The organism is Streptomyces rubrogriseus (genome assembly GCF_027947575.1).
In the GTDB taxonomy this organism is placed as follows: Bacteria; Actinomycetota; Actinomycetes; order Streptomycetales; family Streptomycetaceae; genus Streptomyces; species Streptomyces rubrogriseus.
Map to the genome: position 1 here is coordinate 6,315,840 of NZ_CP116256.1, position 57,671 is coordinate 6,373,510.

Genomic DNA, 57,671 nt, shown 5'->3' on the forward strand with positions numbered 1-57,671 from the left:
GCTTCGGCCCTCACACGAGGGAAGCATTGATCCTTATCAGCGTCGATCGTTTGGGACGCCCCATGCAAGCGGCATCTTGCTCAGGAAGCGGATGACGTACTCCCCGCTTACTTCGTTCCGGCCACCGGAAGCACGTATTCACCGGCGAGACGCGCCCAGTGCAGCGGGAGAGGCCGGGCGAGCGGCGGGTAGTCGTCGTGGTAACGCAGCTGGTGCGCGAGCGTCGCCCACTCCGCCGGCCGGTCGGGCGGGTCACCCGCACGCCCCGAGTCCGTCAGCGCCTTCTCCGACAGACAGCCGAGCACGGTGATCTCCAGTTGCCCGGGGTTCCACGCGGTCTTCCCGGGCGCTGTCCGGCCCTGTGCCGTGGGCGCCAGCTTCATGAGCCCCTTCGGCAGTTTCGCCACCGTGTGCGGCTTCGAGGCCGTACTCGCGAAGACACGGCCCTCCGTATCCGCCGTCCCCCACACACCCTCGGCGAAGCCGACCCCGTCCTCGGTGTCGTGGGCGTACCACTCCGCCACTTCACCCCGGGCGTTGGCGTCCCGTACTAGCAGCACCCGCAGGTCGTGGCCGTAGAGCGTGTGCCGCTGGGCGGGTTCGGCCCCAAAGCCGAGCGTGTCGCGGTCCAGTGCACCGTTGCGCAGGCCAGGCCAGCTCAGGCGCAGATTGCCGGCGTCCGCCAGCAGCAGCGTCGGGCGGTCGCGGAGCTGGAAGAGCAGTGCCCGGATCTGCCGCTCGGTCTCCCGCTGCCTGTCCTGCTCCACGCCCGGACGAGCAGCGGGCCGGGATCCTCCCGGGGCTGCCGAGTCATCGACGAGCTTCCCCGTGCCGGTCTCCTTCCCGCCGCTCGCCGCCGGTTCCCGTGCCTGGGAGAGCAGCAGCAACAGCTTCGGGTACGGCACCCATTCGGCTCGTTCTGCGTCCCACCCCTCGATGGCGCCCGGCCCGTCCGCGGGGCGCACCCGCACCGCCACCAGCCGGTGGACAGGGCATCGCGTGGGCCCCTTCTTGGTGTGGCGTACGAGCCAGAGCGCCGCGTACTGAAGGTCGCCCGGAATGCCTGCTCCCACCCTATGGGCGGGCGGGCTGATCGCGCCCAGCTGGCGGAGGGCGTCCAGCCAGGTCCACCTGGCCCGGTGTTCGAGAGCGCTGTCGGTGTCGTCGGGCGTGTTCACGAACTGGGTCAGCCGTCCCTGTCGTGCCCAGGCGATGCGCAGCGCATGCTTGGGGTCCGAGTCCGGGACGGCAGCGAAGCGCTCCTTGCCGGCGATCTCCGTGATCACGACTCCGACCCCGCCGAGGAGCGGGTCCGCCCGGTCCGCCACGAGCCCGCAGCGCCCTTCGATGGCCTCGGCCAGCCGGACGGCCCTGAGGCGCCCGCGGGCTCGGGTGGTCGGCAGGGCGTCGGCCAAGGGTCCCGCGGGCCGGGCCCGGACGCGGATGTCGACCCCCTCGCACTGCCACTGCCAGGTCACCCCGTCGGCCGACGGCACTTGCTGCCCGGCGGGAAGACCAATGAGCTTGGGCAGCTCGGCGAGCAGCGCAGCACGGGTTTCTGGGGACTGCCAGAAGACGTCGATCTCCAGGGGACGGCCGTTCAGTGCGCGTGTCAGCGCCGCCCACCGTTGCAGAGCCAGCTGGGCGTCGCGGACGCCCGGGACGCGTCCGGCAGCCGAACGGGGCAGCAGGGACGGTGTGTTGCTCCGGGAGACGCGCGTGAGGTCGGGGACCCGGGTCAGCAGGGGGCGCAGCCCTTCCTCGACCCAGGCGTCCAGATCCGCCCGCTCCTGTGGCATCAGCCCGGGTCCGACCTCGTGCGGGCCGATCGACGGGTGGTAGACGATGCCGGCGGCCACGTCCCCCGACCCGTTGATCCAGCGTTCGGGGTCGGAGAAGAGCGCTTCGGGCCGGGGGTAGTTGCGCACGATGTCCAGCTCGGGCACGAGCGGTGCGGGGCTGTGCCGGCGCCAGGCCAGTTCCTTCGACCGCCGGTCGTAGCCCAGCGTGTTCACCATCAGCCGGTGGCCCCGGTCCGGCCCTTCCGGCCACGGCAGTGGAGCGTCGAGCAGGACGGTCGTACCGCCGAGCTGGTGTGGGCGCACGTCCAGTCGAGTGGCCCACCGGCGTACCTGGGTGGACACATGGACGCGGAACCGCGGGGCGAACGGCACGGTGTGGACGGTGACGGTGAGGCAGGCCGAGTAGTACCAGGTCTGCCGTCGGCGCTCGTATCGCTGAGGCGGCCAGGAGACAAGACGCGCGCCGTCACCCGAGCTCTCGACGCGGAAGTGGAGTGTGGTGCCGCCCGTGCGGAACGTCCGGGCGGCCAGCCGGAAGGCGATCCACTCGGGCAGCAGGCTGTAGAGCCGGGCGGCGGGTTCGGCGGTTCCGCCCGCCGAGAGCACGCTCTCGGCGAGGTCGACCGGTTCCGTCTCCCAGTGGGGCAGACGTACCGTTTCGGCCGGGTCATCGGAGCGGAGCCTCTCCTCGAGATCGGCGCTCTCCGAGTCGTCGTCCTCCCGGTGCATGCCCGCCGCCCAAGCTCCTACCACCGGGGCCAGCACGTCCGGCGGGACGGCTTCCCGCGCGTAGAGCCATGGCAGACGGCCATCCGTCCCGGCGTTGCGGCCGGTCGCGATGACGCCTGGCGCCATCGCCTGGAGCAGGGAGTTGAGCCTGCGCACGGGGAGCCGGTGGGGGTGGACGGAGTTCTTGTCCGCCTCGGCATGCATCCCGGTGAGTTCGGCGTGCAGGTCCTCGCCGAGCCGCAGCACTTTCATCTCCTCCCGCCAGGGTCCGTGGAGCGGGTCGGGTTCGTAGGCCGCGATGCGAATGTGGTGGTACACGGAATTACCTCCTGGGACAGGGGTTCGGCGCTTACGGGTGGGCGGGTACGGCGGCAAGCAGGCGGGTGAGCATGCTGCGCAGTGGCGCGTACAGGGCGCGGACGATGAACTGCTCCTCCGCGGTCGTCGTGCCGCCGTCGAAATACGGGTCCAGGACGGCGAGGACGCTGTGCAGCAGACTGGATTCGGGGGTGTCGGGCCGCACCGGTACGGCGCCGCGGTTGGGGGCGAAGGCGGCGTCGACGAAGACCACCCGGGCCGGTACGCCACCGCGTACCAGTCGCCCGATCACCTGCCACAACAGGACCAGCATGTCCCAGGTGACCTGTTCCCGTACGTCGTCGTCGAGACGGCTCCACGCCATCGAACGGGCGAGTACCTGGTACCAGTACGAACGGGCGAGGCGGCGGAACTCCTCCGCTCCTTCCTCGACGGTGGGCTTTCCCTGTACCAGGGTGGCGAAGTCACCGTCGGTGACAGCGCGGACGACCCAGTCGTTGACGGCATGGACGGCCAGGTGGAGGTCCTCTGGGTGCGGATGGGGCCGTGCCAGGAAGTAGACCGTGCCGATGGCCGCCTCGTCGTCCTCGTTGAGGATGTTGTGGCCGCGTTCCAGCGCGAGCAGGGGCGCCACCAGGATGTCCGCCTCGAGGTCCTTCAGGCGCTCGACGTCGCCCCGGCGCAGTGATCGGGCGTGGTAGGCGGACGGCGCCTCGTCCTCCGCGGTGATCTCCTCATCGTCCGACACCAGGCACAGCACTTTGTTGCGCCAGCGGACGTTGAGGTTGTGAAGTGTGTCGGCCACCACACGGGCCTCGGCATAGCTGCCGACCAGCAGAAGGATCTGGTCGCGCCCTGGAGGAAGAGAGAGCAACTCCTGCTGGAGCGGACCACCTTCAGTGACCTCGTACTCGTCTCCGCCCTCACCTAGATGGCACGCGATGCGGCGCAGCTTCTCCGGGCGGTCGTCCGGATAGGTTCCCGAGATGCGCAGGTTCTCGTCGCCGTCGTCGATGAACTCGAAGCGCATGGAGCTCTCGTTGGCGATGCGTTCGGTCACCTCGGCCGGAGGTTCGATGACCACACCGACCGGGACGCAGACGTGGTAGCGGCTGGACGCGCCCGCCCAGCTGCTGCCCGACATGAGCAGCAAGTGGGCACCGGGCCTGCCGTCGACGGAGGTGAGGTCGGGGATGGCGCGCAGCAGCTCACGTCCGACGCCGCTGCACCGGAAGAAGGTCAGTTCGCCACTGCGGACTCCGCCCTTGTCCTCACCCGGGACCCGGAACTGGAAGCCGAGCACATTGCCCATCGGGGCCTCGGGCACCATCGGGCCGTAGTCGAGCGGTCGGCGGTACATCGTGTTGAAGCCCAGGCTGAGGGCGGCCTCGACGCGGGGCCACATGGCGTTGATCATGGCGAGCCGTGGTTCCAGGGCGCTGAGCAACAGTGTGAACTCGAAGCGCTCCGCGAGTTGCTTCCGCCATTCCTCGGGAGTCTGGGGCGGAGGCTTGGGCTTCCTGCGGCGTCCGCGCTTCTTCTCCTGTTCCTCCGCCTCGCGCCGCCACTCGTCGTACGTGTCTTGGTACTTCCGCTGCCGGGCAGCCATGTACTTCGGGTCGATGGCGAAGACCTCTTCCATGACCTCGGTGAGGCGGCGCCGGGTGTTCTCCGGGTTGCCGGTGTGGAGCAGTTCGGTGAGGAGGGCGGTCAGCCGGCTGAAGTCCTCTTCCGTCCTACGGTGACGGTCACCGAAGGGGTTGTCCCGGAACGCGTCGAGCAGTTTCCCGAGAGCTTGTCGGGGGGCGTGATGAGGGTGGTCCCGACCGCTGTCGTCGGGGAGTTCGTAGCGTTCGTCGAGAAGCCCCAGCTGGAGCGTCCAGGCGCTGAAGTAGCCCGTCCGCACCCACTTGCGCAGCTCGAACCCGGCGACGAGCATCGCGTACAACCGGTCGGTGGCCGCGCCTGCGGTGTTGAGGGCGGCGGCGAAGGTCTCGACGTCCCGTTCGGAGAGCTGGGTGCGTCCGCCGGCCGCGAGTTCCCGGATCTTGTGCCGGCTCAACTGGTCGATGAGGCCCTTGTCCTCGTCGCTGGCGAGGACCACGGCGGGTGCGAAAGTCCGGTCGAGCTGCATCTGGACACGGTCGGCCTCGTCGATGATCACGAGGTCACTGCGGCGGCAGGCGAGTTCCAGGAAGCGGATGCGCTCGCCGTTCTGAGGGCGGGGCGGCGAGGAGTCGATCAGCCCAGCCGGCGTGGCCACCCAGATCAGGGCGCCGACCAGGGTGCGAGCTCCGTGGTGACGGGGACAGGCGGACCAGTACGGGCAGCTCGTCAGCCTCTTCTGCAACGCGGAGTGCCGTCCGTCGCTCGGGTCACGCCGCAGGGCCGACGGGGGCCGGAGCCGGGAGCAGGGTGCCTCGCCGTAGGCGAGTGGTTCGGTCGTCGACGTGGCGCCCTGCCGTCTGACGTTGAGCAGGCAGGACGTACCGAGGTAGGCGAAGGCAGGGTCGTCGTGGGCGAGCAGTCGGTGCTCTCCCCGGCCCGCCAGCCGGCGGTGCAGCCGCTGGGCGTGCCGCTCGCGGCCGGAGGAGCCGAGCACGGGTGCGGCGGCGCCGTCGGTGTAGAGGTCGTACAGCCGGACGAGCTTCAGCACCTCCGCGACATCGGTGACGACGATGGTGGTGCGCTTGCCCAGCTTGGCGAGATGGACGGCGATGATGTCGCGCAGTGTGCTCTTGCCGGCGCCGATGATGCCGAGCAGGTGCTGGATGCCGTCGACCGTGAAGGCGAAGTCCTCGTCCTTCTTCGCCTTGTGGAAGGTTCCGTTCTCCTTGGTGGACAGGTCGAACGACCGTAGCCGCTCCAGCCACCGTGGTGCCCGGCCCTTGCCGGAGCGAGCGTGCTGGGCGTCCATCTCCGCCGCCGTGCGCTCCAGGCTCTCCCTGGTGAAGATCAGGGGCTCACCGCCGCCGGCCGGTTCCAGGTCCATGTCGTGGGCGACGAGGGGGATGCGGGGGACCGGCGGCAGGTCGACGACGGCCAGGGTGCGACTGACGGGGAAGGCGTGCGGACCCTGGCCCGCGACCTGCAGGCGCTTGCCCGCCAGCGGCGGTGCGGCACGCAGCAGTTGTTCGTAGACGGAGAAGCGGTCGTCGGCGACGGAGAGGTCGCGGCGGGCAGCGGGTGTCTCGGCGTCCGGTACGTCGTAGGCGCGCACCCGGGGATCGAACCTCTGGTAGGTGTCCAGCGCCTCGTGCCAGGTACGGCTCCGGCGCAGCGTCCACAGCGAGTACCTGGCGATACGCAGGGTTTTCGCCGCATCGGATGGCAGCGGCGCCCGGTGCGCCTCGGCGAACCCGTACCCGCTGAACAGCACCCAGGCGCTGCCCGCGGGGCTGCCCGGCATCATCTTCTGCTGGAGGTACAGGCCGAGTTCGACCTGGCAGAGGGCTTCCAGCGCGGGCTGGGGCACGGAGGACCCCAGAAATGCTTTGAGCGCGTTGAACACGTCGGTCAAGGGCGGGCTGATGCTACGCATCGTCGTTCTCCTCTCGCCGGTCCTGTCCCAGGTCGGGCACGAGGTCCATGGGGGTGGTGAGCACCAGCCGGTCCCGCAGGAGCGCGGGAAGGGCGTCGGTGAATGCCTGCCGGTAGCCGTCCCGTCCGGCGAGCGCGTCGGGGACCACGACGAGGGTGCGGTCCGCGAGGGGTGTGTGGTCGGTGAGATGGGCTGCGAGGAGCGCCGGCTGCAGGCGGTCGTACACCTGGATGTCCACGATGCGGGGGCTGGTGTCCCTGAGCCGGTAGGCGGGCAGAAGACCGGGCAGGGTCTCGTAGGCGACTCCGGCGCGCTCCAGTGCCTCCCGCGCGGCTTCGTCGGTGCGGTGCGGCAGTACGAGGTACCACCGCAGCGAGCGTTGCAGGATCCACGCTTGGTCCGGCTCACGGATGAGCCGCGGAGGGGCGTCGCGCGGGCAGTCCTCCCCCTCGCACCAGACTTCCGCGCCGGAGCCGGACGGTCCGGGCACGGGCACGGCACTGTCCCGGGGCAGCGCGGGGAGCCTGCACGAGGGGCAGTACAGGAAGTCTCCGTCGACGAGCAGGAACTCGGGCAACGGACCGTAGATGCTCTTGACCCGGCTCCAGACCGCCCTGTTCCAACCCGGCGCGAAGCGGTCCTGCTGGTGGACGACCGGGTGACGGGCCAGGAACGCCCGGCACTGCCGGTAGCGCTCCTCCGATCCGCTCCGCGCGTGCAGGTCCCCGAGGAGCGCACGGGCGTGTCCCGCCACGCCTCCGTCCGGTCCGTGCGAGGCCACCTCGAGACACGACCGGGTCGGCATCCGGCCGACCCGGTGCACCAGCGTGGTGCCCGGCGAGACCAGGGCGGAGGGGACCGCGAGGAGTGGGTCGTCGGACGGCCTGGTCCGGCACCACTCCCACAGTTCCGGAAGACTCCTCGGCGGCACCTCCCCCGCATCGAGGCAGCGCATCACCGTATGATCCAGCGCCCGCTGGGCGACGGCGGGATAGGGCAGGGTGAAGGAGCGCAGCCCCTGGACCTCCGAGAGAGCCACCACCATGCGGGCGAGTTCGCCGAAGAGGTCGCTGCCCACGCCCCCGGGTGCATCGCCCGCGTCCGGCCGATCGGCCCGGCCGGCCGGCCCCGCCCTCATGCCGGGGCCTCGCTGACGGACGACGCCGTGCACCAGCGAGCCACTTCACACCGCTCGCAGGAGCGTCCGGGCCGGGCCGCGTACTGGTCGTCCCCGTGCCAGTCGGCCACCATCGCCCGCAGTACCTTCTCGGCGGTGACCCGATTGGCCGGGGCGAAGGGATCGATGATCTCCAGGTCGGCGCCGCCGGGGCGCAGCACCTCCAGCTCGACCCGGGCGCGGAACGGATCACCGCCCAGGTCACCGCGGGCGATCAGCACGACGGCCAAGGCCAACTGCGGATAGCGCTCCAGCAGGGGGCGGCCGGACCGCCGATCGGTGACGGACGTCTTGGTCTCGCGCCACACCCATGACCCGGCATCCCGGTAGAGCAGGTCTGGCGCGGCCAGGACCACCACGTCGGCGGCTGTGTCGTGCCGCACCACCCGGGGCTCGGTCCGCACATCCGTACCGTCCCCGACGTACCGCAGCGGACAGACCGCGGCATGCCGCCGCAACAGCAGGGCGCCGAGTGCGCGTTCGTGTGCGGGCAGGTCGAATCCTTCCGGTACCCACTCCTCGGGAACCTCGACCGTGCAGGGCCGAGGCGATCCGTGGGCGTGCCGTTCGGCGAGGTAGGCGTGCAGGGCCCGGCCGCGCTCGGCCGTCACCTCGCGTTCGACGGAATCCGCCGTGGGCAGGTGCAGCCGGCGCATGTGGTCACGCGCCGGGCAGGCTCGGTAAGCCCGCCCGTTGGTGACCGACCAGGTGCGGCGGGGCCGGTCGTGCGCCTCGATGCCCAGCAGTCCGGGCGCTGTGCGCAGGGCCGGGCACACCGACAGGTAGGGGCATCCGCCACAGGCGGACCCCGGGCGGTACTCCCGTCCGTCCAGTACGCCGGCCAGGGCGGCGGGGCCGTGTTCGCGGTACCGGGCGCGCGCCTCCTCCCGGCTGCCCGCGAAGAGTTCCCGCGTACGACCGTCGAAGATCGCGAACTCCACGATCCGTACGTGCTCCGGCGGTGGTCCGGGGGCGCCCTCGGCCAGCACCAGGGCGACGGCCGCGGTGAACCCGTCGGGCGGCAGGTCCCGCAGGCGGTGCACAGGCAGACGAAGCTCGCGGTAGGCACCGTCGGGGGAGGCCAGGCAGCGGCCCCACACGGTGAGGCGGTACTCCTGGGCGTCGCGCGGGTCGGGATCGGACGGCCGGTAGCGGTACGTCCACGGCTCGGGCACCTCGTGCAGGGGGCGATCCGGGTCGAGGGGGAAGGCCGCCTCGTACATCTTCACCCCGTGCTCCGACCAGGTCCGCATACCGTCGTGCAGGGGACCGGTACGTGTCCGGGGCGGGCGGCCGGCAGGCCCCGAACGGATGTCGCAGGCAGCCATGAACGGGCCCAGAGCGAAGTGCTCCAAGCGCTCACGGCGGCGCGGTACGGGGTCGGTGGTGCGGTAGCCGCGGGTCTTGAGAGCGTCAGCGGCGGGGCATCGGAATTCTCCCCCCTTGAACATTCCGGCGGATACCGTGATGACTTCGGAGGTGCGGGTCGCCCCGTCGGGGGGCAGCCATGGCTGCGACATTTCATGCTCCATTTCCGTACGGAGGAAAGGTGGATGGCCATGAGGGAGATCGAGGAGATCGGCGATGTGGAGAAGCGTTACGAAGTGCTGGAAATGGTCGGCGACGGCGGCCAGGGCGACCTTTTTCTCGGGCGTGACCGCAGCAGCGGGCAGAAAGCGGCGTTGAAGCTACAGAAGGCCCGGGACCTCGGCCCCGAGAGCGATTTCCGCTGGGCCGGCGATGAACTGCTCGAAGAGGGGTCACGCATGATGATGCTGACGGGAATCCAGGGAATTCCCGAAGTCATCGCCACGGGGACACACCGGCGACGCCGGTGTCTGGTCATGGAATTCGTCGAAGGGCACCACCTGCGGAAGGTCCTGTCGGCTGCCCTGCCCGTCAAGGATCCTGTGACCGTTGCAGCCGTCATCGGCCAACTGTGCGAGATTCTGGCCAAAGTCCACGACCGGAATCTGGTGCACTGCGATCTCAAGCCCGAGAACGTCATCGTGCAGCCGGACGGCAGCCTCCGGCTCATTGACATGGGCCACGCGGTCGTGGCAAATCGAGAGACGGAATGCGCACGCGGCACGCGTGGCTGGGCCTCCCCCGAGCAGTCCGACAAGTGCCCGTCAGGTCTGACGCGGCAAGCGGACATCTTCGCACTCGGCTGCATCCTGCTGGAGATGACCGTGATGCGGCTGCCCTACGGCGGACAGGACGAGCGGGCGGAAGAGGGCACCCCGGTCCTGCCGGCCGACAAACTCGCCGAACTGCCCCCGGAGTTCGCCTCCCTGGCGCTGTGGATGGTCCGGTGGGAGGCGGCGGAGCGCCCGGCGGACGTCCGTGAGGTGTTCGACCGGCTCCGGCCGCATCTGCCCCCGCTCGGCTCGCGACGGCCACCGAAACGCCTGCGCCCGGATCCGACCGAGTACTACCGCACGCATTCGCCCCGGCTATGACGGTGAGCCGACGGCCACCGACCGGGCGGGTCACCTCAGCCCTTCCAGCCGCTCCCGGACCTCGCGCACCCCCTCACCGTCCATCAGCTCACGCAGCACGATGACTCTCTCCAGCTCCCGCACCGCCCCGTCGGTGTCGCCGGCGGACACCAGGACATCAGCGAAGAGCATCCGTACCTTCTCCTCGTTGGGCCAGTTCCCCTGTTCGCGGTAGATGTCGGAGGCCTGCCGGTACAGGGTGATGGCCTCGTCCCGTTCGGAACGGGCCAGGTGCACCTTGGCCAGGGTGAACAACACATCGGCCAGGCCGCTGCGCTCCGTCGTGCGCTCCACCACACCCAGGGCGTCGGCGCACCGACGGAACGCCCGCTCGTGCTCGCCCCGGTCAAGGTCGATCGCGCCGAGGACGTTCAGAACAGCCGCCTCCCCGACCCGGTCGGACACCTCCCGGCACAACTCCAGTGCGGGGCCGAGCGCTTCCTCCGCTCCCGTCCGGTCGCCCTGCTTGCGCAGGGTGAGCCCGAGCCGGTGCAGCGTACGGGCCAGACTCAGTCGGCCTTCCGCGCTGCGGTCCTCCTCGCTGAGCCGGACGGCCCTGCGCAGGTTGCCCACAGCCAAGTCGTACTCACCAAGCCGCCAGTGGGTCCCTGCCAGCGACCGGTAGACCATGGCGCGATCGACCGGGCCCGCGACGGTTTCCGCCGCCTCGGCGGCGTACCGGAGGTTCTGCCGCGCATGATCGAGCAGGCGACGGCGCCACTGGTAGATGACCAGGGCCATCGGAAGCAGCCACACGTACCGCTCGATACGCCGATTGATCGCTAAGCGAATGCCTCGCTGGACGGCGGGGTACTCCTCGTCCAGGAACGCCATCGCCTCCGCGAGGTCCGCGGGGTCGGTGACCCTTACCGCTCCGGGCTCGCCGGTGGGCAGGGTGCGTTCGCGGTCGAGCACCCGGTCGCAGGCGCGGACGTTGTGCAGCTGGTGTTCCAGCACCTGTCGTACGGTCGCCCGCTCGATCTCCGCGTTCTCTCCGTCCGGCACCGGCCGCACGTGCCGAAGGGCGAAGGCCCGCACGAGGTCGTGCAGCCCGTAGCGGTCGCCGTGATGTTCCACCAGGTTCGCCGCCACGAGGTCCACCAGGGCCCGGTCGGTACGCGTCCCTTCGTCCACTGCCCGTCCCAGATCCATCACCGCCTCCCAGGAAGCGCTGGGCCCGGGGTGGACGGCGAGCTGCCACAGCAGCAGTCGGGCTTCCTCATTCAGCACGCGCACGGAGCAGTTGAGTGCTGCGCGGACCGACAGTTCGTGCTCGGGCAGGTCCAGGGTGTCCAGCTTCGCCCGCTCCAGCTCCTTCTCCATCTCCCGCACCAGGGCAGGGAGGGTGTGCAGCGGACGCGCACCGACCTCCAAGAGCCGGGCCACCACCACGAGGGCCAACGGCAACCGACCGCAGAGGCGGACCAGCTTGCTGAAGGGCACGGCGTACTTGGCCCGGTCCCCGGCCGACACTTTCTCCTGGAGTACCTCCAACGCGTCCGCCTCGTGCAGCGGCTCCATCTTACGGAACAGCACCTTTCTCTCGGACTGCAGCCGCAAGAGGTCGTTACGACTGGTGACGATTACGGCGCAGGCACCGTCTCCGGGAAGCAGCGGCAGCACCTGCTGGGCGCTGAGCGCGTCGTCGAGGACGATGAGCACCGACCGGTGGGCCAGCGCCGACCGCAGCGCGTTGCTCTTACTCTCCGTTCCGGTCACCGTGGTGTAGGGCGGCAGCACGGCCAGAAAGCCGTCCAGGATCTCGTCCGGTTCGGCGGGCCGCACGTCTCCGTCGGCGAATCCGTTCAGTTCGCCGCGCAGCACCCCGTCGGGAAACCGCTCCCGCAGCCGACCGGCGAGGTTCTCGGCCACCGTGGTCTTCCCGACGCCCGCCATGCCGCTGATCAGGACCAGCGCCAGATTGCCGGCGTCCTGTTCCTCGCACACGGCCTCGAAGAGGTCGCCGATCAGCTCGTCCTGCCCGATCGGCTTGCGCCTGCCGCCGGGCAACTGGTCGGGAACGGGGGGCAGGAGCGCCCCGCCCGGTCGGCGGCCCTCTCCCCGAACCTGGTCTATGGCGCTCTGCACATCGACGTCCGCTCTTCCGTTGCGCTTCTCCCACTTCTTGATGAGCCGCTCACGTCGGGACTCCGGCAGGTCTGCGTGGGCGAGCAGGTAGAACCGGAAGATCTGGGGCAGTTCCGGCACACGCTCGAACCATTTCTCCGTCTCCTCGCGCAGCCATTTGACCTCCCTGGACCTGTAGGCCGCGTCCAGCCGCGCGTACACGGCGGCCATCAACTCGGCCCGTAGCTCCTCCCGACGCAAGTGGAAGCCGGTCTCGGACAATCCGTGCAGCGGTTCGTCCTCGCCGTCCCACTCCTCCAAGGCCGCGCCGAGCAGCTCGAACTGCGCTTTGCAGGTCAGTCCCTCAGCCTGCTTCACCTTTTCGCGAAAACGGAGCAGGTCGACATCTCCCACCGGCACGCGGAGCGTGCAGTAACCCGACTTGCCGCTATGGGGCACGGACTCCCGGCCCAGCCGCTTCCGCAGGTCGGCGACGACGCGGTCAACCAGATCGCCGACGTCTTCGACGCCCTCCCAGAGGACTTCGGCGATGTCCTTCCTCCTACATCGACAGTCTGGCGAGGTCACCAGGAGCGCGAACAGGGCCGCCACCTTCGACCCTTCGACCACCCTCCTGCCGCCGTTCCCTTCGGCTCGCACCGGGCCCAGCACGTACCCCTCCATCGCCCTCCCTCTCACCGCGCCGCAGTCAGTGATCCAGCCCCTCGCCGGCGCTCCTTCATCTGTGCGCCGCGCTGTGCCACTTCACACGCGCTTGCTTCTTCACGCCCCCGGGGACTCAGTTATCCCTCAGTTTTCGCTCTGCGGCCCCGCTTCACCCCCGGGCACCATGGCACCCAGCCGCTCGCAGAAGCACGAAACGGCGGCTCAGTCATCCATCGACTCATCAGAGAGGAACCACGAACCCGATGAACAGCCGTCAGCGCAACCGCCGGACAGCCCGTCTGCGCCAGTCCCCCGACTGGCCGCCGAGCCGCCGCCGGCGGGCGACCGTCCGGACCGAGGACACCACCCCGGCGACCCCGCCCACCGAGGCGCCCGACACCTCGTCCTGCGAGACCGCCTGAGCGCAACAGTTCGTGGGTGCCCGTTCTGTACGGGCACCCACCAGGCTCGCGAACTTCGTCACCGACGAGCTCACCGCCTGGCTGCCGCGCTTGTTACACGCTCGTGGTCAAAGGCGGCGTTACCTGGTCGAGAAGACCACTACCGCATGCTCACGCATCAAAGTGAGGCTGGTGGGACTCGTCTCCGCTTGAAGGGGATATGAGGCGGTACGTCCTCACCGCAGGACCCACCTCGTCCAGCATCTCGGTATCTCCAGCACCTCCGGACTCAGGTTTCCGCAGTCCGAAGAGAGGATATTTCCTGATGTATCCACTGCACAGCAGTGCGTTCGCCTCAGTGAGGCGGCACTTCGACGATCCCCGGACCAGTGACGCGGTCTTCGTACTCGTCCCCACGGACGCCGACGAGGCTGATCCGGTCCGGCTGACCGCAGCCCAGACGCACGAGGCCTTGTACGGCCCCGGCTCCGACCCGCAGTTCGCCACCGCGGTCTGGAAGGAGGTCATCCGCACGGCGCAGAGCGACATGACTCCACACAGCACGGGGAAACTCCTGGCGATCTGGCTGGCCCTGCCCCGGTTGACCGGGACGGTCCACCGGGTCTGCACGCGCCTGCGGGCCGACCGGTCGGACGTGGAGGCCGAGATGGTCCTGACTCTCCTGGAGAAGCTGACGGATCGGGACGGCGCGAGCTGTCTCACCGACTCCTCCCTGCTGCACGCGGCGCGCGCCAGGGCATGGCATCTCGCCAGGGAGGGGCTGCGGGAGCTTCCCTCCACCCAGATCGAACACATCACCGAGGAGCACGCTCTCACTGCGTCCGGCGAGGAGGCGGACGCTCCGGCGGCGGAGAGCCTGGACGTACGGGTCGACCGTCCGGACGGCCCGGACGGGCTGTGCGCACCGCTGCGTTTCCGGGTGCGCCCGGAGCATCTGCGCCGACAGGGAATCTTCATCGACGCCGACGACAGGTCGCAGGACCGTTCGGTGGGTCACAGCCCCGGGAAGTGGCGACGGCCCGGGCGCCGCGCGGACACCCGGCCGATCCGCCCTGCGGGGAGGCGAGGGTGAGGGACCCGGCAGAGGGCCGCCTCAGTTTCACGGAGATGTTCGACCTGCCCGTCGCAGTGGACCTGCGCACGGCGGCCCGAGCACTCGGAATCGGCTCGACGACCGCGTACCGGCTGATCCGCGAGCACGAGTTCCCCTGCCCTGTCCTCCGCATCGGACATAGGTACAGGATTCCGACCAACGAGCTGATGCGCGCCCTGGGGATCGAGGACCGCCCGCTTTACAGCGTGGACCCGGAAGAGGACACGGACGATCCGAGCGTCGACTTCTGACGGTAACCACCGTGCGGCTCCGTGTCATCGACCACGGAGCCGCACGGCCCTGCCTCCTACTACGGGCCGTTCGCCGCCGACGTGCGCCGCACGGTTCTCCACGGCTGCTCGGCAATCGGAGGGCGAAGGGATGCCCTCCTTCTTCGACGAGCGGTTCGGCGGCCGACAGCCCGCGCGCGTCGGCCAGTTCGTGAACCCGCCGGCGATCACCGACCCGAGCTACGGCGAGCACGGCCGTCAGCCCTGAACCTGCCGGTGAGCCGTCGACGCACGCTTCGGTGCCCGCGTCATGATCGCCGCGCCCGGCCGGGGCGCGGATCTGAACGGCCCGGCGGCCCAGCCCTACACACCGCTCGCCACGACCGCCTTCGAGGGGATGCCCCGAAGGTCCTCGTCGTCGTGGGCACAAAGGACTGACACCCACCCAGTCTTCTCCGACCGGCAGGACTGGGGAAGCGACGCCTACACGGCGTCTCCCGCACCGAAGACCAGGTTGGACAACTTCAACGACGCGGAGCACGGGCTGGGCGGCATCCCGCCTTCGACGCTGCCAAGGCCACCGACGAGAACCCCAACCGCGTCACCGCCGCACGAGCCCTCGTCCAGGCGCACCTGCGCGCCCGAGTTGTGCCCGCAGGAACCGGACTGGTATCGGGCCACCGCGGTCTGCGCATCAGCTCCCACTGCTCCCGGTCCCGCTTCGTGAAGCCGTCGGGCGTGACGTCGTGCCCTGGCGCCTTCAGTTCGAGGAAGCCGGTGATGTGCCCGATGTCTCCACCGCGCAGTCCGGAAGCACCCAGGCCTCGGGCGAGGGATACTCAGGATGAAGGCGAGGACGCAGCTTCCAGCGAGCCCCGGATGTTTCCGCCAGGCTTGTCCCCCCTTCCAAGCTGTGGACGTGGACGGTGGATACCGCAGACACAGCTTGTTGGAGGCGAGAGGACCGGCTCAGCGCGCTCGGGGCGAGGGGCACGGACAGCGCGTCCCGTGACCGCCGGGAAAGCAGGGGCGGGTGTTGGTTGGCAAGAGACCGCCATAGCCAATGTGGACCTTGCCTGCCGTCCAAACGGGAAGGCGCGTGGGACGCCACTCTCGCGCCGAGCGGAACGGCTGCCCCGTCTCGCGAAAACATACGAATCCACCCGCTGAACGAACGGGTCAGTCCCCCGGCGGACTGCCAGGAGCCAGCACCGCTCACGGAACCTCATTCCGTCCTGTACCCACGACGTCGAACGTCAGGAACCGGGGAACCAGGCCGACAGGCGCTTGGCAATAGCCGGTACCTCGATGTCGTCCTGCGCGACGTCCTCGACGAACGGACCGGCCACGGAAACGGGCGGCGGCACGGTACTGGCGCTCACGCCGTTGAACCGCAGGAAGACGCGCATGGCGAGCCAGGCGGTGCGTTTGTTGCCGTCGATCAGCGCGTGATTGCGGGCGACGGAGTGCAGCAGCGCCGCCGCCTTCTCGTGCAGCGTGGGATACAGCTCGGCTCCGAACACGTGGGTCCGGGGCCGTTCAATCGCCGATACGAGAAGACCCATGTCACGCACACTGTGCTCGGTACCGTTGACCGCGCGGGCGATGGCCAGGATCTCGTCGACCTGGAGGTAGCGCACGTCCGTCACTTCAGGTAGTCCAAGATCTCCGCATCGCTGTCCATCAGCTCGGCCAGGACGTCATCGACCTTCAGCTCGGCCCGGTCCTGGGCCTCACGGATGGCCTCGATGGCAAGCTCCTGCTTGCTGCGACCCTCCCGACGAGCCCGCTCGGTGAGCTTCGCGTCAAGGTCGTCGGGGAGCCGGAGTGTCATCGCCATAAAGAGATGATACCTGGCCGGTATCAGAGCACGGAGGCAAGCACGTCCGGCGACCGCCCTACGCCCCGAAATCGCAGGTCAGGATCCCTTGCCCGCCGGTTCGAGAATGGCGACGCACTCCACATGATGCGTCATCGGGAACAGGTCGAACACCCGCAGCATCCGCACCCGGTACCCCCCGTCCCGGAAGTACCCCAGGTCCCGGGCCAGGGCGGCCGGGTCGCAGGCCACGTAGGCGATCCTGCGGGCGCCCAGGGTCGAGAGGTGCTGGACCGTCTTGCGGCCGGCGCCCGCGCGGGGCGGGTCGAGGACGATGAGGTCGACCTCGTCGATGCCGGTGCGGGGCAGGACGGACTCGACCTTGCCCTGCTCGATGCGGACGCGGTCGAAGCCGGCGAGGTTGTGGCGGGCGTCCTCGACGGCGCGCTTGCCGGACTCGATGCCGAGGACCGCTCCCTGGTCCCCGACTCGGTCGGCCAGGGCGCCGGCGAAGAGGCCGACGCCGCAGTAGAGGTCCAGGGCCATGTCGCCCTTGCGGGGCAGCAGGCCTTGCATGACCGCGGTCACCAGGGTGTCGGCGGCCTTCGGGTGGACCTGCCAGAAGCCGCCGGAGCCGACGCGGTAGGTGCGGTCGTCGGCGCGCTCGCGGACGAAGGGGCGGCCGTGGACCCGGTGGACACCGCCATCCTTCTCGCCGACACGCATGACCGACACCGGGCGGTCCAGTTCGACGATGGGGAGGCGGGCGCCGGGGCGCGGGGTCAGGATGACCTGGCGGTCCTGGGAGCCCGTCGCCGCGATCGCCTCGACCGTCGCCATGCCGGGCCAGTCACGGCGCTCGATGCCCAGCTCGCTGACGCCCTCCGCCGCGATCATGCAGTGGTCGATCGGCTCGATCTCGTGGGAACGGTGGCGGCGCAGACCCGCGCGACCGTCCGCGTCCACCGCGTACTGCACGCGGGTGCGCCACGACGGGACCTGGCCCGCGGGGAGCTTGTCGCCCTCGGCCGGCATGACCGTGCCGTCCCAGCCGGCCTCCTCGGGGGTCAGACCCGCCAGGCGCTCAAGCTGCTCGGCGACGACCTCGCCCTTCAGGCGGCGCTGGGCGCCCGGCTTGGCGTGCTGCCAGTCGCAGCCGCCGCAGCGGCCCGGGCCGGCGAAGGGGCAGGGGGCCTCGATGCGGTCCTTGGAGGGGTCCAGGATCTCGACCGCGTCCGCGCGCAGGAAGCGGGCACCCTCCTCTCCCTCCGTCACCCGGGCGACGACCCGCTCGCCGGGCAGCGTGTGCCGGACGAACAGCACCTGGCCCTCGGACGTGCGGGCGATGCAGTGGCCGCCGTGGGCGACGGGGCCGACCTCGACCTCGTACTCCTCGCCGACCAGCGAGACCGACTGCGAGACCGGCTCCGAGACCGCTCGCTGTTCCGCCTGCGACTTCTTCGGTTCTGCCTGCATGGCGGGGTGACTCCAGAGAACGGGGGGAGGACAGGGACAACAGCCGTCCAGTCTACGTGGACGAGGAGGAGTCCTTCGTACGGTCACGGTCACGGTCCTGGTGATGGGCCGGCCCGCGCCGCACCGCACCCGGCGCGCTCCAGTTCTGGCGCTTGCGCGCCCGGCGCCTGGCGGCCTCGGAGGACTCCAGCTGGTACGGGACGGACGTGACCATGACGCCCGGCGTGAACAGCAGCCGGCCCTTGAGGCGCAGGGCGCTCTGGTTGTGCAGCAGGTGCTCGTACCAGTGGCCGACCACGTACTCGGGGATGATCACCGAGACCGCGTCGCGCGGGGACTCCTTGCGCAGGCTCTTGACGTACTCGATGACCGGCCGGGTGATCTCGCGGTACGGCGAGTCCAGGACCTTCAGCGGTACGGCGATGCCGCGGCGCTCCCACTCCTCGCGCAGCGCCTTCGTCTCGACCGGGTCGACGTTGACGCTGAGGGCCTCCAGGCTGTCGGAGCGCATCAGCTTGGCGTAGGCGAGGGCGCGGAGCGTGGGGCGGTGGATCTTGGAGATGAGGACCACCGAGTGGACGCGGGAGGGGCGCACCATGTCGTCGCTCTGGGCCTCCTCGGGGTCCTCGGGGGCCGCGATCTCCTCGGCGACGCGGTCGTAGTGCTTGCGGATGGCCGTCATCGTCGCGAAGAAGATGCACATGCCGAGCAGCGCGACCCAGGCCCCGTGCGTGAACTTGGTCGCCAGGACCACGACCAGGACGAGGCCGGTGAAGAAAGCGCCGAAGGCGTTGATCGCGCGGGAGCGGACCATGCGGCGCCGGGCGGCCTGGTCGCGCTCGGTGGCCAAGTTGCGGTTCCAGTGGCGGACCATGCCGATCTGGCTGAGCGTGAAGGACACGAAGACGCCGACGATGTAGAGCTGGATCAGTCGGGTCGAGTCGGCGCCGTAGACGACGACCAGGAGCATGGCGGCCCCGGCGAGGAGCACGATGCCGTTGGAGAAGGCCAGGCGGTCGCCGCGGGTGTGCAGCTGGCGCGGCAGGTAGCGGTCCTGGGCGAGGATCGAGCCGAGCAGCGGGAAGCCGTTGTACGCGGTGTTGGCGGCGAGGAAGAGGACCAGCGCGGTGGCGGCGGCCAGCACGATGAACAGGAAGCTGCCCTCGCCGAAGACCGCCTCGGCGACCTGCGAGATCACCGGGTGCTGGACGTAGTCCGCGCCGACCGCGACGCCGTTGTGGAAGAGGTCGGTGGCCGGGTTCTCCGACATCCGCACGTCGGTCGCGGCGGCCAGCGCGATGATGCCGCAGAACATGGTGACGGCGAGCAGGCCCATCATCGCGAGGGTGTTCCCCGCGTTCTTGGACTTGGGCTTGCGGAAGGCCGGGACGCCGTTGGAGATCGCCTCGACACCGGTGAGCGCGGCACAGCCGGAGGAGAAGGCGCGCAGGAGGAGGAAGATCAGGGCGAAGCCGGCCAGGCCGCCGTGCTCCGGCTTGATCTCGTAGTCCGCGGTCGGGGCGCGCATGGTGTCGTCCAGGACCAGTCCGCGGAACGCGCCCCACACGATCATGATGAAGACGCCCGCGACGAAGACGTACGTCGGAATCGCGAACAGGGTGCCCGACTCCCTGACCCCGCGCAGGTTCATCAGCGTGAGCAGCAGGATCACGGCGACCGCGCACAGCACCTTGTGCTCGACGACGAAGGGGATCGCCGAGCCCAGGTTCTCGATGCCGGAGGAGATGGAGACCGCGACGGTCAGGACGTAGTCGACCAGCAGGGCGCTGGCGACGGTCAGACCGGCCTTCGGCCCGAGGTTGGTGGTGGCCACCTCGTAGTCGCCGCCGCCGCTCGGGTAGGCGTGCACGTTCTGCCGGTAGGAGGCGACCACGGTGAACATCAGGACCACGACCGCGACCGCGATCCACGGGCTGAAGTGGTAGGCCGACACGCCCGCGATGGACAGGACGAGCAGTACCTCGCCCGGCGCGTACGCCACGGAGGACAGCGGGTCGGACGCGAACACGGGAAGCGCGATGCGCTTCGGCAGGAGCGTTTCGCCCAGCCGGTCGCTGCGCAGTGCGCGCCCGATGAGGATCCGTTTGGGCACGTCGGTCAGTTTGGACACAACAGAGGATCGTAAGCGTTCGAACGCGCGACCACCCAATCGCCACCCCTCTCCGGCCGCCCCGGTCTGCTCTACGGGTGAATTCGCGGGCCGGTGCGGCTGCGGATCGGGCGGACGGCGGGGTTCGCATGGCTATATGACCATCACCGTCCGTCGTCCCCCTGAGGGAGATCCCATGCATCTGTCCGCGGAGCTGGTCGGCGGCGGCGTCACGCTCGTCGGCCTCGCTGTCCTGGCCTTCGCCAGCGTTCGCAGCATCTGCCGCCGGGGGTCGTCGGCGGGGGGCTGAGGCGGGGCCCCGGGCGAGGAGGACAGGCCTCGGACGAGAGGGACCGGTCCTCAGACGAACGGGGAGCCGCGGCCCTCCAGCATCTCGTTGAGCGTGTGCTGGATGGTGTCCTTCACCTCGCCGGCGAGCTTCTCGACCACCAGCGGGTCCTCCGCGGCGTCCTCGGGGAAGCCGTCCGTGTGGATCGGGGCACCGAAGCGGATGGTCCACTTGGTCGGCATCGGGATCAGGCCCAGCGCGCCCAGCAGCGGGAAGGTCGGGGTGATCGGGAAGTACGGCAGCTTCAGCATCCGGGCCAGGGTGGGGGCCGAGCCGATCATCGGGTAGATCTCCTCGGCGCCGACGATCGAGCACGGCACCATGGGGCGCCCCGACCGCAGCGCCACCGCCGCGAAGCCTCCCCGGCCGAAGCGCTGCAGCCGGTAGCGCTCCTCGAAGGGCTTGCCGAGCCCCTTGTAGCCCTCCGGCATCACGCCGACCAGTTCGCCGGAGCCGAGCAGCCGCAGCGCGTTCTCGGGGCAGGCGCGTACGTGGCCGGCCTTGCGGGCGAGGTCACGGACGACGGGGAGGTCGAAGGCAAGGTCGGCGGCGAGCAGCCGGAGCCTGCGGTGCGTGCTGTGGTGGTCGTGCAGCGCCACCTGGAGCATCAGGGCGTCGAGCGGCAGGGTGCCGGAGTGGTTGGCGACCAGGAGTGCGCCCCCCTCGGCCGGCACGTTCTCCAGGCCCTCCAGGTCGACCCGGAAGTACTTCTCGTACAGCAGGCGCAGGGCGGGGAGCAGGTAGTCGTCGGTCAGCTCCGGGTCGAAGCCGAAGTCGTCGACGGCGCCCTCGTCGGAGGTCAGCCGGGCGAACGCCTCGGCGCCGCCGGCCAGCACCTCGCGCAGCACCTCGGCGGTCAGGGACGCCTCGGCCTCTCCGAAGGGAATGTCTCCGGTCATACGTGCCTCGTCTCGGATCTGTGGAGGGGGTCTGTGGTTGCCGCCCGGTACGGCGGCCCCCTCGCCCGGGGAGGCCGCCGTACGCGCGTGACGGGCTGGGTCAGTACACGTAGGGGACGAACTTCGCCGTCCGGGACGCGTACTCGTCGAAGGCCTCGCCGTATCGCTCGGCGAGGTACTTGTCGAGCATGGGGATGTTCAGGAAGACGAACATGCAGACCATGATCAGGGGGATGGCGAAGGCCCACGGGGTGCCCGTGACCAGCGCGAACCCGGAGAAGAGCACGGCGTCACCGAAGTAGTTGATGTGCATCGAGTGCTTGAACAGGCCTTCGGTGTAGAGCTTGCCCTTGTTCTCCGGGCGCTTCTTCCAGAGTTTGCGCTGGTACTCCGACCCCGTGTTCAGGTAGGACCCGAGGAGGTACAGCACGACGCCCAGCCAGGTGAACACGCTCACGCCGGCGTCGTTGGTGCCGCCGAAGTACGCCATCGTGCCGTGGATCACCAGGACCCAGATCCCGATGGTGGCCGACTCCGACCACTCCATCTTGCGCTGGAGCATCACGAAGTTCGTGGCGATGAAGCGCAGCAGGTAGAGCACCGACAGGGTCGCCAGCAGGACCCGGCGCAGGGTCGCCGCCTCGTCGAAGTCGGTGCCGAACCAGTCGGCCACGGTGTCCGCGCCGCCGAACAGGAACCACACGGCGCCGGCCACGGCGACGGTGTTGAAGGCCGTCACCAGGGCCTTGGGGCCGGTCGACGCGTCGTATCCGCCGTACATCTCTCACTCTCGCTCTCTCTTGTCCGTCCCCCGTCTTCGGGTCTACGGGCGCGCGGCGGCATCCTCCTTGGGCTTGGCGCCGCGTCGTCCGCCGGCCGCTCCCCTGCCGTTGCCCGTGGCACGGGCCGGTGTTCCGCCCAGCCCCGCCGCTTCCGGCTCGGGCTCCGCCTCCCGCGCCGGTGACGAGGGCGCGGCGGAGGCGTCCGCGATCAGCTTGGCGCGCATCGAGATGTACTTGGCGTTCATCTCGTCGACGGGGATGAACTTGTTGACGCCACCGGCGCTGATCTTGGGTTCCTGGTGTTCCATGATGCGGACGTCCTGGGGGTCCTGCACCCACTTCTCCATGTAGAGGGACGCCCAGGGCAGCAGACGGCGCAGCGGTTCGAACCTCAGGACGGGCTTGACCTGTTCGTACTCGTACCAGCGCAGGATGTGCTCGGTGTTCTGGTCGTCGATGGGCACCAGCCAGGAGGTGGTCTCGAACTGCTCGGTCTGCACGTGCACCATGCACGGGAAGGTGAACGTGATGACGTAGTGGGTGGTGTTGGTCGGGTCGTCCTCCTGGCAGTGGTCGAAGGAGTAGCGGATGGTCTGACCCTCCGCCTCCGTCTCCACCCGGTGGTTGGTGATCCGGGTGGCGGCCAGGTACCGCTCGCGACCGTCGAGGCCGAACTTGCTCGGGGTGCCGTACAGGAGCAGGTAGTCGATGTAGTTGAACCAGTGGTCCCTGTGCACGTAGGTCACGTGGTAGAACTCGAGCAGGCTCTCGATGTAACGGGTGTAGTGCACCGGGCGGGTCCAGCGCTTGGTGGCGTACAGCTTCCGGTTGTCGGTCACCTCGGCCGGGGCCGCCACCGGCGGCAGGTCGGCCGCCGGGCGCTCGTCGCCCCACCACATCCACACCAGGCCGAACTGCTCCCGGACCGGGTAGGTGGGCACCCGCAGCGAGCCGGGGATGCGGGCCTCGGAGCCCATGGCCGGGATCACCCGGCAGGCACCGTCGGCTCCGTAGCGGAAGCCGTGGTACGGGCATTCGATGGTGTTGCCCTTCATGCGGCCGTCGCCGAGGTTGGCGCCCTTGTGCGGGCAGCGGGCGCCCTGGCAGACGAGGTTGCCGTCGATGTCGCGCCAGAGCACGAGGTCCTGGCCCATCCGGCGCAGGCCGAGCGGTTTGTCGTTGCCCACCTCCTGCGCCTCGACGATGGGATACCACTGGTTGGGGATCATCGGGTCGTCTCCCGTCTGGGTGTGGTCCGCCCCTCGGCGGGGGCGGTCGCGGTCCGGTGTTGCGGCGGTGACCGACTCAGTCGGTGGTGGCTCCGGCGGGGGTGGCTCCGGCGGGGGTCCCGGCGGCTCCGGGCGGGCCCTGCGGGTCGGTGTCCGCGCTCTCGACGACCTCGACCGTGCCCGCGTCGCCGTCCACCACGATCAGGTCGCCGGTGTTGATGCGCTGGGTGGCGTCCTTGGTGTTCACCACCGACGGGACGTGGAACTCGCGGGCCACGATGGAGCTGTGCGAGAGCATCGACCCGATGTCGGTGACGACCCCGCCCGCGATGGCGAACAGCGGCGTCCAGGAGGCGTCGGTGTACCGGGTCACCAGGATCTCCCCGGCCTCGAACTCGTCGGCCTGCCACACCAGGTCCTCGACGATGCGGGCGCGGCCCACGATCCGTCCGGGGCTGGCGGCGAGGCCTTCGAGCCGGGCGCCGTCGGCGGCGGGCCGGACCGAGGCGGTGATGTCGTGCACGCCGACGAAGGTCAACGGGGGCTCCGGGAGCCGCTTGTTGTGCTCGTGCAGCCGGCGGGCCGCGTCGATGCGGGCCCGGTCGAAGACGTGCACGGCGGCCTCGTCGCCGGCGAGGTAGCGGCGCACGTCCTCGAAGTCCAGGTGGGCGATCTCGTCCGCGGAGTGCAGGACGCCGTCGGCGACCAGGCGCCGGCCGACCTCGTAGACCACGTTCCGCACCAGCCAGATGGACGTGATCATGGACATCCGGGTGGTCTCCCGCAGTTCGCTGCACAGGGCGTACAGGGAGATGACGGTGTCCAGGACCTGGCGCTTGGGCATCGGCAGCCGGCCCAGCACCTCGCGGGAGTCGTCGGACCAGCCGCTGCTGCGGCGGAGGATGTCGTCGATGGAGAAGCCGTCGGCGACATAGCGCCGGATCATCTGGAAGATGTAGGAGGGGTCGTCGATCCACCTCGGGTGGGTGATCTCCATCTCCTGGTGGCCGCGGGTGCCGTTGGCCCGCAGGAACGGCTCCATGTGCCGGTCCCAGAAGCGCTGTCCTGCGGGGTCCTCGCGCAGCAGCCGGGCGATGTCCTCCAGCGGTTCGTCCTTGATGATCCGCAGGACGGCCGGGTCGTTCTTGGCGGCCTGGGCGACCGACCAGACCTCCTTGGCCGACTCGACGGTGCGCAGGCTGGACATGTCGGTCTTGACGCGGTTCTGCAGGCCCACCCCGTCGCTGCCGAGCCAGCGGGCGCACAGCTCGGTGAGCAGGCCGTAGAAGGCGAACGCGTTGATGTAGTACGGCATGTAGCCGATGTGCATGTCGTGGAACCAGGCGAGGTCGCGGTGGAGTTCGCCGTGCAGTTCGCGCCTGCTCATCCGGGTCAGGTCGAGGCCGCGGGCCCGGTCGAACTCGTAGAGCCGGGCGTCGACCATCTGCTGGGAGCGGGACTTCATCTGCGTCATCTCACGGGCCGTGTGCTGCAGCCAGTGGACGGTGGAGAGCAGGTCCTCCATGCCGCCGGGGAAGGTGCCGAACGGGTTCTCGTAGTCGGCGAGGTCGACCTCCTCGCTGACGAAGCGGCTGGTGAAGTGGCGCTGGTCGCGGGTGGGCAGGCACTGGGCCAGCAGGTAGGAGCTGTAGGAGATGTTGAGGTAGACGTGGCCCTGGTAGAAGCCCATGTGCAGGTCGGCCTCGCCGGTGTCGCGCACGCCGAGGGCGCCCGCGCAGTCGGTGTGGACGTTGCGCTGGTAGTAGCGGGCGAAGCTGAGGCCGAGCGGGGTCATCAGGCCGACGAAGATCTCCCCGATGTCCATGCGCGACCACAGGGTGCCGTTCAGGATCGGCTCCGGCTGCGGGGCGACGTAGGGGCTGAGCGCGCCGGACGGGGCCGCGGGGGCGGCGGGCCGGGTGGTGATCGGCCGGGTCTGGAACAGGTGGAAGACGCCGTCGCGCACGCCCCACTCGATGTCCTGCTCGCTGCCGTACAGGTCGCGGATGCGGACGGCCAGGGCGCCGAGTTCGCGCAGTTGGTCGTGGGTGAGGCAGGGGACGCTGCGGGCCGCCGCGTCGACCTTCGTCATGCCGATGCGGCCGGGCTCCAGCGGCGCGCACTTGGTGACCTTGTAGCGGACCCGTTCCTCGACGACCTCCAGCTTCTCGTCGTCGACGACGAAGAAGTCGCTGGAGACCTGCCCGGAGACCAGCCCTTCGCCCAGGCCCTGGCAGGCCTCCACGACGAGGCGGTGCGGGCGGGGGTTGACCGGGTCGACGGTGAACATCACGCCGCTGACGTCGGTGTGGATCATCTCCTGGACGACCACGGCGAGCGAGTCGGGGGCGTCCGTGTCCCGGTACACCGTGGCGCGGTCGGACCACAGCGAGGCCCAGCACCGCAGCACCGCGTCCAGTACGTCCTCGTCGCCGCTGACGTCGAGGACCGTGTCGTGCTGGCCGGCGAAGGACTGTGCGGCGGAGTCCTCCCGCAGTCCGGAGGAGCGCACCGCCACGCGGGGGCGGCCCATGCTGCCGTAGGCGTCGAGGACGGCGTCCGCGATCGCGGCGGGCATCCGGGTCCCCAGGATGCGCTCGCGCATGGTGCGGGGGTCGGCGCCCGCCGCCCCGGCGGCGATCCCGGTCTCCCGCAGGTAGGCGTCGAAGAGGGCGGTGGTCAGGCAGAAGGCGGGCGGGACGGGCAGCCCGGCCGCGGAGAGCTCGGCGAGGCGGGTGCCCTTGCCGCCCAGTTCCCCCCGGTGGCCTCCGGCCGGGCCGCCCGCGCCCAGGGTGACGACACAGGCGGCGTGTCCGGCCGGGCCGGCGACCGGGCCTGCGGGGCGTTCGCCTGCTCCGGCGGCGGTCGTCGTGTCGCTGACGTGCGTGTCCATGGCGGGTGTGTCTCCTCGGCGGTCAGGCGTGCGCGACGCGCTTGCTGGTGCCCGTGAAGGCGTGGAACTGCTCGCCCGGGACGATCCGGGTGGCCTCGACGTCGTCGAACCCCGCCTGGCGGAGCTGGTCCGCCAGTGCGTCGGCCTGCGGCAGCGGGCCGCCGAAGTCGGCGTAGGTGAACCAGAGGTTGAGCGCCTCGAGGCCGACGTTGCCGCCCTTGCAGGAGGTGGTGAGCAGGAGCCTGCCGCCGGGTGCCAGCAGGTCGTGGGCGCGGCGCAGGGCGTCGACCCGCTCGGCCTCGGGGAAGTAGTAGATGTTGTTGTGCAGGGTGACCAGGTCGAACTGGGGCTGCGCGTCGAGGGTGCGCAGGTCGGCCTGCCGGGTCTCGACCCGGTCGGTCAGCCCCCACTCGGCCATGTTCGCCGCGGCGCTGTCGGCCACGTCCTGCTGGAGGTCGACGGCGAGCGCCGACAGGCGGGGATTGAGCTCGGCGGCGTAGCGGACGTAGGTGCCGCTGCCGCAGCCGACCTCCAGGAGCCGTACGGGCGCGTTCCGGTCCAGGGTGCGGGCGATGGCCTCCTCGACCAGCGGCTGGATCACCCGGGTGGACCGTGCGATGACCAGGCCGTCCTGGTCGTCGAGGGAGAAGCGGCGGCCCTCGCGCAGCATGCGGGGGCCGTTCAGCAGTGCGGGCACGTGGAAGCGCAGGACCTCTTCCAGCGCGGCGGCGATCGCGTCGTTGCCGGGCTGGGCGAGGGCCTTGGCGGGCAGGCTGCGCAGCTTGTAGCAGCCCTCGCGCTTGCCCAGGTCGCCGAGGCGGATGCCCATGTCCAGCCACTCCTTGAGACGCGGCAGGTCCTCGTCGTCGATGTCGAGCCGTTCCGCCAGCGACTCCAGGTCGCAGGGGCGTACGGCGAGGGCGGCGAGCACGCCCGAACTCGCCGCCGAGGCCAGGAAGGCGGCCCGGTACACCGGCTCGACGAAGCCCTTGGACAGGGCCAGGAGCAGCGGCATGTGCGGGTTGCCGAGCACCTTGGTCACGGTGCGCAGGTCGGTCAGCGGCGCCTCGACGCGGCTGCCGACGCTCTTGGCCAGGCTCAGAATGTCCATGTTGCTTCCCTAGTTGCCTTCCTGTGCGGGGTGGTGCCGAGGGCGTCGAGTTCGGTGCCCAGGTGGGCGAGCAGCCGGTCGCGGGACGGGCCGCCGTTCAGGAAGAAGTGGTTGCCCGGCAGGTGGCGCCGCAGGAACGAGCCGGTGGTGTGGGGCCGCCAGGCCTCGACCATCTCCGGGGTGGCGATGGGGTCGGCGGCGGCGGAGAACGCGGTCGTCGGGCAGTCCAGCGGCGGCCGGGGGTGCCAGTCGTAGCGCTCGCAGGCGCGCAGGTCGGCGCGGAGCACCGGGAGCCTGCGGTCGAAGTAGGCGGCGCCCAGGGTGTCCGCGTCGTCGAGGCCGCCCAGGTCCCGGACGACCTCGCGCAGGGCGGTGTCGGACAGGGTGTGGTCGGCGCGGTCGCCGTACAGGTGCGGGGCCCGGCTGCCGGAGACGAACAGGTGCCGGGGCCGCGGCGCCCCGCGCCGGCGCAGCACGCAGGCCACCTCGTAGGCGAGCAGGGCGCCCATGCTGTGCCCGAACAGCGCGTAGTCGTGGGTGAGCCGGTACTCGTCCAGGGCGTCCGCGACCGCTTCGGCGAGGGGTTCCATGGTGTCGTACGGCCGCTCGCGCAGGCGCAGTCCGCGGCCGGGCAGTTGTACGGGTATGACGGCGACCTCGTCGCCCAGCCGCTCCTGCCAGCCGCGGAACGCGGAGACCGTCCCCCCGGCGTAGGGGAAGCAGACCAGGCGCAGCGGGGCGGCCGCCGGGTCGGGCGGCTCGGCGGCCGGTGCCGCGACGGGGCGGGGGAACCAGGCGGAACGCTCGGAGAGCAGGTCAGCGGGCGACATGGGCGCGTCCCTCGGGCGAGTCGAGCCAGGCGACGGTGCGCCGCATGCCCTCCTGGAAGTCGACCTCGCCCTTGAAACCCAGCTCCTCCTGGGCGCGCCCGATCGGGTAGGACTGGTCGCGGTCGAAGAGGTGGACGGCGTGCCGGGTCAGGACGGGCCGGGAGTCGATGCGCAGGGCGCCCCACAGCTTCTCGGAGACGGTGGCGACGGCGGTGGCGACGGGCGTGGGCAGGCTCAGCCAGGGGGCCTTCACGCCCAGCCCCTCGGCGAGCGCCTCGACGTACTCGCGCCAGGTGGTGTCGTGCGGGTCGCGCAGGTTGTAGGCGCGGCCCGCGGTGTGCTCGCCGGTCGCGGCGGCGATGATGCCGTCCACGGCGTTGGAGACGTAGAGCAGCCCGGCCGGCACCCGACCGCCGCGGATGTAGACCATCTGCTTGCCCAGCAGCAGGTTCGCGATCTCGATCACGAAGTCCTTGCTGCCGGGGCCGTAGACGGAGACGGGACGGACCACCGTGACCGGCTGGCCGGTGCGTTCGGCGGCGGCCCACACGGCGGCCTCGCCGAGCATCTTGCTGCGGTTGTAGGGCAGGCCGATGTCGCGCGGGGCGGTTGTCTCGTCGCAGGGCCGCTCGGGGTAGCCGTAGACGTCGGTGGTGCTGAGGTGGACCAGGCGCTCGACCGTCCCGGCCTCGTGGGCCGCCTCGACGAGGTTCCTGGCGCCGTCCACGTTGACCGCGCGGAACCGGTCCCAGGGGCCCCAGTCGGCCGAGAGTCCGGCGCAGTTGTAGACGTGGCGGATTCCCGTGGTGGCCCGGCGCAGGCTGTCGGTGTCACCGAGGTCGCCGACGGTGATCTGGGCGGCGGCCCCGGCGAAGGCCGCGCGGTCGCTCGTGGAGCGCGCCAGGACGCGGACGCGGTGCCCGCGCTCGGCCAGGCGGTGCACCAGGTGACCGCCGATGAAGCCACTGGCGCCGGTGACCAGGATGTCGGGGGCGGCGGCGGACGGGCTGTCTTGGCTGAGTGAGGACATGGATCACACCAGGAGGTCGAGGGAGTGTTCGAGGTCTGCTTCGCTGTGGTCCGCGTTGATGAAGAAGCGGAGCCGGCACTGGTCGCGCGGGACGGCGGGGTAGCCGATCGGCATGACGTTGACGCCGCGCTCCAGCAGCGAGTTGGAGAGCGCCATCGTCTTCTCCCAGTCGCCGGTGATCACGGGGATCACCGCGGAGAGGCGGGAGACGCCGACGTCGAGGCCGCGGGCGCGGGCGCCGGTGCGGAAGAACTCGGCCAGCTCCTGCACCCGTGCGACCCGCTCGGGCTCGTCCTGGACGACGCGCAGCGCCTCCAGCGCGGCGGCGGCGTTCGCCGGGGAGATGCCGGTGGAGAAGATGTGCAGCGGCGCGGTGAACTTGAGGTACTCGATGATCGGGCGGCGGGCGGCGATGTACCCGCCGAGGCTGCCCAGCGCCTTGCTGAGGGTGCCCATCCACAGGTCGACGTCGGCCGGGTCGGTGCCGTAGTGCTCGCCCACGCCGCGGCCGGTACGGCCCAGGACGCCGATGGAGTGGGCCTCGTCGATCATCAGCATGGCACCGTGGCGCTTCTTGACCTCGATGAAGCGCGGCAGGTCGGGGATGTCGCCGTCCTGGCTGTAGGCGCCCTCGATGACGACGAGCGCCCTGCGGTGCGAGGCCCGTGCTCCGGTCAGGATGCGGTCGAGGGCGGCCCAGTCGTTGTGCGGGAAGGACCGGCGCCGGGCGCCCGAGAGGATGCAGCCGCGCACGGTGCTGTCGTGGATCCAGGCGTCGTGCACCACCAGGTCCTCCGGGCCGAACAGGTGGCCGACGGTGGCGACGTTGGTGGCGTGGCCGCCGGCGAACACGATGGCCGCCTCGGCACCGATGAACCGGGCGATCTCCGCTTCGAGTTCGTGGTGCAGCGGGGTCTCGCCGAACAGCAGCGGGGTGGCGGAGGCGGAGGTGCCGTAGCGGTCCACGGCGTCCTTGGCCGCCTGGCGCACGCGGGGGTGGTGGGAGAGCGCCAGGTAGTTGAAGGCCGCGAAGTTGACGACCTTGGTGCCGTCGACCGTGGCGAGCGCGGAGTTGAAGCCCTCGTGCGTACGGCCGTAGGGATTCGAACCGCTGGTCCGGGTCTGGCGGAGCCTGCCCTGGAGTTCCGCGTACTCCGCCCAGTCCTCGAAGGCGCGCTCCTGGCGTACGGGGGCGGCCGGCGCCGGAACCGGGTCCGAAACGGGAGCGGGGGCGGGGGCTGCGGCGGGGGCCGCCTGCACCGGGGAGGGGGCTGCCGGGGGCGGGAAGGCCTGCGCCGGGTACGGCTGGGGGACGTAGTAGGCGTACCCGGGGGCACCGTGCGGCGGGTAGCCGTACGGGTACGGGTACGGCACTCCGGGCTGCGGGACCGGGGCGGCGACGGCGTAGCCGTGGGGTGGGGCCGGGAAGGCTCCGTACGGGCCGTACTGCGGGGCCGGGACGGGCGGCGGCGCCGGTACGGCCGCGGGGTGGACCGGCGGCGCGCCCGGGCCGGTGCCGACGGTGCCGGCGGGGGCGGGGTGCGCTGTGTGGGCGCCGCCGTCGCGGTCGTCGCCGGCGGCGAGCCGGCCGATGATGTCCTGCACCGTGGGGTCCTCCGGCAGGTCCTGGAGCGTGTGCATCCGTTGGGGGAAGCGGTCGGTGAGACGGCGCTGGAGGTCGGTCCGCATCAGGGAGTCGAATCCCAGCTCGAGACCGAGCCGGGCGTGCACCGGCAGGTCGGCCACGGGGAATCCGCAGACGCGGGCGACGGTGTCGAGCACGGTGCGGGAGACCTCGCCCGCGGGGCCCGTCGGGGCGGTGCCCGGCACCGTGGGCTGGGACGGCATGGGATCGCCTTCCTGATCGGGAGTGGGGGCCTGGAACCGGTAGGTCCGGCGTTCGAAGGGCGTGTGCGGCAACGGGACCCGGGCGGGCGGGTGTTCGCCGTCCAGCGCGGACCAGTCGACGCTTCCGCCCGCGCACTGGTAGCCGCCCAGCGACCGCAGCAGGGTGCGGCGGCCGGGGGCGCCGCGGCGCAGCGAGGGCAGCCACAGTGTGGGGCGTCCGTCGTGCTCGGGGCGGTCGGCGACGGCGGACCGGCCGAGGTTCAGCAGGGTGGGGTGCGGGCCGATCTCGACGAACGCGTCGCAGCCCGGCCCGCCTTCGGCGTCCCGGTCGCGCAGGCGGGCGAAGCCGTCGGCGAAGCGCACGGTGCCGAGCAGGTGGCGGACCCAGTACTCGGCGTCCACCCGGGTCACGGGTTGGCCGGTGGCGTCGGAGATCCACGGGATGGCCGGGGGGTGGAACTCGACGGCGCGCGCGGCCTCCAGCAGCGGCTCGGCGGCGCCCGCCATCAGCGGTGAGTGGAAGGCGTGCGAGACGGCGAGCGGCCGGACGGTGACCCCCTTGCGTTCCAGGTCGCCGCGGAGCGCCGCGATCCGGTCGACCGCGCCGGAGAACACCAGGTTGCGGGGCGCGTTGACGGCGGCGAGGGCCACCCGGTCGTGGCCGGCCGCGATCTCGCGCACTGTCTCCGGATCGCCGACGCAGGCGATCATCGCGCCCTCGCCGGGCTGTTCGTCCATGGCACGCCCGCGGACGACCGCCAGCGTGAGGGCGTCCTCCAGGGAGAGGACACCGGCGACGCACGCGGCGGCGAGGGCGCCGACGCTGTGCCCGAGCACGGCCGCCGGGCGTACTCCGCAGCTCGTCCACAGGTCGGCGAGGGCGACTTCGAGGGCGACCAGGGCGGGCTGGCAGTACCGGGTGCGGGCCAGGTCCTCGGCGCGGTCCGGGTCGAAGAGCAGGTCGAGCAGCGGGATCTCCCCCGGGCCGCGCAGCACCGCGTCGGCGCGCCGCAGGGTGCGGGCGAAGACGGGGTGGGCGTCGTACAGGTCGCGGCCCATGCCCGGGTACTGGGTTCCCTGGCCGCCGAAGAGGAAGGCGACGGAGGGCGCGGTGCCGTCCGCGGGGCCGCCGCGGGCCACGTCGACGGCGGGCTCCCGGCGGATCAGCGCCTCCAGTGCGGCGTCCAGTTCGTCCCGGGTCGCGGCGGTGAGGACCGCCCGGTGGGACAACTGGGAACGGCCTGCGTTGGCGGAGTGGCACAGGGCGGCGAGCGGCACGCCGGGGTGGGCCGCGAGGTGGGTGCGGTAGCGGCCGGCCAGGGTGGCCAGGGCGGTCTCGGTGTGCGCGGACAGGGACAGGGCGTGCACCGTGCCGTCGGGGGCACCGGACCCGGCGGCGGGCGCCGGGGGTTCGGGCGCGGACTCGACGATCACATGGGCGTTGGTGCCGCCGAAACCGAACGAGCTGACGCCCGCGCGCAGGGTGCCCTCGGCGGGCAGGGTCCGGCGGGTGGTGGGCACCGTCAGGCCCGAACCCGTCCAGTCCAGGTGGCGGTTGGGGGTGGTCAGGTGCAGCAGCGGCGGTACCTCCCGCTGCCGCACCACGAGCACGGCCTTGATCAGCCCGGCGATGCCGGCGGCCGCCTCCAGGTGGCCGATGCCGGTCTTCACCGAGCCGACCGGGCAGGGGGCGTCGGCCGGGCGGCCGCGGCCGTAGACGCCGGCCAGGGCCTCCCACTCGACGGGGTCGCCGAGGGCGGTGCCGGTGCCGTGCGCCTCGACGTAGTCGATCTGTCCGGGCTCCACTCCGGCCCGCTCGAGTGCCCCGGTCATCACGGCACGCTGGGCCGTGCCGCGGGGGGCGGTCAGGCCGTTGGCCCGGCCGCCGTGACCGAGCGCGGAGCCGGTGAGCACGGCGTGCACGCGGTCCCCGTCGGCCAGTGCGGCGGACAGCGGCTTGAGGCACACCAGGCCCGCGCCCTCGCCGCGGACGTAGCCGTCGGCGCCGTCGTCGAAGGTGCGGCAGCGTCCGCCGGGGCCGAGCATGCCGCCCCGGTCCAGGGCCTGCGAGAGCCCCGGTGTCAGCATCAGGTTGACGCCGCCCGCGAGGGCGACCGAGCACTCGCCGTCCCGCAGGCTGCGCAGCGCGGTGTGCACGGCGGTGAGCGAGGAGGAGCAGGCGGTGTCGAGGGCGAGGCTGGGCCCGGTCAGGTCGAAGAAGTACGAGAGCCGGCCGGCCGCCACGGACTGGGCGTTGCCGGTGGCGGAGTACATGTCGACGACGTCGGGATGGGGCATCTGGAGATCGGCGTAGTCGTGCCCGCTGATGCCGACGAAGACACCGGTGTCCGTGCCGGCCAGGGAGGAGGGCGCGATGCCCGCGTCCTCGAAGGTCTGCCAGGCGACCTCCAGGAGCAGCCGCTGCTGGGGGTCCATGCGTTCGGTCTCGCGGGCGGAGATGCCGAAGAAGCGGGCGTCGAAGTCGTACACGTGTTCCAGGAAGCCGCCCGGCCGGCCGCCGGAGTCGCCGTGGCGGTCGGCGGGTGCCTCGCCCACGGCGTCGCGGCCGTCGCGCAGCAGCCGCCAGTAGCTGTCGGGGTCGGGTGCGCCGGGGAACCGGCAGCCGATGCCGATCACGGCGACGGGTTCGTCGGCGCGCCCGCGGGCGGGCTCGGGGGCGGGACGCCGCGGGCGCGGACGCGGGCGGCCGTCGGCGCCGGGTCCGGTGACGTGGGCCGCGAGGGACTCGACCGTCGGGTGGTCGTAGAGGGTGGCCGGGGTCACGGGGGTGCCGAGCCAGTCGCCGAACGGGGCGGTGAGGGCCACGGCCTGCTTGGAGTCCAGGCCCAGTGAGGTGAAGGGCGCCGTCGTGTCGATCACCGAGGGGCGCAGGCCCAGCCGGGCTGCGACGGCCCGCCGCAGCCAGTCCACGGCCTGGGTCCGGGTTCGCTCCGGCGCGGCCGCGGGTGCGGGCGCGGCGTCGGCGAGCGCGGCGCGGCACAGCCCGGTGAGGGACGATGCGCCGTCCGGCTCGGGGCCGGACAGGAGTTCACCGACGTCGAGGGCGACGCCGAGGCGCTCGGACAGCATCCGTACGGCGGTCAGCAGCCGCGGGTAGCGCGAGGTGCCGTCGGGCGCGTCCGTCGCGGCGCGGTCGAGGGCGTCGGCGACGAGGGCGGCCGTACGCTCCGGGGAGGCGGAGGCGGAGGCGGAGGCGTGCGGGGCGGGGGCGTCCGGCAGGGCACCGTCCTGGACGACGCTCGCGGCCACCACGGGCAGTTCCAGGTCGAGCAGGCGCTGCCGGCAGGCGCCACGCTGGATCTTGCCGCTGGTGGTGCGCGGCACCGAGGAGCGTTTGAGCAGCACGACGGTGTGCGGTGTCACCTGGTGCTCGTCGGCGATGGCGGTGCGCAGCCGGGCGAGCAGGGCGTGCGGGTCCCCGGCGCCGGGGCCGCCGATCTCGTAGGCGAGTGCGAGTTGTTCGCCGTCGGCGGTGGGGACGGCGAACGCGGCGCCGTACCCGGCGCGCAGTCCCGCGCCGACCCGTTCGGCCGTCTGCTCCACGTCCTGGGGGTGGATGTTGCGGCCCTGGACGATGATCACGTCCTTGGTCCTGCCGACCACGTAGAGCTGGCCGTCGTGGTGGAACCCGACGTCGCCGGTGCGCAGCCAGGCGTTGCCCGGTTCGCCGTCGATCGCGGTGCCGAAGACCTCGGCGGCGGCCTCGGGGCGTCCCCAGTAGCCGCGGGCGACGCCGGGTCCACCGACCCGGATCTCGGCGACGGTGCCGTCGGGGACCCGGCGGCCGGTGGCGGCGTCGACCACCGCGACCTCGACGTCGGCGACGGGTGCTCCGCAGCCGACGACGCGGGTGGTGCGGACGCTGCCGGGGTCCGCGGGGCGCGCGGTGCCCGCCTCCAGGGCCGCCGCGTCGAAGGCCTCCACCACCGGCGGGTCGGCCGGCCGCACGCCGGTCACCATGAGGGTCGCCTCGGCGAGGCCGTAGCAGGGCAGCAGCGCGGTGCGGTCGAAGCCGGCCGGGGCGAAGTACTCGGCGAACCGGTCGAGGGTGTCGGGGCGGATCGGCTCGGCACCGTTCAGCGCCAGCCGCCAGCGGCTCAGGTCCAGGCCGGCCCGCTGCCCGGGGGTGATCCGGCGCAGGCACTGCTCGAAACCGAAGTTGGGTGCCACGCTGGTGGAGGCGCCGGTGCGGGAGAGAGTCTCCAGCCACAGCAGCGGGCGCTGCACGAAGGTCATCGGCGCCATGAGGTGCGCGGGGAAACCGCCGTACACCGGGGTGAGGATGCCGCCGATGAGACCCATGTCGTGGTACGGCGGCAGCCAGGAGACCATGCCGGAGTCCGCGTCGTGCCCGAGCCTGAGGTGGATGGAGCGCAGGTTGCGCACCAGGTTGCCGTGTTCGACCATCACGCCCTTGGGCGCGGCGGTGGAACCCGAGGTGTACTGGAGGAAGGCCAGCGACCGCGCCGTGGCTCCGGGGTCCTCCCGGGCGGCGGTGGACTCGCCGGTGTAGAGGTCCTCGGTCACCAGCCAGCGCACGCCGTCGAGTTCGGTGCCGACCCGACCGGTGCCGCCGGCGGCGACGGCCTCGCGGACCCGGCGGGTGGTGAGGGCGTGGGTGGCGCCGCAGTCCCGGGCGATGGCCGCGAGCCGGGGCACCGTCTGGCCGAACCGGGCGTTGTCCGGCGGGTAGGCCGGGACGGCCACGGCACCGGCGTACAGGCAGCCGAAGAACGCGGCGAGGTAGTCGAGGCCCGGCGGGTGCAGCAGAAGCACCGGGCCCTGCCCCGCCCCGGCGTGCCGCAGGTGGGCGGCCACCTCGCGGGCGTGCAGGTCGAGTTCGCGGTAGGTCCAGGCGACGGACGTGCCGTCGGTGTCGGTGAGGAAGCGGTGGGCGAGGGCGTCGGGGGTGTGTTCCGCCCGGTGCCGCAGCAGGGCCGTGACCGTCTCCGGTTCGGGTCCCTGCCAGTGCTCGTGCAGCGGGTCCGTCGGCCCCTGGCTCACGTTCTTCTCCCTGCGGTTCCGGGCCATCTACCGGGCCGTTCCGAGCGGCGCCGCCGGGCGGGGCGGGGTGTCGAGACCGAGGCGGCGGTAGTCGGTCTTGCCGTTGGGGTTGAGCGGCATTCGGTCCAGCCGGACGGCGCCGTGCGGCACCATGTAGGTCGGCAGGTGCCGTGCGCAGTGCTGCTTGAGCTCCACCAGGCCGATCCGGTCGGCGCCCTCGCACAGGGTGTAGTAGAGCCGCAGCCGTGCCTTGGGTCCCGAGCCGTCGAGCAGGACGGCGGCTTCGGCGATGCGGGGGTGGCGCAGCGCGGCGGCCTCGATCTCGCCCAGCTCGACCCGGTAGCCGGAGAGCTTCACCATGCGGTCCTTGCGCCCTCGGTAGACCAGCCGGCCGTCCTCCTCGTAGCTGACCAGGTCGCCGGTGGGGTGCACGCCCCGGCAGTGGGCGGTGGAGACCGGCTCCTCGGCGCGCCGCCAGTAGCCGGGGGTCACGCACACGCCGGAGACGTGGAGTTCGCCGATCGCGCCGGGCTCCCGGACGGTGCGTCCGGCGTCGTCCACGACGGTGGTCCCGGCGCCGGTGATGGGGAGTCCGATCGGCACGGGGGTGGCCCGGTGCAGGTCCTCGGGGCGTACCCGGTGGTAGGTGCAGACGTTGGTCTCGGTGGGGCCGTAGAGGTTGTAGAGCGGGGTGCCGGGCGGGAGCAGTTCATCGAGCGCGCGCAGCTGCGGGACGGGGAAGACCTCGCCGGCGAACAGGACGTAGCGCAGGCTCGCGGCGTGCTCGGGGGTGAGCGCCGCGGAGCTGGTCAGCAGGTGCAGGACCGAGGGGACGGAGTACCAGACGGTGATCCGGTGCCGGCGGATGCCCTCGGCCAGCGCGGTCACGTCCTTGGTCGCGGCGTCGGGGACGATCCACACCGCGGCCCCGCAGGACAGCGCGGTGAAGAGGTCGAAGGTGCTCAGGTCGAAGTTGAAGGAGGCGTGGCCCGCGAACACGTCGTCGGGGCCGACGTCCAGCTCGTCGCGGGCCCAGGCCACGAAGTTGGCCAGTGCGCCGTGCGAGATCTGCACCCCCTTGGGCGTGCCGGTGGAACCCGAGGTGTAGAGGATGGCGGCGAGGTCGCCGGGGGTGAGGGAGGGAAGCAGGGTGACCCGCCCGGCGCAGCCCTGCTCCCAGCTCTCCCAGGGGGCGACCGGGGTGCCGCCCACCGTGTCGGGCAGTGCGTCGCCGAGGGCCACGACCGTGGTGACGGACGCCGGCAGGTCGTCGTCCCCGAGCAGGGCGGCGTGGTGCGCGTCGGTGAACAGGACCACGGGTTCGGCGTCCGCCAGGATGGTCCGCACCCTGCTCACCGGCTGGCCGCCGTCCAGGGGGACGTAGGCGCACCCGGCCTCCAGGGCGGCGACGATCGCCTCGGCGTAGCGCGGCTGCTTGTCCATCCAGACGGCGATCCGGTCGCCGGTGCGTGTCCCCAGGCTGAGCAGGCGGGCGGCCACCGCCTCGACCCGGGCGGTGAACTCCCCGTACGTCAGGGGGTCGGAGCCGACGAAGGCGGGCCGGGCCGCGTGCTGCGCGGACGTGTCCTGTGGCAGGCGTATCACGGAGGGAGTGGCGGCGCTCATGGTGTACAGGCCCTTCTCCTTGACGTGCGTGGGTTGCTCGGGTCCGGCCGGGCAGGGAGGGGGCCTGCCCGGCCGGGGTGTGCGGGCGGAAACGGTGCGGGGGGGAGGGCGGTTAGGGCGTGCCCGGCAGTACGCCGGTCTCGCGGGCGGCATCGACGAAGATCTCCGCGGCCAGCTCCAGGTCCTGCGGCGTGTGTTCGCAGGTGACGCTGACCCGCAGCCGGGCGTCGCCGAGGGGCACGCCGGGGTAGACCACGGTCTGGCAGAACAGGCCGCGGGCGCGCACCGCCCGGCCCAGCTCCATCGCCCGGCGTTCGTCGCCGATGACGATGGGCAGGATGGCGCTCTCGGAGTGCTCCAGGTCGAACCCGGCGTCCAGGAGCCGGTCCCGCAGCGTGCCGATGTTGGTCCACAGCCGCTTGAGGCGTTCCGGCTCGGACTCGATGACGTCGATGGAGGCGATCAGTCCGGCGGCGACCCCGGCGGGGATGTTCGCGGCGAAGACGTAGGAGTTGGAGTAGTAGCGCAGGTACTCGACGACCTCCTCCTCGCCGACCACGAACCCGCCCATGCCGGCCAGGGTCTTGCTCATGGTGCCCAGCTCGAGGTCGACCTCGCCCTTGAGCCCGAAGTGCTCGGCGGTGCCGGAGCCGCGTACGCCGAGGACGCCGGTGGCGTGGGCGTCGTCGATCATCACGCGGGCGTCGTACTCCTTGGCCAGCCGGACGATCTCGGGCAGGTCGCACACGTCGCCGTGCATGCTGAAGACGCCGTCCGCGACGATGAGCCTGCCGCCGGTGCCCTCCGCCGCGCTGCGGCTGAGGATCCGCTCCAGGTCGGCCATGTCGTTGTGCCGGTAGATCTTGCGCACGGCGCCGGAGAGCCGTGCCCCGTCGACGATGCTCATGTGGTTGAGGCGGTCGACGACGAGGGTGTCGTAGCTCTTGACCAGTGCCGAGATGGCACCGAGGTTCGCGGAGTAGCCGCCGGGATAGACGATGCAGGCGGGCCGCTGCTTGAAGGCCGCCAGGCGGCGCTCCAGTTCCTTGTGCAGCATGTTGGTGCCGCCGATGAAGCGGGAGCCGGTGTGGGTGGCACCGTAGGTGCGGGTGGCGTCGACGACGGCCTCGATCACGCTGGGGTGGTTGGCGAGGCCGAGGTAGTTGTTCGAGGCGAACATGAGGAACTCGCGCTTGCGGCCCTCCAGTTCGTCGAAGATGACGGCGCGGCTCCCGCACCGGGAGTGCAGCGGCATGCCGTACCAGTACAGGCGGTCCTTCTCGCGGGAGCGCAGATAGCCGGCGAAGCTGCGGGTCTTGGCGAACAGGTCGGGGTCTCGCTGTTCGGTGAAGTCCTTCATGGAGCGGTGGTCCCAGCCGTCCGCGCCGGGCGCGGGCGCGGTCCCGGTCCGGCCGGGGGCGGAGGCCGCCGTGTCCGTCGCCGCTGCCGCCTCCGTGGCCGCCGTCCCCGGGGCCGCCACGACGAGGCCGCGCAGGGCGTCGGCCAGGGCGCGCAGTGTCGTGGCGCCGGCCGCGTCCGGGGCGGCGCCGGTGAGCCCGAGCCGCTCGGTCGCCTCGGCGACGACGGAGGTCAGGACGACCGAGTCGACGCCCAGTTCGCCCTCCAGGTCGGCGTCCAGGTCGAGCTGGTGCCGCTGGTACTGGGTCTGCCGCATGGCGGCCGCCACCACGGCCTCGGTGACGGGGTCGCCGCTGCTCCCCTCCGCCGGGACCACCGGCAGGGGGCCGGCGACCGGTGCGGGCCGGTCGTCGCCGGCGTCGGCGAGCGCGGCGCCCACGGCGTCGACGAGTTCACCGATGGTGGCGGGGCCGGTGGGCAGCGCGGTCGACAGGCCGAAGTGCTCACGGACGGAGACCAGGACGGACTCCATGATGACGGAGTCGATGCCGAGGTCGGCCTCGAAGTGGCTCTCCGGCCGCAGGTGGCTCTCGTCGTACAGGGTGCGGGCGGCGATGACGTGCACGACGCGTTCGCGGATCCGCGCGCTGTCGGGGAGTGCGTCGACGGAGTCGGTCATGCCGCGGTTCCCCCCTCGTTCTGCCGGAGCCGGTCGACCAGGGCGCAGATCGCGTTGACGGACCTGAAGTTCTGCAGGGTGACCTCCGGCAGCGGCACCGTGACGCGGAACTCGCCCTGCAGGTAGTGGACGAGGTCGAAGATGGCGGCGGAGTCGATGATGTTCAGCTCCGCGATGGGGGTGTCCGGCTCCAGGCCTTCGGCGTCGCCGCCCATCCAGGCGTCGGCGATGTAGTCGGTGATCAGTTTCCGAGGAGTCATGGTCGTCCTTGGTTCATCGGTCGTCTGCGCGCGCTTCGGCCGGGCCCGGCCGGCCGCCCTCAGACCGGATCGACGGCGGGCCAGGTCAGGGCGGCGGCACCCCAGGTGAGGCCGCCGCCGAAGGCGGTGAGGAGCACCCGGTCGCCGGGCCGGAGGGTGCCCCGGGCGTGCGCGTGGTCGAGCGCGAGCGGGATGGAGGCGGCGGCGGTGTTGCCCACTTCGGCGATGTTGCTGACGCTGCGCTCGCGGGGGATGCCGATCTCGTCGGCGAGCCGGGCGGTGATGCGGTGGTTGGCCTGGTGGCTGACCAGCCAGTCCACGTCCTCCACCCGCCAGCCCGCCCGGTCGAGCACGCTCTCCGCGCACTCGCCCATGCGCTGGACGGCGAGCCAGAAGACCCGCTTGCCCTCCATGGTGAAGTAGCGGTCGGCGAGGTCGTCCGGTGCCACCGCGCCCGGCCGCGGCGGTCCGCCGGCCGGCACGGTGATCAGGTCCACGCCGGTGCCGTCGCTGCCCAGCCGCAGCGGGCCGAGGGCACCGGTCTCCCCCGGCTCGCCGGCGCGCAGCACGACGGCGCCGGCGCCGTCACCGAAGATCACCGAGGTGGAGCGGTCCCGCGGGTTGAGGATGCGGGAGAAAGTCTCCGCGCCGATGACCAGGACCCGTTCCGCCGCTCCGGACGCGATCAGACCGGACCCCGTGGCGAGCCCGTAGAGGAAGCCGGAGCACACCGCGGACACGTCGAACGCCGGGACCGGGCCGGTGCCCAGCCGGGCCGCCACCGTCGGCGCGGTCGCCGGGCAGGGCCGGTCCGGGGTGGTGGTGGCCACGATGACCGCGTCCACCTCGTCCGGTGCCAGGCGGGCGGACTTCAGTGCCCGCTCGGCCGCGCCCACCGCCAGGTCGGAGGTGTGGGTGCCCTCGTCGGCCACGTAGCGCCGGGCGATCCCCGTACGGGCCCGGATCCACTCGTCCGAGGTGTCCATCGTCCGCTCCAGCTCCGCGTTGGTGACGCACCGGGACGGCAGACAGGAACCGAGGCCGGCCAGCACGGACGACCGGGTCACCGGGCACCGCCCGCGGAACGGCCGCGGTGTGCGGTGGGCCTGGTGCGGCGGCGGAGACGGGAAACCACGTATGTGCTCCTCGCGTGGTGGACGGTTTGCCGGCCGGTGGGCGTGGGGAGTAAGTCCGGGCCCCCCGGCCGCACCGAGTCTGGCCGGGGCCCCTGACCGGGCGCTGACGGCTCACTGACCGCGGTCCCGCCCGGCGGGTGTCCCGCCCCGGGGGTCAGCGAACCGTCAGCGGGCCGTCAGCACACCGCCCCAGACTTGCCGGAGCGTCGCAACGCCGCCGCGCCCCTGACCGACACCGACACCGTCGGGCCGGGGCGGCGTTGGGCGAACGATCCATGCAGGAAAGGCGGACCACACTGATGAGCACCACCTACGACAAGCTCGTTGATCTGCTGGTCGACGGTTTCGCGGTGGACCGCGCGGCGATCCGTCCGGACGTGACCTTCGAAGAGCTGGAGATGGACTCGCTGTTCCTCGTGGAACTGCTGCTCGTCATCCAGTCCGAGTTCGGCGTGAAGATCAGCGAGGACGCCGCGGTCCCCACGGACACCATCGCCCACGCGGTGGCCCTGGTCGACAACGAGATCGCGGCCACCGCGTCATGACCGACCCCTCCCTCGCCGTGACCGGGCTGGGTCTGGTGACCGCGGCCGGCTTGGGCGTCGACGCCACCTGGGAGGGGGTGTTGCGCGGCCGGTCGGCGGGCGCCAGGGACGAGCGGCTCGCCGGACTGCCCGTGGACATCGCCTGTGCGGTGCCGGGCCTGCAACCGGCGCGTCACGTGGACCGGCGCAGCGTCCTGATCCACGACCGCTTCGTCCAGCTGGCGATCGTGGCCGCCCGGGAGGCCGTGGCCGACGCCGGACTCGATCCGCTGACCTGGGACGGCGCCCGGGTGGGCGTGGTCGTCGGCTGCGGGCTCGGCGGGGTGACGACGTGGGAGACCCAGCACCGGCGCCTGCTGGAGCGCGGCCCCGAAGCGGTGTCCGCGCTCCTGGTGCCGATGCTGGTGCCCAACATGGCGGCCGGGCACCTCGCGATGGACCTGCGTGCGCTGGGCCCGAACCTGGTGACGGCGACCGCCTGCGCCTCGGGCGGCACCGCGCTGGGCACCGCGGCCCGGCTGCTGCGGGACGGGACGTGCGACATCGTCGTGGCCGGTGGCACCGAGGCGGGCGTCAGTCCTCTCATGGTCACCGGTTTCGCGCAGATGGGCGCGCTGTCGCGCCGGGTCGACGATCCGCCGGCGGCGTCCAGGCCCTTCGACGCCGACCGGGACGGCTTCGTGATCGGCGAGGGCAGCGGCATGCTCGTCCTGGAGCGCGCGGCGGACGCCGAGGCGCGCGGCGCGACGGTGCGCGCGCGGCTGGTGGGCCACGGCGCGTCGGCGGACGCCCACCACGTCACCGCGCCCGACCCGGAGGGCGCCGGCGCCCTACGGGCGATGGAGGCGGCCCTCGCCCAGGCGGGCGTCACCGGCCGCGACATCGACCACGTGAACGCGCACGGCACCTCGACCCCGCTGAACGACGCGGTGGAGGCCGCGGTGCTGGGCCGGCTGGTGGGCGACCGGGCGACCGTGACCTCGGCCAAGGGCGTCCTCGGGCACACGCTGGGCGCCGCCGGTGCGATCGAGGCGGCGCTGACCGTGCTCAGCATCGAGCGCTCCACCGTTCCCCCGACCGCGAACCTGCGACGGCGGGACCCGGCCGTCGACCTGGACGTGGTCGCCGACGCTCCGCGGGAGCAGAAGGTGGAGCTGGCGATGAGCAACTCCTTCGGCTTCGGCGGGCAGAACGCGGTCCTGGTCTTCGCCTCCCCGTGACGGCCCCGGCCCGCTGACACCCCCCGCCGGCGGCCCCTGGCCCCTCCCCGGCCCCCTCCCCGCCTCTCCTCGAACCCCTGCCCCACCCCCGGCCCCGGGCGTCCCCGCTCGCGGCACCTCCCCGTCGACCTCCGGAAGAAGCTGGCTCGTGACCGGACGAAACCTGATCCTCCAGCGCGTCGTCGGCGCGCTGTACATCCTCGCGGGGATAGGCAAGTTCTTCCCGCAGCTGGAGTCGGTGGAAGGGCGCCTCGACGACGCCTCGGAAGCCAACGACGGGACCGTCATCTCCGGTCCCGTCGACTGGCTGGACCGCCACCCCACCGGCGTGATGTGGTTCGTCGCCGCGGCCATGGTCGCGGCGGGCCTCGCCCTGCTCTGGAACCGCCGGGGGCTCGTGATCGCCGCCCTCTACGGCCAGTTGCTGATGCTGGTGCTGTTCGTGGTGATCCTCGTGAGCAGTGTCCCCGAGATCCTGGTGATGGACGCGGCCTTCTTCGCCGCCGCGATCTACCTCCTGTACCGCTACCACGCGTCACCGGGCGCGCGTACCGCCACGCCCGCGGGCCCCACCCCGGAAGGCCGGTGACCCGGACATGACCTTCTCGATACCCGCCGACGCGCTCGACGCCCTGGAGGACGAGGTCGTACGGGCGCTGCGCACCACCGACGACCGGGCCCTGACCATCCTCGGCTACGGCGAGGTGACGCTGGTCCTGCGGCTGGAGACCGACGGGGGCACGTTCGCGTGCAAGCGGCTGCCGGTCTTCCCCGCCCAGGAACGGCTGGACCGGCACTCCGCGCTGGTCGACGACTACGTCACGCGGCTGGACAAGGGCGGCGTGGCCGTCGCCGAGACCCGGATGTGGCACCGGCGGCTGCCGGGCGGCCGGGCCGTCGCCTACTGCGTCCAGGAGGCGCTGCCCGAGGACCGGCTGTGCTCACGGCTGCTGCACACGGCGGGCGAGGCGTGGTGCGAGGGGTTCTTCGCCCGGTTCCTGGACCGCGTCGAGGCGACCGTCACCCCGCGTCTGGGGCTCGACGGACAGGCCTCCAACTGGATCGACGTGGACGGCGAGTTGGTCTACCTGGACGTGACGACACCGCTCATCCGCGACGAGCGCGAGCGCGAACTCCTCGACGTGCCCCTGTTCTTCACCTCGCTGCCGTGGCTGGTGCGGGACGTGGTACGGATGGCGATGACGAAGTCGATCTTCGACAAGTTCTACACGCCGCGCGGTGTGGTCCTCGACTTCCTCGGCAACCTGCACAAGGAACGGCTGGACCACCTGGTCCCCCGCTTCCTGGAGCAGGCCAACGCCCGCCTGGACCGCCCGCTGGACGCCGATGAGGTCAGGGCCTACTACCGGGAAGACGCACGGATGTGGGAACTCATCCAGCGGCTGCGCAAGGCGGACCGTTTCGTGCACAACAAGATCCTGCGCCGCCCGTATCCGTTCCTGCTGCCCCGCCATGTCGCGCGTTGAGACCCTGACGGGCCAGGTGGTTCTCGACGCGTCGCGTCCGCTGTGGATCACGCACCTGATGCCGGACCCACGGCGGCTCACCCTCGCGGTGGTGTCCATCGCCCGGCTGCGCGAGCGCGGCCCGCACGGCCTTGCCGCCCTGCGGGCCCGGTATCTGACGTCCGCCGAGACGGAGCAGGCCGCGACCCTGCGCGCCCCCCGCCGGCGCGTCGAGTGGCTGGCCGGACGGCTCGCCCTCAAACACGCCGTCAGTGCCCACGGCAGACGGCACTGGGGCCTGGCCCGGGAACCCCGCACCGTCGAGGTGGGCGCCGTGACCGGGGGGCTTCAGGGCGGCCGGCCGGTCGTGGACGCGCCGGTCGAGGTGGGCCTGACGCACTCGGGGGACTTCGCGGTCGCCGTGTGCGGACCGCACGCGGTCGGCGTCGACCTGGAACACGACCGTCCCATGCCGCCGACGCTCGCCAGGGTGCTCGACGAGGAGTGCGACCCGCGGGCACCGACGCCCGACGCCCGGCGCCTCGCGGCCATGCCCGCCACACTGCGCTGGACGTGCAAGGAGGCCGTGCTCAAGTACTACGGCTTCGGACTTCGGATCGACGCCGGTGAGGTCGCGCTGACCGGCTGGCTGCCGGACGGCCGCTTCACCTGGCGGCCCGGGGGTGGGCTGCTGCGCCACGCCCCCGTCGCCGAGACGCGGCGGCCGGCCGGGTGGGCCGGCGTGATCGCCGGCCACCACCTGGCGCTGGTGGAAAGGCCGTTGGGCGGCTGAGCCGCGCCCGCCTTCCGGGTGTCGCGGCGTTCCGGGCGGGCGCACCGCCCCGGTGGTTCACCGCGTGCACGGCATACGAAGAGGAGGAAGAGGAGACCGTCATGACGACCCGCAGGACAGACCACACGGCCGCAGCCGTGTCCACGTTCGCCCAGGCGCTGGAGACGGCGGCCGGAGCGGCGGCGCTGAGTCCCTCCTCCCACAACTGCCAGCCGTGGGGCCTGGGCCGTGCCACGAGCACGGAGGCCCGCCGGGCGGCGGCGGACCTGACCGGCGCGGAAGCGGACGAGTACCTGGTCCTGGCCCTCGACCGCGAGCGGGAGCTGACGGCGCTGGCCGCGCACGCGGTGGAGATGGAGGTCAGCTGCGGCGTCTACTGGCGGATCCTGCTCCGCACTCTGGCGGCCCAGGGCTGGACGACGGCGGCGGTACGTGTCCTGGACGGCGACGGGGACCCCGGTGCGGTGGGACTGCCCGGCGGCCGCCCGTTCGGTGCCGGATGGCCGACGGCGTGGACGCCGCTGTGCGTGGTGGCGCTGCGCCCCGGGCCGCCCTCCGGAGAACGGCCGGCCGACCTGCGCGAGAGCGCGCTCGCCCGCCGCACCCACCGCGGGCCCTACGGGCGGGAGCCGCTGGCCCCCGGGCTGCTGCGCGACCTGGAGGAGCCGGCCGCACCCGGAGCCGCGGCACACCCGGTCCACCTCCGGCACCTGACCGAGCGGCGCGACCTGCGGGCCTTCGCGGCGTTCGTCGCCCGGCACGCGGGACGCGACTTCGGGCACCGGGCCGCCTGGCGGGAGACCCACTCCTTCGTCCGCCGGGACACCGCGGACGCGACCGCGCGGGGCGACGGGTTCACGCTGGAGCAGCTCTTCGGGCCCATGTCCCGGCCGCGCCGGGCGGCGACGCGCCTCGCGCTGGCCCCGACGACGATGCACCTGCTGGGCAAGGTCGGCTACCACCGGGTGCTGGCCGCCGGTCTCGCCGACGTCGTGCGCCGCACTCCGGCCGTGGTGACCATGGGCTTCGCCGGGCAGGCGCCCACACGGGCGGAGCAGCTCGAGGGCGGGGCGCGGCTGGCCGACTACTGGTGGCGGGCGACCCGCCACGGCCTGTCCCTGCACCCCATCAGCATCGTCCTCCAGCACGACGACCTGCGCGGCCGGCTGGAGCGGGAACTCTCCCTGCCCGGCCGCACCTTCTTCGTGAGCCGGGTCGGTGTGGCCGGCTCGCCCGCGCCGCGCTCCCACCGGCGCGCGGACGCCGCCGTGCATGTGTCCTTCTGAGCGGAGCGGGTACGAGAGAGGCGGCATTCACACGTTTCGCGACAAGATCTTCTTGAGGTGGAAACCACTTCGTATCAGTCTCTCACCAGGGCCTCGCAAGCCCCTCTCCAAGTGTGCACACGCGTGCTAAGTTTGGCCGCATGACGCATATCGGGGGAATCGCAAAGAAAGGTGTCCGGGATCGACTTGCCGCCGTCGGCACCGGCCCGCGCGCCATGTACGGTCCTCATCCTTCCTGGACGAAAGTCAACGTATGACGACCCGCGTCCTGGTGTGCTGCGACCGCGTCATCCTGGGCGAGGGAATGCGCGCATTGCTGGAGCGGCACGACATGAAGGTGCAGGTGGAGACCACCCTGCGCGGCTCGCTGGTCACGGCGGCGGAGACCGGGCCCGACATTCTGGTCGGCGTCGCCCCACTGTTCACCATGGACAGCATCGACAAGCTCACGGAACTCGCGCGACTCGGCAAGACCCTTTTGCTGACCAAGCCCGAGAATACCCACCGCGCATTCGAGGCGCTCCGCGTCGGAGTACGCGCGGTGTTGTCGGCCGAAACGTCGGTCGAAGAGCTGGTGCACGTCATCAGAACCATCACCGAAGTCAATGCCATAATCGCTCCGGAAGAGGCACAGGAGGCTCTGACGCGCTATTGGCGCAGCAAGGCCCCGAAGAACCTCCGCCCCGAACTGACCCCTCGGGAAACGGAAGTTCTTCTCTTACTGACCCAGGGCAAGACGAACACCGAGATGGCCGCGACCCTCTCCGTCTCGCCCACCACCGTCAGGTCCCACGTACACCGGGTCCTGCGCAAACTGGGCGCGGCGACCCGCGCGCAGGCCGTCGCCATCGCCTACGAGTCGGGTCTCCTGGGCACCTGCCCGGGTTACGGCACTCCGACCCGCTGAATGCCCCGGTCCGGCCGTGCCGCTTCGCGTTCCGTGCGGCCCGGCCGGGCATCGCGCACCACAGCCCTTTGTCAGGTCCGTGCCTGGTAGCCGGGTTCCAGGAGTTCGCCGCTCATCTCCTCGACGACCGTCGCCATCGTGTCGAACACGGCGACCAGGTCCTGAAAGGCCGCCGTTTTCATGTCCCGGGCGAATTCGTCCGGCCCGGTCACCGAGATGCTCTCGAAGTAGTGGAATGGAGCATCCTGTTCCGTGCTCACCCGGTGCACGGCGAAGGCCCGCACACTCGGCAGCCGGGGACAGGTCGCGTAGTCGACGTCCCGGACCCAGGCTTCGAAGCGGGCCGGGTCCACTCCGTCGTGCAGACGAATGCGGTGGATGATGACGTCCATGTCTCGGTCTCCCTGACTGTGCGTTCAGCGGCGGGCCGTGGGGCGCCGGCGCCCGAGGCCCAGCGCTCGCGCGACGTTGTTCTTCTGGATCTCGTTGGTGCCGGAGAAGATCCGGGCGGGCAGCGCGTCCCGCAGCAGGGTCTCCGCCTCCCCGTCCATGATCCCCAGCCCGCCTCTCAACTGGACCGCGTCCAGTCCGAGTTGTACGGCTGCCTCACTGACCGCGATCTTCGCGAGGGCCGGGCCGACCTCGTCCGCCGTGCCGTCGGACAGGGACCGGGCGGCGCGGTACAGGAGCAGCCGGGCCCCCTCGTAGCGGCCCAGCATGTCGACGATGCGGTGGCTGACCGCCTGGAAGCCGCCGATGGGTGAGCCGAACTGCTCACGGTCCCGGACGTGGTCCACGGTGGACTCCAGCACGCGGCGCATCGCTCCGAGGTAGGCCGCGAAGAGGCAGGTGCGCTCCCATTTCATCGAGGAGGAGAAGATGCTCGCCCCGGAGCCCTCCGCCCCCAGCACCGCGCCGGCCGGGACGAAGCAGTCGTCGAAGTGGACGTCGGCGGTGGGAGAACCGCGCAAACCCACCTTGTCGTAGGGACGGCCCACCGTGAGTCCCGGGGTGGAGGCCTCGACCAGGAAGGTGGTCAGTCCGAAGAAGCCGCCCCGCGGATCGGTGGCGGCCTGCACCACGAACACGTCGGCCACGGGGGCGTTGGTGATGAAGCACTTGGAGCCGCTGAGCACATGGCCGTCGTCGGCGGGGCGGGCGCGGGTGCGCAGGTGCAGCGCGTCCGAACCGGCCTCCGGCTCGGTGATGGCGTGCGCGGCGATCCGCTCGCCGGAGCACAGGGCGGGCAGCCACGCGGCGCGCTGTTCCCCGGTGCCGAACTCGACGATCGGCATGACGGCGGCGAACAGGTGCGCGGCGACCGAGAAGGCGAAGCCGGTGTCCGCGCAGCCGTAGCCGAGCGCCTCCATCGTGGCGGCCGCGGACACCGCGTCCAGACCGCTGCCGCCGTACTCACCGGGCACGGTGGTGCCCGTCAGGCCCTGCTTGCCGGCCAGCAGCCATCGCCGCCGGAAGTCCTCGGCATCGTCGAAACGGCCGGAGGAGTCCAGCTCGCGCCGGGCGAACCGCACGACCATGTCGCGCAGTTCCCTGGTCTCGGTGTCGAACCCGGCGTCGAAGTCGAAGTTCATCGCGTTGCGTCCGTGCCTTCCTCGATCAACAGGTGGTAATTGATGCCGCCGGTCCCGAACGCGCTCACCGCGGCGCGCCGCGGCCGGCCCGCCCGGGCGGGCCAGGGCCCGGCTTCGGTGGCCACCCGCGCGGGGACGGCGTCCAGGGCGAGGTCGGGGCTGAGTTCGTGCAGGTTGACGCTGGGAGGCAGGGTGGCCTGCCGCAACGCCTGGAGTGTGCGCAGCAGTCCGGCCGCGCCGGCCGCCGCGAAGGTGTGGCCGAGGAAGGACTTGGCGGATCCGATGTGCAGCGGTGCCCTACGCCGTCCCGTGCCGTAGACCTGTGCGGCGGCGGCGACCTCCACGCGGTCGCCCAGGCGGGTGCCGGTGCCGTGGGCCTCCAGGTAGTCCACCTCGTCGGGGCCGAAGTCGACCTGGGCGAAGGCCTGCCGTACGGCCCGTGCCTGGCCGTCGGCGTCGGGGGCGATCAGCGACTTCGCGTCGTTGGACGCGCCGACCGCGCGGAGCACTCCGAACACCCGGTCACCGTCGCGGCGGGCGTCCGTCAGGCGCTTGAGCAGGAAGAGCGCGCAGCCGTCGCCCGGAGTGAAGCCGTCGGCGCCGGCGTCGAAGGGGGTGATCCTGCTGTGCGACAGCAGGCCCAGCGAGGAGCAGAGCACCATGTCCCGCGCGTTGCACGGCAGTTCCACGCCACCGGCCACGGCGTAGTCGGCCCCGCCGGAGCGCAGCCGCCCCACGGCCACGTCGACGGCGGCCAGCGAGGAGGCGCAGGCCGCCTCCACCGCCACCGGTACGGCGTCCAGGCCGTGTTCGTTGCCGAGGAGCGCCGCGATACCGCTGGCGACGCAGCCGTCCCAGGTGGTCGGCAGATCGACGGGCCCGGGATCGCCGAAACGGTCCCGCACGAGCTTGGTCACCGCTTCGACGTCGTCCGGCCCCAGTGCGGCGAGCGCGGCGAGGGAGCGGACGTCCGCCTCCAGGTCGTCGAGGCACAGGCCGGTGTGCAGTCGGCGTTCCCTGGACAGGCCCAGGTTGCTGCCGACGACGACGGTTCCGGCGCCGTCGAGTGCGTGCGGGCCACGCCCGTAGCGGGCGAACATCTCGGCGGCCACGTCGAGTCCGAGGCGCTGGGCCGCGTCCGTCGCCGCGTACCGGTGCGGGGGGATGCGCAGCCCGGCGGGCGGCTGCGTCGGGACCGGGACCGGCGCGCCCAGGTCGGTGTAACTGCGCCCGAGGGCGAGCGCGCCGGGGGCGTGGTAGAGGTCCCGGTCGAACGACTCGGCCGGCAACGGCCCGATCCGGTCACGCCCCGAGAGCATGGTCCGCCAGAACCCGTCCGCGTCGGGCGAGTCGGCGAAACGACCACCGAACCCGACGATCGCGATGGGCTCCGCCTGCCACGCCCCGGCCTCCCGGCCCGCGGTGGACGCCTCCCCTCCGGGGAACCGCCGCCGGGCCGCACCGCCGAGGTGCGCGTCGGCGCCCGCCCCCTGGGGCACGGAGGCGGCCGGTGCGGCTTCCTCCAGGAGCACGTGGCAGACGGTGCCGGTCAGTGAGGCGCCGAGGACCGCGGCGCGCCGGGGCGTGCCGTCGGTGGACGGCTCCCAGGGCTCGGCCGCGCGCGGGACGCGGAACGGACCGGCCGCCGGAGCGGGGTCCGTGCCGGGCCGCACCGGCGGGACGGTGCGGTGGTGCAGGGCCAGCGCCGCCTTGGTGACACCGGCGAGCCCGGCGTTGGCGAAGGTGTGGCCGAGCCGGTCGCGCACGGTGCCCACGGCCACCGAGTCCCGGGGCGCACCGGCGTGGATCCCGGCGATCGCCTCCTGTTCGGCGCGCCCCACGGCGGCCGTGCCGTATCCGGCGCACTCGACGAGCCGTACGGACCCCGGCGCGGCGTCCGCCGTACGGTGCGCGGCCTCGGCGGCGGCCCGGCGGTGCGCGGCCGACAGCGAGTAGCGGAAGGTCCCCGGCCGCGCCTCGTGCCGCAGGGCGCAGTCCAGGACCGACGCGTACACGCGGTCGCCGTCCCGCTCCGCGGTCGTCCGGCGCTTGAGCAGCAGCGCCCCGAGCCCCTCCGTGAGGACGGGAGCGTCCCCGGCGCCCGCCTCGCCGGGCCGGGCGGCGAACCCCTTGGCCGCCAGCGCCCGCCGCGCGAAACGGCCCTCGTCGCGCTGCCCCACCACGACCAGGACGGCTTCGGCGAGTCCCGCGCGCAGGCTGTCCACGGCGTGCGCGAGAGCCAGGTACGAGGTGGCGTCCGCCGACTCGACGGCGAGGGTGCGACCGCGCAGCTTGAAGGCCGACGCGATGCGGGCCGGGATCGTACTGGCCATCTCGCCCACCCGGTCGTGCGGTGAGGCGCCCAGCCGGCGCGACAGCGCGTCGTTGAGTTCCTGCCCGGCGGCCCGCGCGTCGATGCCGGTGTCGCGCCAGGTGCCGTCCGCGAGGACCTTGGTCAGGTCCCGGGCGTAGCGGGCGCCGTCGACGCGCAGGGCGTTGGCGTACTGGCGGTCCAGGCCGAGGCAGGTGCCCACGACGACGTCCGTGCGCCCGCGGTCGGCACGGGCGCCGGTGGCGTCGTCGAGGCACTGGCGGGCCGCCTCCACCATGAGCAGTTGCAGGCGGGCCATGGAGGCGGCCTGGGCCGGCGGGATCCCGAACCGTGCCACGTCGACCTCGATGTCGCCGAGGCCGCCGGGCGCGGGTCCGGTGCCGGAGGCCGGCGCCGAACCGTCGGCGACCAGCAGCCGCCACAGGTCCTCGACGCCGTGGGCCCCCGGATAGAAGGCGGACATCCCGACGATGGCGATCGGTTCGGCGGGGCCCGGCGCCGCCGACGCCGTGGCCGTATCCGTGGCAGTGCCCGTATCCGTGGCTGTGCCCGTATCCGTGGCTGTGGCTGTGGCTGTGTCCGTGACTGTGCCTGTGCCTGTGCCTGTGGCTGTGTCGTTGTCTGACAACTTCTCGTTCCTGTTCACGTGGGCGCCGCGCATGGCCGGGCCGCGGGTCGTCAGGCGGTGAGCAGGCTGGTGTCGGCCGGCGCGTACTGCTCGCGCCACAACGCGGAGGGCACCTTGAGGACCGGGTCCTGCGCGAGGATCTCGGCGTGCCGTCGGCGCAGCAGCGCGCCCGGCTGGACCCCCAGTTCGTCGTCGAGCCGCTTCCTGGCCAGGTGGTACGACTCCAAGGCGTCGCCCTGGCGTCCCACCCGGTAGAGGCCGACCATCAGCAGCTCGCAGAACCGCTCGCGCAGTGGGTACTGCGCCACCAGCTGCTGGAGCATGGCGATCGCCTGGGCCTCGCCGCCGAGCAGGAACATCGCGCTCACCAGATCCTCCAGGGCCGTGAGCCTGCGCTCCTCGAACAGTGCCGCGGCCCCCCGGCAGCGCCTGCCCTCACCCGCGTCGATGAGGGCAGGCCCGCGCCACAGCCGCAGACCGGTCTCCAGCAGTTCGACGGCGCGCGCGGGGTCGGCGGGCAGCAGGGCGGCGCCTTGCGAGACGAGTCGCAGGAAGCGGTTGCCGTCCACGCACTGCGGGTCGATCTCCAGCAGGTAACCGCCGAGGACGGAGCGCAGGATGTCGCCAGCCCGCTCGGGGCAGGCACGCTCGTTGAGCACTTTCCGGGCCCGCGCGGCATGCGCCTGGAGGGCGTTGAGGACGTTGTCGGGCGGGGTCGCGCCCCACAGTTCGTCCACCAGGTCCGCGAGCGACACGGCACGGCCTGCGTCGATGGCGAGCGTCGCCACCAGTGTGCGGACCTTGCCGGCCCGGATGCCGCCGCCGCTGTGCGACGCGTTGATCGATACGGGTCCCAATATGTTGATTTCCACGCATCCCCCGAAGTTGTACAGGCTGGGTCCGTGGTCCGAGGGGCCGGCCGCGCAGCCGGCCGTCCTGGTGGGCCGGGCCGTCCTCGCGCGCGTTCTCCGCACTCCCATGAGCGGATGGGGTGCCGGTCGCGGCCGTCCTGACCGGCCCCGACGGGGTGCCGCCCGGCTTTTGGCTGGCTCCGGACCAGTTTTCGAACCGGGTCCATCGTGGCAAGCACTCCCCCACCCGTCATCCACCGAACGATCGGATTACGGCCTCAACACAGGACGGGTGAATCCCGACACCACCGTCAATGTGTTGAGGCCGGGCCGCGCTCCGGTTCAACGGAACTGAACGACGCAAACGAACCACCCCGCCGGGGTGCGACGGCGGTGGACCGGCATGATGGTGGCTGCGGCCCTCGGTGGGGGCCGCAGATGTTTGCCCGTCGAGCCGAAAGAGGAAGATGAACGGGATGTTCACCGCGGTCAGAGGGCAGAGAAGAAGAGTGGTGTAAGCCGTGCACATTGTCATCATGGGCTGCGGACGCGTGGGCTCCGCACTCGCCCAGACCCTGGAGCAGCAGGGGCACACGGTCGCCGTGATCGACCGGGACCCCACCTCCTTCCGTCGCCTCGGTTCCTCCTTCGGCGGCCGCCGCGTCACCGGCATCGGCTTCGACCAGGACACCCTGCGCGAGGCGGGCATCGAGGAGGCCGGCGCCTTCGCCGCCGTCTCCAGCGGCGACAACTCCAACATCATCGCCGCCCGTGTGGCCCGCGAGATGTTCGGCGTGGAGAACGTCGCCGCCCGCATCTACGACCCGCGCCGCGCCGAGGTCTACCAGCGCCTGGGCATCCCCACCGTGGCCACCGTCCGCTGGACGGCCGACCAGATGCTGCGCCGGCTGCTCCCCTCGGGCGCCGAGCCGCTGTGGCGCGACCCCACCGGAGGCGTCCAGCTGGCCGAGGTGCACACGTCCTCGTCCTGGGTGGGCCACAAGATCAGCCGGCTCCAGGAGGAGACGGGCGTGCGGGTGGCCTTCGTCACCCGGCTCGGGGAGGCGATCCTGCCGTCCTCGCAGACCGTCCTTCAGGAGGGTGACCTCGTGCACGTCATGATGCGCACCGACGAGGTCCACAAGGTCGAGGCGGCGTTCGCCAAGGGTCCCGAAGAGGAGGGCGGTCACTGATGAGGGTCGCCATTGCCGGAGCCGGCGCGGTCGGCCGTTCGATCGCGGGCGAGCTGCTGGAGAACGGCCACGAGGTCCTGCTCATCGACAAGGCGCCGACCGCCATCTCGGTCGAGCGCGTCCCGATGGCGGAGTGGCTGCTCGCCGACGCCTGCGAGATCACCTCCCTGGACGAGGCGGCGCTCCAGCGCTGCAACGTCGTCATCGCCGCGACGGGCGACGACAAGGTCAACCTCGTCGTCTCGCTGCTGGCCAAGACGGAGTACGGCGTTCCGCGCGTCGTCGCCCGGGTGAACAACCCGAAGAACGAGTGGCTCTTCAACGAGTCCTGGGGCGTGGACGTGGCCGTCTCCACCCCGCGGCTGATGTCGGCCCTGGTGGAGGAGGCGGTGAGCGTCGGCGACCTGGTCCGGCTGCTGCGCTTCAGCCACGGCGACGCGAACCTGGTCGAGCTGACGCTGCCGGAGGAGTCGGCCCTGGCCGGCACCCAGGTCGGCGACGTCCAGTGGCCCGAGGACACCTCACTGGTGACGATCATCCGCGGCACCCGGGTGCTGACGCCGTCCCGGGAGGACTCCCTGGAGGCGGGCGACGAGCTGCTCTTCGTCGCCGCGCAGGCCCGTGAGGAGCAGCTGGAGGACCTGCTGTCGGCGCGCCGGCGGCCCGACGGCACGGTCTGACCGACACCGAGGACCCGGCTACGGCAAAGGGGCGCCCGGATACTTCCCGGGCGCCCCTGCGCCGTACTGCTCGGCCTCGTCCGTCAGGCCTTGCGGTGCCTGCCACCGCGCAGGTCCGCGGCCTCCCCGTCGGCCCCGGGCGGCCCCGGCAGGGCGCCGCCGGCCTCCTCCTGCCCGCGTTCGCGTTCCCGCTCGGCCTTCTCCGCCTTCTCGGCTTCTTCCGCCGCCTCCATCTCCGCGAACACGTCGATGGGAGCCGGCGCCTTGGCCAGGAAGACCCAGGTCAGCCAGACGGCAAGCAGGAAGGGCGGGATCTTCAGGGTGACCAGGACCCAGCCGAGCTGCTCGGTGTCCGCCCACCAATACAGCGGGAAGAGGATCGCGGACTTGGCCAGCAGGATGAAGCCCCAGGCGTAGCTCGCCTTGGTGTACGCCTTCTTGCGGCCCGGGTTGCGGGTGCGCCAGGAGAGGTTCTCCTTGAAGACCGGGCCGAGGATCAGGCCGATCAGCGGCACGCCGGCCAGCGAGGTGACGACGTACGCCAGCGCCAGGCCCAGGGTGTAGAGCATGCCCGGCAGATAGAAGTTCTTGGCGTTGTCGGTCATCATCGCGAAGACCACGCCGAAGGCGACACCGAAGACCCCGCTGAACGCGTGCTTGACGGTGTCCTTCATCACGAGCCGGACGACGACCAGCACCACCGACACGGCAAGGGCCGCGATCGCCGACATGTGCAGGTCGTTGTTGAGGGTGAAGATGGTGACGAAGAGCAGGCCCGGCAGCACCGTCTCGACCATGCCCCGCACGCCGCCGAACGCCTCGAACAGCGCGGCCTCCGTCACCGCCCGGGCGTCGTCGGCCTCTGTCGTCTCTTCGGTCGGCTTGTCGAGCGACGTCACCGGCTACTCCCGTCCGAGGGGTCTCAGTTCGTATTTCGGGTTGAAGAGCACCCGGCGGCCGTGGCTCATGGAGATCCGGCCCGATGCGATGAGCTTGCGCCCCGGCTCTATGCCCACGATGGAGCGTCTGCCCAGCCACACCACGTCCAGGGCGGCGGAACCGTCGAACAGCTCGGCCTCCAGGGCCGGAACGCCCGCACGCGGTCGCAGGGTGACCGTGCGCAAGGTACCAGTAACCGACACGACCTGCCGGTCCTGGCAGTCTCCGATACGCGTGCAGCCGGCGGTGTCGGCGTCCTCGCGCAGTTCCTCCGACTCCAGGTCCTCCTGCGACGAGGAGAGCCGGTCGAACATGCGCCGGAACCGGCCCACCGGCTTGTCGGAACGCGGAGCAGCACTCATATCTGAAGCGTACCGGGGCACGCCGACGGCCATGCACCCCTCTCGGGGCGGGATGGCGAGGCTCACGTCCCCGTCACTTCCCGTGCGCCCCCTCTCACTTCTCGAAGCGGTACCCCATGCCCGGCTCGGTGATGAAGTGCCGCGGGTGCGCGGGGTCCGCCTCCAGCTTGCGGCGCAGCTGGGCCATGTAGACCCGCAGGTAGTTCGTCTCCGTCCCGTACGACGGCCCCCACACCTCCCGCAGCAGCTGCTTCTGGCTGACCAGGCGCCCCGTGTTGCGCACCAGCACCTCCAGCAGATGCCACTCGGTGGGCGTCAGGCGTACGTCCCGGCCGCCCCGGTTGACCTTCTTCGCGGCCAGGTCGACGGTGAACTCCGGGGTGTCCACGACCACCTCGTCCTCGCCGCCGGGGACGGGCTCGGCCCGGCGGACGGCGGCCCGCAGCCGGGCCAGCAGCTCGTCCATGCCGAAGGGCTTGGTCACGTAGTCGTCGGCGCCCGCGTCGAGCGCCTCGACCTTCTCGTCGGAGGAGTGCCGGGCGGACAGCACCAGGATCGGCACCCGGGTCCAGCCGCGCAGCCCCCTGATCACCTCGACGCCGTCCATGTCGGGCAGGCCCAGGTCCAGGACCACCACGTCGGGGTGCCGGGCGGCGGCGAGCTGGAGGGCGGTGGCGCCGTCGTGGGCGGCGTCGACCTCGTAGTGCCGTGCCTTGAGGTTGATCACGAGGGCCCGCACGATCTGCGGTTCGTCGTCGATCACGAGCACCCGGGTCATCGGGCGGCCTGCCTTTCTGCTGTCGCGGGACGGGAGCTTTCTCCTGTCGCGGGACGGGAGCTTCCTGCTGTCGCGGGACGGGAGGTCGGCGCGGACGAGCCCACCGCGCGGAGGGTGAGGACCATGGTGAGGCCGCCGCCGGGGGTGTCCTCGGCGTTCAGGGTGCCGCCCATCGCCTCGGCGAAGCCGCGGGCCACGGCCAGGCCGAGTCCCACCCCGGCCCCGCGCGGGGCGTCGCCGTAGCGCTGGAAGGGCTCGAAGATGCGGTCCTTGGCCTCGTCCGGCACTCCCGGCCCCCGGTCGACGACGCGCACCTCGACGCGGTCGGCGAGGGCGCTGGCGGCGACCAGGACCGCGCGGTCGTCCGGACTGTACTTGACGGCGTTCTCCACCAGGTTGGCCAGCGCCCGCTCCAGGAGCCCGGCGTCCACGGCGACCATGGGCAGCGTCTCGGGGATGTCCAGCTCGGCGCTGCCCTCGGGGACCCCGCCGAGCGCCATCGGCGCCACCTCGTCCACGTCGATCTCGCGGATCAGCGGGGTGACGGTGCCGGTCTGCAGGCGGGACATGTCGAGCAGGTTGCCCACCAGGTGGTCGAGGCGGTCGGCGCCCTCCTCGATGCCTTCGAGCAGCTCCGCCCGGTCCTCCTCGGACCAGGCCACGTCGTCGGACCTGAGGCTGGTCACCGCCGCCTTGATCCCGGCCAGCGGGGTGCGCAGGTCGTGGCTGACGGCGGCCAGCAGCGCGGTGCGGATGCGGTTTCCCTCGGCCAGCGCCCGGGCCCGGTCGGCCTCCTCGCGCAGGCGGCGCCGGTCCAGGACGACGGCGGCCTGGGCGGCGAAGGCGGCCAGCACCCGGCGGTCCTCGGCGGGCAGCACCCGGCCGGTCAGCGCGAGGGCCATGTGGTCCCCGACGGGCATGTCCACGTCCGCGTCCTCCGGGCGGCCGACCGGCGGTCCGGAACCGGCGCGGCCCGCGCAGGTCCAGGGCGCCACGTCGCCCTCCCGCTCCAGGAGGGCGGCCGACTCCATGCCGAAGGTCTCGCGCACCCGCTCCAGGAGCGTCTCCAGGCTGGTCTCGCCGCGCAGCACG

42 protein-coding genes (1 of these 42 only partly in view) are annotated in these 57,671 nt (G+C 71.9%); 13 read left to right on the forward strand and 29 right to left on the reverse strand.

Annotation, left to right across the window (positions count from 1 at the left end; all coding sequences use genetic code 11):
• Positions 1–107 precede the first annotated feature (107 nt).
• From Sru02f_RS28445 to Sru02f_RS28460, 4 genes are read right to left on the reverse strand one after another with little or no spacing between them, the layout of a single operon-like run.
• A complete protein-coding gene (locus Sru02f_RS28445; RefSeq protein WP_159107485.1) occupies positions 108–2,849 on the reverse strand; it encodes a pPIWI_RE module domain-containing protein in 2,742 nt (913 codons plus the stop codon).
• A gap of 31 nt (positions 2,850–2,880) precedes the next feature.
• Positions 2,881–6,390, reverse strand: a complete 3,510-nt coding sequence (locus Sru02f_RS28450) for a pPIWI_RE_Z domain-containing protein (protein ID WP_109029845.1) — start codon at positions 6,388–6,390, stop codon at positions 2,881–2,883.
• Complete coding sequence (locus tag Sru02f_RS28455; RefSeq protein WP_109029846.1) at positions 6,383–7,468, reverse strand: pPIWI_RE_Y domain-containing protein; 1,086 nt, start codon at positions 7,466–7,468, stop codon at positions 6,383–6,385. The genes Sru02f_RS28450 and Sru02f_RS28455 overlap by 8 nt, the downstream gene beginning before the upstream one ends.
• A gap of 56 nt (positions 7,469–7,524) precedes the next feature.
• Entirely contained in the window at positions 7,525–8,820 is a 1,296-nt protein-coding gene (locus Sru02f_RS28460; protein WP_167469332.1) for a PD-(D/E)XK nuclease family protein, read from the reverse strand.
• A gap of 306 nt (positions 8,821–9,126) precedes the next feature.
• Between Sru02f_RS28460 and Sru02f_RS28465 the strand changes: the two genes are divergently transcribed.
• The gene (locus tag Sru02f_RS28465) at positions 9,127–10,029 is read left to right on the forward strand and encodes a serine/threonine protein kinase (protein ID WP_159107486.1); all 903 of its coding nucleotides are present in this window, start codon (positions 9,127–9,129) and stop codon (positions 10,027–10,029) included.
• Positions 10,030–10,059: 30 nt separating this feature from the next.
• Here the strand turns inward: Sru02f_RS28465 and Sru02f_RS28470 are convergent, their stop codons facing one another.
• Positions 10,060–12,819, reverse strand: a complete 2,760-nt coding sequence (locus tag Sru02f_RS28470) for an AfsR/SARP family transcriptional regulator (protein ID WP_109029849.1) — start codon at positions 12,817–12,819, stop codon at positions 10,060–10,062.
• A 245-nt stretch (positions 12,820–13,064) separates the two neighbouring features.
• Between Sru02f_RS28470 and Sru02f_RS28475 the strand changes: the two genes are divergently transcribed.
• The 3 genes from Sru02f_RS28475 to Sru02f_RS28485 all read left to right on the forward strand — a co-directional run bounded on the left by Sru02f_RS28475 (position 13,065) and on the right by Sru02f_RS28485 (position 14,567).
• Positions 13,065–13,223 (forward strand): hypothetical protein, encoded by a 159-nt coding sequence (locus tag Sru02f_RS28475; protein ID WP_159107487.1) that lies wholly within the window; start codon positions 13,065–13,067, stop codon positions 13,221–13,223.
• Between the two features lie 304 nt (positions 13,224–13,527).
• Positions 13,528–14,295 carry a hypothetical protein gene (locus tag Sru02f_RS28480; protein WP_109029850.1) on the forward strand — a complete coding sequence of 256 codons (768 nt, stop codon included), beginning with the start codon at positions 13,528–13,530 and terminating at the stop codon, positions 14,293–14,295.
• Between the two features lie 35 nt (positions 14,296–14,330).
• Positions 14,331–14,567, forward strand: coding sequence for a helix-turn-helix domain-containing protein (locus Sru02f_RS28485; protein ID WP_109030008.1), 237 nt, complete (start codon positions 14,331–14,333; stop codon positions 14,565–14,567).
• Positions 14,568–15,802: 1,235 nt separating this feature from the next.
• Here Sru02f_RS28485 and Sru02f_RS28490 read toward each other — a convergent pair.
• The 16 genes from Sru02f_RS28490 to Sru02f_RS28565 all read right to left on the reverse strand — a co-directional run bounded on the left by Sru02f_RS28490 (position 15,803) and on the right by Sru02f_RS28565 (position 40,938).
• Positions 15,803–16,195, reverse strand: a complete 393-nt coding sequence (locus tag Sru02f_RS28490) for a type II toxin-antitoxin system death-on-curing family toxin (protein ID WP_109029851.1) — start codon at positions 16,193–16,195, stop codon at positions 15,803–15,805.
• Entirely contained in the window at positions 16,192–16,386 is a 195-nt protein-coding gene (locus Sru02f_RS28495; protein ID WP_030862426.1) for a ribbon-helix-helix protein, CopG family, read from the reverse strand. Before Sru02f_RS28495 ends, Sru02f_RS28490 begins: the two co-directional genes overlap by 4 nt.
• 78 nt (positions 16,387–16,464) lie before the next feature.
• Entirely contained in the window at positions 16,465–17,841 is a 1,377-nt protein-coding gene (locus Sru02f_RS28500) for a class I SAM-dependent RNA methyltransferase (protein ID WP_109029852.1), read from the reverse strand.
• A gap of 52 nt (positions 17,842–17,893) precedes the next feature.
• Positions 17,894–19,972, reverse strand: coding sequence for an APC family permease (locus Sru02f_RS28505; protein ID WP_109029853.1), 2,079 nt, complete (start codon positions 19,970–19,972; stop codon positions 17,894–17,896).
• A 339-nt stretch (positions 19,973–20,311) separates the two neighbouring features.
• Complete coding sequence (locus tag Sru02f_RS28510) at positions 20,312–21,199, reverse strand: lysophospholipid acyltransferase family protein (RefSeq protein WP_109029854.1); 888 nt, start codon at positions 21,197–21,199, stop codon at positions 20,312–20,314.
• A gap of 100 nt (positions 21,200–21,299) precedes the next feature.
• Positions 21,300–21,980 carry a DUF1295 domain-containing protein gene (locus Sru02f_RS28515; protein ID WP_109029855.1) on the reverse strand — a complete coding sequence of 227 codons (681 nt, stop codon included), beginning with the start codon at positions 21,978–21,980 and terminating at the stop codon, positions 21,300–21,302.
• Between the two features lie 42 nt (positions 21,981–22,022).
• Positions 22,023–23,210 carry an aromatic ring-hydroxylating oxygenase subunit alpha gene (locus Sru02f_RS28520; RefSeq protein WP_109029856.1) on the reverse strand — a complete coding sequence of 396 codons (1,188 nt, stop codon included), beginning with the start codon at positions 23,208–23,210 and terminating at the stop codon, positions 22,023–22,025.
• A 76-nt stretch (positions 23,211–23,286) separates the two neighbouring features.
• On the reverse strand, positions 23,287–26,103 hold the full coding sequence (locus Sru02f_RS28525; RefSeq protein ID WP_109029857.1) for a PEP/pyruvate-binding domain-containing protein: 2,817 nt from the start codon (positions 26,101–26,103) through the stop codon (positions 23,287–23,289).
• Between the two features lie 22 nt (positions 26,104–26,125).
• On the reverse strand, positions 26,126–27,214 hold the full coding sequence (locus Sru02f_RS28530) for an SAM-dependent methyltransferase (protein WP_109029858.1): 1,089 nt from the start codon (positions 27,212–27,214) through the stop codon (positions 26,126–26,128).
• Complete coding sequence (locus tag Sru02f_RS28535) at positions 27,202–28,044, reverse strand: thioesterase II family protein (protein ID WP_109029859.1); 843 nt, start codon at positions 28,042–28,044, stop codon at positions 27,202–27,204. The genes Sru02f_RS28530 and Sru02f_RS28535 overlap by 13 nt, the downstream gene beginning before the upstream one ends.
• A complete protein-coding gene (locus Sru02f_RS28540; protein WP_109029860.1) occupies positions 28,031–29,074 on the reverse strand; it encodes an NAD-dependent epimerase/dehydratase family protein in 1,044 nt (347 codons plus the stop codon). Before Sru02f_RS28540 ends, Sru02f_RS28535 begins: the two co-directional genes overlap by 14 nt.
• Before the next feature lie 3 nt (positions 29,075–29,077).
• Positions 29,078–35,947 carry a type I polyketide synthase gene (locus Sru02f_RS28545; RefSeq protein WP_244941746.1) on the reverse strand — a complete coding sequence of 2,290 codons (6,870 nt, stop codon included), beginning with the start codon at positions 35,945–35,947 and terminating at the stop codon, positions 29,078–29,080.
• A 27-nt stretch (positions 35,948–35,974) separates the two neighbouring features.
• Positions 35,975–37,573 carry an L-proline--[L-prolyl-carrier protein] ligase RedM gene (gene redM, locus Sru02f_RS28550; RefSeq protein ID WP_109029862.1) on the reverse strand — a complete coding sequence of 533 codons (1,599 nt, stop codon included), beginning with the start codon at positions 37,571–37,573 and terminating at the stop codon, positions 35,975–35,977.
• Positions 37,574–37,685: 112 nt separating this feature from the next.
• Positions 37,686–39,611 (reverse strand): aminotransferase class I/II-fold pyridoxal phosphate-dependent enzyme, encoded by a 1,926-nt coding sequence (locus Sru02f_RS28555; protein ID WP_109029863.1) that lies wholly within the window; start codon positions 39,609–39,611, stop codon positions 37,686–37,688.
• Positions 39,608–39,871 carry an acyl carrier protein gene (locus Sru02f_RS28560; RefSeq protein ID WP_003973132.1) on the reverse strand — a complete coding sequence of 88 codons (264 nt, stop codon included), beginning with the start codon at positions 39,869–39,871 and terminating at the stop codon, positions 39,608–39,610. The genes Sru02f_RS28555 and Sru02f_RS28560 overlap by 4 nt, the downstream gene beginning before the upstream one ends.
• A 59-nt stretch (positions 39,872–39,930) precedes the next feature.
• A complete protein-coding gene (locus Sru02f_RS28565; RefSeq protein ID WP_109029864.1) occupies positions 39,931–40,938 on the reverse strand; it encodes a beta-ketoacyl-ACP synthase III in 1,008 nt (335 codons plus the stop codon).
• Between the two features lie 368 nt (positions 40,939–41,306).
• Here Sru02f_RS28565 and Sru02f_RS28570 point away from each other — a divergent pair, with 368 nt between their 5' ends.
• The 7 genes from Sru02f_RS28570 (at position 41,307) to Sru02f_RS28600 (ending at position 47,224) form a co-directional block, all read left to right on the forward strand.
• Complete coding sequence (locus Sru02f_RS28570; protein ID WP_109029865.1) at positions 41,307–41,552, forward strand: acyl carrier protein; 246 nt, start codon at positions 41,307–41,309, stop codon at positions 41,550–41,552.
• A complete protein-coding gene (locus Sru02f_RS28575; protein WP_109029866.1) occupies positions 41,549–42,772 on the forward strand; it encodes a beta-ketoacyl-[acyl-carrier-protein] synthase family protein in 1,224 nt (407 codons plus the stop codon). Before Sru02f_RS28570 ends, Sru02f_RS28575 begins: the two co-directional genes overlap by 4 nt.
• A 148-nt stretch (positions 42,773–42,920) precedes the next feature.
• Positions 42,921–43,361, forward strand: a complete 441-nt coding sequence (locus Sru02f_RS28580; protein ID WP_109029867.1) for a DUF6041 domain-containing protein — start codon at positions 42,921–42,923, stop codon at positions 43,359–43,361.
• 7 nt (positions 43,362–43,368) lie between these two features.
• Positions 43,369–44,259, forward strand: a complete 891-nt coding sequence (locus Sru02f_RS28585; protein WP_109029868.1) for a DUF6206 family protein — start codon at positions 43,369–43,371, stop codon at positions 44,257–44,259.
• Complete coding sequence (locus Sru02f_RS28590; protein ID WP_109029869.1) at positions 44,246–45,031, forward strand: 4'-phosphopantetheinyl transferase family protein; 786 nt, start codon at positions 44,246–44,248, stop codon at positions 45,029–45,031. The genes Sru02f_RS28585 and Sru02f_RS28590 overlap by 14 nt, the downstream gene beginning before the upstream one ends.
• Positions 45,032–45,132: 101 nt before the next feature.
• On the forward strand, positions 45,133–46,317 hold the full coding sequence (locus tag Sru02f_RS28595) for a nitroreductase family protein (protein WP_109029870.1): 1,185 nt from the start codon (positions 45,133–45,135) through the stop codon (positions 46,315–46,317).
• 253 nt (positions 46,318–46,570) lie between these two features.
• Positions 46,571–47,224 (forward strand): response regulator transcription factor, encoded by a 654-nt coding sequence (locus Sru02f_RS28600; protein ID WP_109029871.1) that lies wholly within the window; start codon positions 46,571–46,573, stop codon positions 47,222–47,224.
• A gap of 71 nt (positions 47,225–47,295) precedes the next feature.
• On the opposite strand, the gene Sru02f_RS28605 is transcribed toward Sru02f_RS28600, so the two are convergent.
• Genes Sru02f_RS28605 through Sru02f_RS28620 form a run of 4 tightly spaced genes read right to left on the reverse strand, consistent with a single transcriptional unit; the run spans position 47,296 to position 52,633 of the window.
• The gene (locus tag Sru02f_RS28605) at positions 47,296–47,616 is read right to left on the reverse strand and encodes a RedY protein (RefSeq protein WP_109029872.1); all 321 of its coding nucleotides are present in this window, start codon (positions 47,614–47,616) and stop codon (positions 47,296–47,298) included.
• Between the two features lie 24 nt (positions 47,617–47,640).
• Entirely contained in the window at positions 47,641–48,816 is a 1,176-nt protein-coding gene (gene redW, locus Sru02f_RS28610) for an L-prolyl-[peptidyl-carrier protein] dehydrogenase (RefSeq protein ID WP_109029873.1), read from the reverse strand.
• Positions 48,813–51,809: a beta-ketoacyl [acyl carrier protein] synthase domain-containing protein gene (locus Sru02f_RS28615; RefSeq protein ID WP_280524877.1), complete on the reverse strand. Its 2,997-nt coding sequence runs from the start codon at positions 51,807–51,809 to the stop codon at positions 48,813–48,815. Before Sru02f_RS28615 ends, redW begins: the two co-directional genes overlap by 4 nt.
• Positions 51,810–51,826: 17 nt before the next feature.
• Positions 51,827–52,633, reverse strand: a complete 807-nt coding sequence (locus tag Sru02f_RS28620; protein ID WP_203697950.1) for an AfsR/SARP family transcriptional regulator — start codon at positions 52,631–52,633, stop codon at positions 51,827–51,829.
• A 515-nt stretch (positions 52,634–53,148) separates the two neighbouring features.
• On the opposite strand from Sru02f_RS28620, the gene Sru02f_RS28625 reads away from it, so the two are divergent.
• A complete protein-coding gene (locus Sru02f_RS28625) occupies positions 53,149–53,820 on the forward strand; it encodes a potassium channel family protein (RefSeq protein ID WP_109029875.1) in 672 nt (223 codons plus the stop codon).
• Positions 53,820–54,500, forward strand: coding sequence for a potassium channel family protein (locus Sru02f_RS28630; protein ID WP_031035218.1), 681 nt, complete (start codon positions 53,820–53,822; stop codon positions 54,498–54,500). The genes Sru02f_RS28625 and Sru02f_RS28630 overlap by 1 nt, the downstream gene beginning before the upstream one ends.
• Positions 54,501–54,583: 83 nt before the next feature.
• On the opposite strand, the gene Sru02f_RS28635 is transcribed toward Sru02f_RS28630, so the two are convergent.
• The 4 genes from Sru02f_RS28635 to Sru02f_RS28650 all read right to left on the reverse strand — a co-directional run.
• Entirely contained in the window at positions 54,584–55,399 is an 816-nt protein-coding gene (locus Sru02f_RS28635; RefSeq protein WP_109029876.1) for a DUF3159 domain-containing protein, read from the reverse strand.
• Positions 55,400–55,402: 3 nt separating this feature from the next.
• On the reverse strand, positions 55,403–55,801 hold the full coding sequence (locus Sru02f_RS28640) for an OB-fold nucleic acid binding domain-containing protein (protein WP_076976707.1): 399 nt from the start codon (positions 55,799–55,801) through the stop codon (positions 55,403–55,405).
• A gap of 94 nt (positions 55,802–55,895) precedes the next feature.
• Positions 55,896–56,579: a response regulator gene (locus Sru02f_RS28645; RefSeq protein WP_109029877.1), complete on the reverse strand. Its 684-nt coding sequence runs from the start codon at positions 56,577–56,579 to the stop codon at positions 55,896–55,898.
• Positions 56,576–57,671: the 3' end of a sensor histidine kinase gene (locus tag Sru02f_RS28650; RefSeq protein WP_109029878.1), read on the reverse strand. 1,499 nt of this gene lie beyond the right edge of the window; the window shows 1,096 of its 2,595 coding nt (coding positions 1,500–2,595); the start codon falls outside the window, past its right edge; its stop codon occupies positions 56,576–56,578. The genes Sru02f_RS28645 and Sru02f_RS28650 overlap by 4 nt, the downstream gene beginning before the upstream one ends.

Coding starts and splice junctions, on each gene's coding strand:
- Sru02f_RS28495 (WP_030862426.1), bottom strand. CDS start 16,386: ATGGCGATGACACTCCGGCTCCCCGACGACCTTGACGCGAAGCTCACC.
- Sru02f_RS28615 (WP_280524877.1), bottom strand. CDS start 51,809: ATGCGCGGCGCCCACGTGAACAGGAACGAGAAGTTGTCAGACAACGAC.
- Sru02f_RS28470 (WP_109029849.1), bottom strand. CDS start 12,819: ATGGAGGGGTACGTGCTGGGCCCGGTGCGAGCCGAAGGGAACGGCGGC.
- Sru02f_RS28555 (WP_109029863.1), bottom strand. CDS start 39,611: ATGACCGACTCCGTCGACGCACTCCCCGACAGCGCGCGGATCCGCGAA.
- redW (WP_109029873.1), bottom strand. CDS start 48,816: ATGAACTTCGACTTCGACGCCGGGTTCGACACCGAGACCAGGGAACTG.
- Sru02f_RS28525 (WP_109029857.1), bottom strand. CDS start 26,103: ATGGACACGCACGTCAGCGACACGACGACCGCCGCCGGAGCAGGCGAA.
- Sru02f_RS28595 (WP_109029870.1), top strand. CDS start 45,133: ATGACGACCCGCAGGACAGACCACACGGCCGCAGCCGTGTCCACGTTC.
- Sru02f_RS28510 (WP_109029854.1), bottom strand. CDS start 21,199: ATGACCGGAGACATTCCCTTCGGAGAGGCCGAGGCGTCCCTGACCGCC.
- Sru02f_RS28500 (WP_109029852.1), bottom strand. CDS start 17,841: ATGCAGGCAGAACCGAAGAAGTCGCAGGCGGAACAGCGAGCGGTCTCG.
- Sru02f_RS28540 (WP_109029860.1), bottom strand. CDS start 29,074: ATGTCCTCACTCAGCCAAGACAGCCCGTCCGCCGCCGCCCCCGACATC.
- redM (WP_109029862.1), bottom strand. CDS start 37,573: ATGAGCGCCGCCACTCCCTCCGTGATACGCCTGCCACAGGACACGTCC.
- Sru02f_RS28485 (WP_109030008.1), top strand. CDS start 14,331: ATGTTCGACCTGCCCGTCGCAGTGGACCTGCGCACGGCGGCCCGAGCA.
- Sru02f_RS28585 (WP_109029868.1), top strand. CDS start 43,369: ATGACCTTCTCGATACCCGCCGACGCGCTCGACGCCCTGGAGGACGAG.
- Sru02f_RS28640 (WP_076976707.1), bottom strand. CDS start 55,801: ATGAGTGCTGCTCCGCGTTCCGACAAGCCGGTGGGCCGGTTCCGGCGC.
- Sru02f_RS28520 (WP_109029856.1), bottom strand. CDS start 23,210: ATGATCCCCAACCAGTGGTATCCCATCGTCGAGGCGCAGGAGGTGGGC.
- Sru02f_RS28535 (WP_109029859.1), bottom strand. CDS start 28,044: ATGTCGCCCGCTGACCTGCTCTCCGAGCGTTCCGCCTGGTTCCCCCGC.
- Sru02f_RS28530 (WP_109029858.1), bottom strand. CDS start 27,214: ATGGACATTCTGAGCCTGGCCAAGAGCGTCGGCAGCCGCGTCGAGGCG.
- Sru02f_RS28575 (WP_109029866.1), top strand. CDS start 41,549: ATGACCGACCCCTCCCTCGCCGTGACCGGGCTGGGTCTGGTGACCGCG.
- Sru02f_RS28630 (WP_031035218.1), top strand. CDS start 53,820: ATGAGGGTCGCCATTGCCGGAGCCGGCGCGGTCGGCCGTTCGATCGCG.
- Sru02f_RS28450 (WP_109029845.1), bottom strand. CDS start 6,390: ATGCGTAGCATCAGCCCGCCCTTGACCGACGTGTTCAACGCGCTCAAA.
- Sru02f_RS28515 (WP_109029855.1), bottom strand. CDS start 21,980: ATGTACGGCGGATACGACGCGTCGACCGGCCCCAAGGCCCTGGTGACG.
- Sru02f_RS28645 (WP_109029877.1), bottom strand. CDS start 56,579: ATGACCCGGGTGCTCGTGATCGACGACGAACCGCAGATCGTGCGGGCC.
- Sru02f_RS28605 (WP_109029872.1), bottom strand. CDS start 47,616: ATGGACGTCATCATCCACCGCATTCGTCTGCACGACGGAGTGGACCCG.
- Sru02f_RS28480 (WP_109029850.1), top strand. CDS start 13,528: ATGTATCCACTGCACAGCAGTGCGTTCGCCTCAGTGAGGCGGCACTTC.
- Sru02f_RS28460 (WP_167469332.1), bottom strand. CDS start 8,820: ATGCGGACCTGGTCGGAGCACGGGGTGAAGATGTACGAGGCGGCCTTC.
- Sru02f_RS28600 (WP_109029871.1), top strand. CDS start 46,571: ATGACGACCCGCGTCCTGGTGTGCTGCGACCGCGTCATCCTGGGCGAG.
- Sru02f_RS28465 (WP_159107486.1), top strand. CDS start 9,127: ATGAGGGAGATCGAGGAGATCGGCGATGTGGAGAAGCGTTACGAAGTG.
- Sru02f_RS28475 (WP_159107487.1), top strand. CDS start 13,065: ATGAACAGCCGTCAGCGCAACCGCCGGACAGCCCGTCTGCGCCAGTCC.
- Sru02f_RS28590 (WP_109029869.1), top strand. CDS start 44,246: ATGTCGCGCGTTGAGACCCTGACGGGCCAGGTGGTTCTCGACGCGTCG.
- Sru02f_RS28560 (WP_003973132.1), bottom strand. CDS start 39,871: ATGACTCCTCGGAAACTGATCACCGACTACATCGCCGACGCCTGGATG.
- Sru02f_RS28570 (WP_109029865.1), top strand. CDS start 41,307: ATGAGCACCACCTACGACAAGCTCGTTGATCTGCTGGTCGACGGTTTC.